Origin of the sequence: Albidovulum salinarum (genome assembly GCF_025673475.1) — a bacterium.
Lineage (GTDB): Bacteria > Pseudomonadota > Alphaproteobacteria > Rhodobacterales > Rhodobacteraceae > Albidovulum > Albidovulum salinarum.
Genome location: NZ_JAOVQO010000012.1, coordinates 112,863 through 158,729, shown reverse-complemented (window position 1 = coordinate 158,729; position 45,867 = coordinate 112,863). Strand labels below are relative to the sequence as shown.

Here is a 45,867-nt window from a genome sequence, read left to right as displayed (position 1 = left end):
GAGCTCGCCCGCGGCGGTCTTGGCTTCCTCGGCCCTGAGGACGGCGCGGCCGTCCGACACCGGCGCGCCGTAGCTGCGCAGAAGGGCCTTGGCCTGGTATTCGTGGATGTTCATCGCTGATCCCCGTTCCATTCGGTCTGGCCCGCTCATCGCATGGGAGAGGCCCGTGACGAAGCGATAAATGCGGGAAAACCCGCCCGGAGGGGATAATTCGACATTTTGTGATCACGGCTCGAAAAAGTGTGATCACAAAGTCGAAAACCCGATTCGCGCGGGCCGAGATCAGTTGAAGTAGAGCGCGAAGCCCCCGGCGTTTCCGGCCGTCAGCCGCTCGAACGCGCGCCAGCTCTGGGCGCTGATGCGCGGGCCCTTCGCGGCATAGGGGTAGGCGCCCTTGCCGTGGATCCATTCGAGGATGTCGATGGGCGCGGGATCCTCGACATAGACGGACAGGTCGATCCCGTAGCCCGGCGGCAGCAGCGGATGCGGCACGAGGAGCCGGCCGTCGAGCACCGCCTCGGCATCGGCGAGAATGGCCTGCCAGGCCTCGGCCACGCCGGGCGGCAGGGTGACCGGAAGCGCGGCGCTCTGAGACGGGTTCGGGATCCATTCGCGGTCGTCGTCGGTCTCGGCGGTGAGCGCGGCCCAGAACCGCCGGTTCTCGGCGATCATCGCGCGCCAGTCGTCGCGGGCGGCGGCGAGCCGCGCGGGGTCGGGTTGCTGGCGGAGCGCGGTGAGGACGACGAGGAGCGTGTCGAACTCGGGCTCCATGCCGGGCTTCGGCAGGGTGTCGCGGCCGGGCAGCCTGGCCTTGGCCGACTGGAGTTCGGCGCGGATCATCTGCTGGTCGCGGAAGAGCGCGTTCCGGGCCTCGTTCAGGGTGCGAAGCTCCTCCAGAAGCGGGTCAAGTTCGGCCTTGAGCGCCTGTTTCGCGGTTTCGTCGGTCGCCGTGTGCATGGCTTCGACGAGTTCCCGCTGGCGCTCGCGCAGGGGCTTGAGCTGGTCCTCCAGCGGTTCCAGCCGCGCGTCCAGATCGCGCCGTTGCGCCTCGAGTGCGGCGATATCGGCCGCCACCTGGTCCATGTCGTAGAAATTCTCGATCTCGGGCGCCTCCGCCAGCGCAGCGCGGGCGCGGGCCATGTCCTCGAGCGCCGCGGTCGGGTCGAAGGCGAGGAAGAGGTTGCCGAAACCGCCGAGCATCCGGGTATAGGCCATGAGCCAGGCGTGATCGGCCTCGTCGAAGCGGATCGTGATCGGGGCGGCGAGCGTGCCGTCCTGTAGCGCGATCCGGCCGGCCCGGCCGAGCACGATCGGGGCGAGAAGCTCCACCGCGCCTTCGCCGTCGGCGCGCTCACCATCCGCGTTGAGATCGAACCAGAGGTCCTGCAGCGTCAGCTCGAAGGGCTGCGCTTCTGCACCGGAGGCGGAGAGGGTGGCGCGCGCCTGATCGAGATCGGCGAGGAAGGTCTCGACGATCCGCGACAATGTGTCGGGCGCAGCCGGCTTGGGGCGGGGGTTGATGTCCACCACGGGCCCGATGCGGAAGACCGGCACCATCCTGAGGTTCTGCCCGACCCCGTATTCATAGCGCGTCTGCAGCGCCTTCTCGACCGCGCGGAGGGTTTGCAGCATGCCGAGCTCGAATCCATGCGTCTCCGCCTCGCCCGCCAGCGCGTCGATCCGCGCCTGCAGACCGGGGGGCGTCTGGCTTTGGGCGGGAGAGAGGCTGGCCATCGCGAGGAGGCCGCCGAGGAGGATCGGGGGGAATAACTTGCGCATATGCTCAACACCTTGGATCAAAAGAAAAGCGCGGGCCGGTGACGGCCCGCGCTTCAGGAGATTCCAGTTTCGGCGCGAGGTCAAGCCAGCGACGGGTCGATCCCCTTGCAGGCGGCGACGAGGCCCTTCACCGCGTCGACCGACTTGTCGAACATCGCCTGCTCGTCGTCGTTGAGCTTGATGTCGACGATGCGCTCGACGCCGCCGGCGCCGAGGATCGTCGGCACTCCGACATAGAGCCCCTTGAGGCCAAAGGCACCGTCGACGTAAGCCGCGCAGGGCAGCAGCCGCTTCTGGTCCTTGAGATAGGCTTCCGCCATCTCGATCGCCGAGGCGGCGGGGGCGTAGAAGGCCGAGCCGGTCTTCAGGAGCCCGACGATCTCTGCGCCGCCGTCACGGGTGCGCTGGACGATGGCGTCCATGTTCTCCTGCGTGGTCCAGCCCATCTTGACCAGATCCGGCAGCGGGATGCCGGCGACGGTCGAGTAGCGCACCAGCGGCACCATCGTGTCGCCGTGGCCGCCGAGCACGAAGGCGGTGACGTCCTTCATCGAGACGTTGAACTCGAGGCTGAGGAAGTGGCGGAAACGCGCCGAATCAAGCACGCCGGCCATGCCGACGACCTTCTCGGCCGGCAGGCCCGAGAACTGCTGCAGCGCCCAGACCATGGCGTCGAGCGGGTTGGTGATGCAGATCACGAAGGCGTTCGGGGCATGGGTCTTGATGCCCTCGCCCACCGACTTCATGACCTTGAGGTTGATGCCCAGAAGATCGTCGCGGCTCATGCCGGGCTTGCGCGGCACGCCGGCGGTGACGATGCAGACGTCGGCGCCGGCGATGTCGCTGTAATCATTGGCGCCCTTGAGCTTCGCGTCGAACCCTTCGACCGGACCGGACTGCGCGATGTCGAGCGCCTTGCCCTGCGGCGTGCCTTCGGCGATGTCGAAGAGGATGACGTCGCCGAGTTCCTTGATCGCGGCGAGATGGGCGAGGGTGCCGCCGATCTGCCCCGCGCCGATGAGGGCGATCTTGGGTCTGGCCATGATTTGTCTCCGGGTCCAGGTGAATGTCGCGGCATTGGGTAGCCCCTCGCGGCCCGTCGCGCAAGTCCGCTGCGCTGCGGCATCACGAGATTGCTTTGCGCCGGGCGACCCATCGGCTATGCCGGGCGACATTGTCGGGCGGGGTTCCGGGTGATGGAAGGCGGCGTCTTCTGGGCGGTTGCGGTGCTGGCGGCGGTGCTCGTCGGTCTGTCGAAGGGCGGGCTGCCGGTGGTCGCGATGCTCGGGGTGCCGGTCCTCGCGCTCGTGGTGCCGCCGGTGACGGCGGCGGGGCTGATCTTGCCGGTGCTGATCGCCTCGGATGTCTTCGGGCTCTGGGCCTACCGCCGCGTCTTCGACCGGCGCGTGCTCGCGATCCTCGCCCCGGCGGCGGTCCTCGGCATCGGCTTCGGCTGGCTGACGGCGGCGCAGGTGTCCGAGCGGCTGGTGACCGGGATCGTCGGCGCGATCGGGCTTGTGTTCGCGCTGAACCTCCTGCTGCGCCCCGCGCCGCCGGCGGCCCCCGGACCGGCGCGGGTCGGGCCGGGGCTCTTCTGGGGGGCGGTCGCGGGCTACACGAGCTTCGTCAGCCATGCCGGGGCGCCGCCGTATCAGGTCTACGTGCTGCCCCTGCGGCTGGAGAAGGCGGCCTTCGCCGGCACGGCGACGGTGTTCTTCGCCTTCGTCAACGCGGTGAAGCTCGTGCCCTACTGGGCGCTCGGCCAGCTCTCGCCGGCCAATCTCGGCGTCGCGGCGGTGCTGATGCTGCCTGCCGTTGCGTCGGTCTTCGCCGGGGTATGGCTGGTCCGGGTGATCCCGACGGAGCTCTTCTTCCGGCTGGTGACCTGGGCGCTCTTGCTGATTTCCCTGAAGCACCTCTTGTCGGTGGTCTGACGGGCGTCAACGGTGATTGCCGGGTGCGGACGGGCCGGTGCGCCGAAGGCGTACTCGGTGGCGAGGATCACCCCAACGAAGCCGAGCGACAGGGCGAAAAGCTGCTGTTTCATGGGCGTCCCTTCCTATGGCCCGCGCTTCCGGCGGGCGGTGACGGGGCGATCCTGCGCCGCGATGCGGTAAATGTGGTTAACCCGGCGCGCGCCCGCGTTCCGGTGCCGGGAATCTGCTAGGATCGGTCCCGTGCAACATCGGAGGGACAGATGGGCAACGACCGGATCGACCTCAGATCGGACACCGTGACCGCGCCCGGCGAAGCGATGCGCGCCGCGATGGCCGCCGCCCCCGTCGGCGACGACCAGTACGGCGAGGATCCGAGCGTCAACCGGCTCCAGCAGGTTGTGGCCGAGCGGCTCGGCAAGGAGGCCGCGCTCTTCGTCGCGAGCGGCACGATGGCCAACCAGATCGCGCTGAAGCTCCTGACCCGGCCCGGCGACGAGGTGATCGTCGGGCAGGAGGTGCATGTCGCCTGGCACGAGACCGGCGCCGCGCCCGCCAATGCCGGGGTGCAGTTCGCGGCGATCGGGAGGGGCGGGCTCTTCACCGCCGCCGATCTCGACGCCGCCTTCAAGCCCGCGGGCCATGTCGTCTACCCGCCGACCACCCTCGTCGTGGTCGAGAACACCCACAACCGCGGCGGCGGCATCGTCTTTCCCCACGCCGAGGCCGAGGCGGTCTGCGCCCGCGCCGCCGCGCTCGGGATGGCGAGCTATCTCGACGGCGCGCGGCTTTTCAACGCGGCCTGCGCGACCGGGCTGGCGCCGGAACGGCTCGCCGCGCCCTTCGACCTCGTGTCGATCGCGCTCTCGAAGGGGCTCGGCTGCCCGATCGGCAGCGTCATCGCCGGGCCGGCCGAGACCATCGCCCGTGCCATCAGGATCCGGCGGATGCTCGGCGGCGCCTGGCGGCAGGCCGGGATCGTCGCCGCCGCCGGGCTCCACGCGCTCGACCACAACATCGACCGGCTCGCCGAGGACCACGCCAATGCGCGGCTGATCGCCGGGGCGCTGGCCGGGGCGAAGGGGGTGGCGCTCGACCTCGCGACGGTGCAGAGCAACATCGTCGTCTTCGACCTCGCGCCCGGCGCGCCCGACGCCGCGACCCTCGTGCGGCGGGCGGCGGAGCGCGGGGTGCTGCTCGTGCCGTTCGGGCCGCGCCGGGTCCGCGCCTGTACCCATCTCGACGTGAGTCGAGAGGCCTGCGCCGCGGCGGCCGGGATCCTGTGCGAGCTTCTCGCCGCCTGACCGGCGGGTTTTCGCGGTCGCGAAGAAATTTCTGCGCTGCGGCATTTATGGGCTTGCGGAATCTGCCGGGAATGTGGTCATTTGCGAAATAATATTGCGAGGAGAGTTCGATGCCCCTTTCCGACGACCGGATGCGCCCCTACCGCTCGGTGCTCTACATCCCCGCCGCCCGCGAGCGTGCGCTGGAAAAGGCGCGCGAACTGCCGGCCGACGCGATCATCTTCGACCTCGAGGACGCGGTGGCGGCCGACGAGAAGGACAATGCCCGCGCGCTCCTCGCCGGTGTGCTCGCCACGGCCGATTACGGCACCCGTGCGAAGATCGTGCGGATCAACGGGCTCGACACGCCCTGGGGGCGCGAGGACGCCGCCGCTTTCCGGGGCGCGAAGGTCGACGCGATCCTCATCCCCAAGGTCGGTTCGCCCGCCGATGTGGATGCGGTGGCCGCCCTCATCCCCGACGTACCGCTCTGGGCGATGATGGAGACGCCCGCCGGCATCCTCAACGCCGCCGCCATCGCCGCCCATCCCCGGCTCGCCGGGATGGTCATGGGGACCAACGACCTCGCCAAGGAACTCGGCACCCGCTTCCGCCCCGACCGCGAGCCGATGGTGGCGAGCCTCGGGCTCTGCCTTCTGGCCGCCCGCGCCTTTGGCCGCATCGTCATCGACGGCGTCTACAACGCCTTCAAGGACGATGACGGATTGCGGGCCGAATGCCGCCAGGGCCGCGACATGGGCTTCGACGGCAAGACCGTGATCCACCCCGCGCAGATCCCGGTCGCCAACGAGGAATTCGCCCCCTCCGAGGCCGAGATCGAGCTCGCCCGCCGCCAGATCGAGGCCTTCGACGCCGCGCAGCGCGCCGGTCAGGGCGTGGCCGTGGTCGACGGCAAGATCGTCGAGAACCTGCATGCCGTGACGGCAAGGCAGATCCTCTCGCGCGCCTCGGCTATTGCGGAACGCGCGATTTAGGGGAAACTGCGGCCCGGTTTCCCCGGCGCGCGAGGTGCGACATGCAAGTGATGATCCTTGGCCTGGTCCTCTGGACCGTGGCGCATCTCTTCAAGCGGGTGGCGCCCGGCCTCCGGGCGCGGCTCGGCGTCCTGCCGGGCAAGATGCTGGTGTCCGTGCTCTCGATCGCCGCGCTTGCGCTGATAGTGATCGGCTACCGCCGCGCCGGGGTCGATCCGGTCTACACCCCCTGGCCCGGCATGGGGCATCTCAACAACCTGCTGATGCTGATCGCGGTCTTCCTGATCGGCGTGCCGCATTCGAAGGGGATCGTGAAGACGAAGCTGCGCCACCCGATGCTGCTCTCGGTGGCGCTCTGGGCGGTGGCGCATCTTCTGGTGAACGGCGACATGGCCTCGGCCGTGCTCTTCGGCTGGCTCGGGCTCTGGGCCCTGGTCTCGATGGCGCTGATCTCGTCGCAGGAGCCCTGGACGCCGCCGGCAACCGGCAAGCTCCGCTCCGACCTGATCGGGGCCGCAATCACGCTCGTCGTCTACGCGCTGATCGCGGGCGCGCATTACTGGCTCGGCTACAGCCCGTTCCTCGGGACCTACGGATGAAACTCTACCGCTTCCTCTCCGACGACGACACCTCGGCCTTCTGCCACAAGGTCACCGCCGCGCTCAATCGCGGCTGGGCGCTTCACGGCGCGCCGACCTACGCCTTCGACGCCGCGAAGGGCGTGATGCGCTGCGGACAGGCGGTGGTGAAGGAGACGGCGGGCACCTACACACCTGACATCAGACTGGGCGAGCAATGAAGACCAATCCGGGCCGTTTCTTCGAAGACTACACCCTCGGCGAGGTGATCGCCCATGCCGTGCCGCGCACCGTCTCGGGCGGCGAGCGGGCGCTCTACCACGCGCTCTACCCGGCGCGGGGCGCGCTCTATTCCTCGGACGAATTCGCGCGGGCCTCGGGCCTCGCCGCCGCGCCGATGGACGACCTCATCGCCTTCCACACCGTCTTCGGCAAGACCGTGCCCGACATCTCGCTCAACGCCATCGCCAATCTCGGCTATGCCGAGGGCCGCTGGCTGAAGCCGGTCTGGCCCGGCGACACGCTCCGGTCGGAATCCGAGGTCATCGGGCTGAAGGAAAACTCGAACGGCAAGTCGGGCGTCGTCTATGTCCGCACCCGCGGCCTGAACCAGGCGGGCGAGGCGGTGATGGAATACGTCCGCTGGGTGATGGTCAGGAAGCGCGACGCGAGCGCGCCCGCGCCCGAGACCGTGATCCCCGCGCTCGCGCCCGCCGTCGCCGCCGCCGACCTGGTGATCCCCGAGGGGCTCGATTTCTCCCATTACGACTTCACGCTCGCCGGTGAGCCGCACTGCTGGGGCGACTACGCGATGGGCGAGCAGATCGACCACGTCGACGGCGTCACCGTCGAGGAGGCCGAGCACATGCTCGCCACAAGGCTCTGGCAGAACACCGCCAAGGTGCATTTCGACGCCACCCAGCGCGAGGACGGCAAGCGGCTGATCTACGGCGGCCATGTTATCTCGCTCGCCCGCGCGCTCTCGTTCAATGGCCTTGCGAATGCTCAGGTGATCGTCGCCCTCAACGCCGGCGCCCATGCCAACCCCTGCTTTTCCGGCGACACCGTGCGCGCCTGGTCGGAGGTGCTCGACAAGGCCGAAACCGCGGCGCCGGGCGTCGGCGCGGTCCGGCTGCGGCTCGTGGCGGTGCGCCACGGCGCCGAGCCCTTCGCGCTGAAGGGTGACGACGGCAAGTACCGGCCCGACGTGCTTCTCGATCTCGACTACTGGGCGCTGATGCCGATGTGATCGGATCGCGATGGACCGGAACGGGCAGGCGCTGCTAAACTTCGGCCATGACACGGTTTCGCGCCGCCCTCGCCGGGGCCCTGAGCCTCGTCGCCCTCACTCCGGCGCAAGCCGGGGCCTGCGAACTCGCGCTTCTTCTTGCGGTCGATGTCTCGGGGTCGGTCGACCGGCGCGAATACGCGGTGCAGATGCGCGGACTGGCCGAGGGGCTGCGCGATCCGGTCGTGACCGAGGCGCTCGTCCGGGGCCAGGCGGTGGTCGCGCTGATGCAATGGACCGGCGCCTCGCGTCAGGACCTCACCATCGGCTGGACCAAGGTCGGCTCCGTTGCCGACCTCAAGGCGCTGGCCCGCCGGGTCGAGACCGCGCCGCGGATCTGGACCGAGTTCTCCACCGCCATCGGCGAGGCCCTGAGCTTCGCCACCGACGTCGTGATCGACGCACCAGCCTGCCGCCGCCGGGTGATCGACATCTCAGGCGACGGGCGTTCGAACGAGGGCGCCGAGCCCGCCGAGATCCGCCCCGACCTCGAGGCGCTGGCGATCACCGTGAACGCGCTGGTGATCCGCGGCGACGACGAGGGCCTGCCGGACTATTTCGCGCAGAACGTGATGACCGGCGGCAATGCCTTCGTGGTCACGGCCGAGGATTACGACGAGTACCCCGAGCGGATGCGCCGCAAGCTCCGCCGCGAGACCGAGCGGCAGATCTCGGCGGACGAGGACGCAACGATCCGCCCGGCCGCGCTGCGCTGAGGGCCGCTCCTCGCCTCAGCATTGGGCCGCAGGAAGCGCCATCTCCGCCATCCGCTCCATCAGCCAGCTGCGGAACGCCCGCGCCGGACGGCGGAGCGTGCCCGGATCGGGATAGATGAGGTGGTAGTATTCCAAGCCCGGCACCGCGACGCCCGGCAGGCAGGGCACCAGCCCCTGCGCCCGCACGATCGGGTCGCTCGCCGGCGCGCGGGCGAGCGCGATCCCGGCGCCGTGGCCGGCCAGCGCCGCCGCCATCACCGTCGAATCCACCATCACCACCCGTGCCCCGGCGCCGAGGAGCCGCAGGCTCTCGAACACATGCGGCCAGCCGGCGCGGTGGGTCGCGACCTCCAGCAAAGGATGCGCCAGAAGGTCGGCCGGGGCCTTGATCCGCGCCGCGATCTCAGGCGTCGCCACCGGGTAGAGCACCTCGCCGATAAGCCGGTCATGGGCGCGGCCGAAGGCCGAGGGCGCGCCGAAGATGATCTTCAGGTCTGAAAAGGCATGGGTGAAGTCCTCGACCGCGTTGCCCGTGGTCAGGGTGAGCGCGATATCGGGATGGCGGGCGGTGAAATCGGTGAAGAGAGGCGCCAGCACGCCTTGCGCGAAGATATGCACCGCCTGGACGTAGAGCCGCTCCTCCCGCGCCCGGCCGAAGAGCCCCGCCGTCGAGGTCTCCAGCGAGACGAGCGACATCTGCACCGAGGGCAGGTAGGCCCGCCCCGCCTCGGTCAGCCGCACCGCATGCGCGTGCCGGGTGAAAAGCGGCATGCCGAGATGGCTCTCCAGCGCCTTGACCTGCTGGCTGACGGCAGGGGGCGACATGTTCAGCTCCGCCGCCGCGCGGGCGAAGCTTTCGGTCCGAGCCGCCGCCTCGAAGACGCGGAGCCAGTTCAACGAGGGGATGCGGGTGCGGTCCATGCGGGGAGGATAAGCTCAGCTTAACCTGACCGGCAAGAGATACCGTTCTGAACTTTGGCGCATCCGCGTTAGCGTTCCCCAACGCGACGGACAGGAGACTGCGATGTGTGTACCCTTGATCGAAGGCCGCCTCACGGAGGCCGAGAAGGCGAGATACTGGGAGGACGGCTATCTCTTCCCGATCCAGGCGATTCCGGCCGAAAAGGCCCGCGCTTGGCGCTCGGAACTGGAGACAATCGAGCATGACTGGCTCGACGCCGGCCTGCCGCTGCCCTTGAACACCTACAAGCGCGTCAACGCCAACTGTGTGCTGCCGTTGGCGCACCGGATCGGCACCGACCCCGCGATCCTCGACATCGTGGAGGGCATCCTCGGCCCCGACCTCCTGATCTACGGGGTGGAGTTCTTCGTCAAGGAGCCGCGCACCAAGCATAAGGTCTCGATGCACCAGGACTTGACCTACTGGGGCCTCGGCGCGATCGACGGCATGGTGACGATGTGGCTGGCACTCTCGCCCGCGACCCGCGCCTCGGGCTGCATGGAGTTCGTGCGCGCGAGCCACCTCAACCCGATCCTGCCGCACGAGGACACCTTCGCCGAGGACAACCTCCTCTCGCGCGGACAGGAGGTCAAGGTCGACGTCGCCCCCGAGGACCGGGTGCCGATCGAGCTCATGCCCGGCCAGATCAGCCTCCACCACGGGCTGACGATCCACGGCTCCGGCCCCAACACCACCGACGACCGCCGCATCGGCGCCGTCGTCCGCTACGTGACCCCGGAAATCGCCCAGCTTGTCGGCGACAAGGACTACGCGATGCTCGCCCGCGGCGCCGACCGGGTCGGCAACTTCATCAACTACGCCGCCCCCACGGCGAACTTCACCCCCGCGAGCCTTGCGCTCTACGAGGAAATCCGCTCCGCTCAGGCCAAGTTCCTGATGCAGGGCACCACCAACGACAAAGGTCTGTACGCAGAGGCACGCTAATGGAAAAAGTCAGCTTTACCCAGATGAAGGACGGCACGAAGGAAGAATACGAATTCCTCACCGCCCACGAGATCGACCACACCAAGCACACCGCCGACCGGCTGCTGACGGCCCTCGTCGACCTCGACAAGAGCCTCTCGGGCTACCAGATCACCCGGCTCGGCCATTCGGTGCAAAGCGCCACCCGCGCCTGGCGCGACGGCGCCGACATCGACTGGGTGGTCTCGGCCCTCCTCCACGACATCGGCGACATCTACGCCCCCTACAATCACGACGAATACGCCGCGACGATCCTGAAGCCCTTCGTCCGCGAGCAATGCTCCTGGTGCGTCCAGACCCACGGCGACTTCCAGATGCTCTACTACGGCCACCATCTCGACGGCTTCGACCAGAACAAGCGCGAACGCCACCGCGGCCACCCCTATTTCGACGACTGCGCCGAGTTCTGCGAACGCTGGGACCAGGCGAGCTTTGACCCCGACTACGACGACCTGCCGCTCGAATTCTTCGCCCCGATGGTCCGCGAGGTCTTCGCCCGCAAGCCCTACGACCCGAAGGTCATCCGCCGGGGCGAACGGGTGCCCTTGACGGATGCGAAGGTCGCCGCCGAACGCTGACGGGGCATATGGGCAAGCCGCGCGATGCGGACGGAACGCCGCCCGGCCCTTGCCAAACCCCGCCAACGCGGCTATAGGGCGCCACTCGAATACCCCGCGAGGCCGGCCAAGTGGCATTGCCGAGTCGCGCGTTCACTCTGACGAGGAGATGGAAATGCCCAAGATGAAGACCAAATCGGCCGCCAAGAAGCGGTTCAAGATGACGGCCTCGGGCCGCGTCAAGGCTGGTGTCGCCGGCAAGCGTCACGGCATGATCAAACGCTCGACGGACTTCATCCGCAAGGCGACCGGCACGATGCTGCTGGCCGACGCGGATGCGAAGATCGTCAAGAAATACATGCCGTACAACCGCTGAGGAGAGTGACCCATGTCCCGCGTTAAATCCGGCGTCGTCACCCACGCCCGCCACCGCAAGGTGATCAAGAAGGCGAAAGGCTACTACTCGGCCCGTTCGCGCAACTTCCGCACCGCCACCCAGGCCGTCGACAAGGCGCAGCAGTACGCGACCCGCGACCGCAAGGCCCGCAAGCGCAATTTCCGCGCGCTGTGGATCCAGCGGATCAACGCCGCGGTCCGGGCGCTCGACGCCGAAATGACCTATTCGCGCTTCGTCAACGCGCTCTCCAAGGCCGGGATCGAGGTTGACCGCAAGGTGCTCGCCGATCTCGCCGTGCATGAGCCGGCGGCGTTCGAGGCCATCGTCGGAAAGGCGAAGGCCGCGCTCGCGTAAACTCTCTCTCCAGAGGGACAGTGTGAACCCCGCGAGTGGCCGGAACGGCCGTCGCGGGGTTTTTCTTTGGCGGCCTTGAATTCGGGGGGCCGTGTGATAGCAGAAGGCCGGTAGCCGCCGGAGGGTCATATGGACGGATTGGACACGCTCAAGGGCAAGTATCTGGAAGGGATTTCCGGGGCGGGGGACGAGACCGCGCTGGAGGAGATCCGTCTTGCCGCGCTTGGCAAGAAGGGCGAGATCTCGCTGAAGATGCGCGAGCTTGGCCAGATGGACCCCGCCGTGCGGCAGGCCGCCGGGGCGGCGCTCAATCGGCTCAAGGACGAGATCGACGCCGCGCTTCGCGCGAAGAAGGCGGCGCTGGCGGATGCAGCACTCGACGAGCGGCTGAAGGCCGAGTGGCTCGACGTGACGCTGCCGGGGCGGCCGCGGCGGATGGGGACGATCCATCCGGTGAGCCAGGTGACCGAGGAAGTGACCGCGATCTTCGCCGACATGGGCTTCGCGGTGGCCGAGGGCCCGCAGATCGAGAGCGACTGGTACAATTTCGACGCCTTGAACATCCCGCCCGAGCATCCCGCGCGGCAGGAGCATGACACGTTCTTCATGGCCCGCGCGGAAGGCGACGACCGGCCGCCGCATGTCTTGCGCACCCATACCTCGCCGGTGCAGATCCGGGCGATGCAGACCCACGGCGCCCCCCTGCGGGTGATCGCGCCGGGCCGGGTCTACCGGATGGACATGGACCAGACCCACACGCCGATGTTCCACCAGGTCGAGGGGCTGGCGATCGACCGCGACCTGTCGATGGCCAACCTGAAATGGGTGCTGGAGGAGTTCTGCCGGGCGTTCTTCGAGGTAGATACGGTGGAACTGCGCTTCCGCGCCTCGCATTTCCCCTTCACCGAGCCCTCGGCCGAGGTCGATATCCGCTGCTCCTGGGAGGGCGGCCAGCTGAAGATCGGCGAGGGCGACGGCTGGATGGAGATCCTCGGCTCCGGCATGGTGCATCCGAAGGTGCTGGCGGCGGGCGGGATCGACCCGAACGAATGGCAGGGCTTTGCCTTCGGGCTCGGCATCGACCGGCTGGCGATGCTGAAATACGGGATCCCGGATCTGCGGGCGTTCTTCGAGAGCGATCTCAGGTGGCTGAGGCATTACGGCTTTGCCGGCCTTGATTTGCCGACGGTGCATGGGGGGTTGAGCAGGTGAGTAATTACGTTCCGTTGCTCGTGACAATTATCGGCGCAATTGTCGCTGGCATAACCTATGTCGTGCAAAAGAAAATAGATCGAGGGGAAACACTACTGCGCGAGAAGAAAGAGGCTTATCGCTCTTATCTTGCTGCGCTTACAGACGTCTCGAGAGATGCGCTATATGCGAGTATCGATGACGCACACATGCGCGTGCTAAATGAAACAAATGCGCGTGCTAGCCACGCCTACGACTCTGTTCAGCTCTATGCTAGCGAGCAGGTGTTACGCACCGCGGCGGCTGTTGAGACAGCGCTTTTGGACTGGCGCCTTTCGCTTTCCGAAGAGCAGAAGCACGGTGATGCTGATGCAAGAAAGAATTTTCTCATCAAGCGCAGTGAGCTGATCAAGGAAATGCGCATCGAGCTTTTTGGCGATGAGAGCGTTGATCTTGCGACTTCAGCTAGTCTCCAAAGAATGCTGTGGAATGGCGCAAAATAGCGCGCCTTGGGGCAGGTTGAACCTCGCCTGACGAATGGAAAAACAAAATGAAATTCACCCTCTCCTGGCTGAAAAAGCATCTCGACACCGCGGCCTCGCTTGCCGAGATCACCGAGGCGCTCACCGATCTCGGGCTCGAGGTCGAGGAGGTCGTGGACCCGGCCGAACGGCTGGGCGCGTTCCGCATCTGCCGCGTGATCGAGGCGGTGCAGCATCCGAATGCCGACAAGCTCCGGCTCTGCCGCGTCGCCACCTACCCGGACGGCCCCGGCGGCCGGATGGAGGAGGTGCAGGTGGTCTGCGGCGCGCCGAACGCGCGGACCGGGCTCTACGGCGTCTTCGCGCCCGTCGGCACCCATGTGCCGGGCACCGGGGTGGACCTCAAGCCGGGCGTGATCCGGGGCGTCGAGAGTAACGGGATGCTCTGTTCGGAGCGCGAGCTGATGCTCTCGGACGACCACGAGGGCATCATCGACCTGCCCGAGGAGGCCGAGCTTGGTGCGCGGTTCATCGACTGGAAGGGTCTCAACGACCCGATGATCTACATCAAGATCACCCCGAACCGGCCCGATGCCCTGGGCGTGCGCGGGATCGCCCGCGACCTCGCGGCGCGGGGGCTGGGCAAGCTCAAGCCGCAGGCGGTAGAGCCGGTCGCGGGCAGCTTCAGGAGCCCGATCGGGGTGACGATCGACGAGAGCCTGAAGGAGAAGGGCTGTCCTCTCTTCACCGGGCGGGTCATCCGGGGCGTGAAGAACGGGCCGAGCCCGGAATGGTTGCAGCGGCTCCTCCTTGAGACCGGGCACCGGCCGATCTCGGCTTTGGTCGATATCACCAACTACTTCACCTTCGACCAGAACCGCCCCCTGCACGTCTTCGACGCCGACAAGGTGAAGGGCGGCCTGCGGATCCATGCCGCGACGGGCGGCGAGGAACTGGAGGCGCTCGACGAGAAGACCTACCGGTTCCAGCCGGGCATGATGGTGATCTCGGACGACGAAGGCCCGGAGAGCATCGCCGGCGTGATGGGCGGGGCGCCGACCGGCGTGACCGAGGAAACCGTCAACGTCTTCCTCGAGAGCGCCTACTGGGACCCGATCACCATCGCGACGACAGGCCGGGCGCTTCGGATCCATTCCGATGCGCGCTACCGGTTCGAGCGCGGGGTGGACCCGGCGTTCACCCTGCCGGGGCTGGAGATGGCGACGCGGATGATCCTCGATCTTTGCGGCGGCGAGGCCTCGGAGGTGGTGATGGACGGCGCGGTGCCGGACACCGCGCGGGCCTACCGCTTCGATCCGAAGCGGGTGGTCAGCCTCGTCGGCATGGACATTCCCGAGGGCGAGCAGCGGGGCACGCTGGAGGCTTTGGGCTTCACGCTGGAAGGCGGGATGGCGAGCCCACCGTCGTGGCGGCCGGACATCCTCGGCGAGGCCGATCTCGTGGAGGAGGTGGCGCGGATCGCGTCCCTGACGAAGCTCGAGGGCAAGCCGATGCGGCGGGCGCGGCCCGGCGTGCCGAAGCCGGTGCTGACGCCGATGCAGATGCGCGAGAAGGCGGCGCGGCGGATGCTCGCCGGGCTCGGCTACAACGAATGCGTGACCTATTCCTTCATCGACGCCGAGGCCGCGACCTTGTTCGGCGGCGGCACCGAGGCGACGCGGGTGGAGAACCCGATCTCCTCGGAGATGACGCATATGCGGCCCGATCTTCTGCCGGGGCTGCTGGCGGCGGCGGCACGCAACCAGGCGCGGGGCTTTGCGGATCTGGCGCTCTTCGAGGTCGGGCCGGCGTTTGCCGGCGGCGAGCCGGGGGAACAGTCGCTTCATGCGACCGGGCTTCTGGTCGGCGCCTCGGCGGCGCGCGATCCCTACGGCTCGCGCCGGGCGGTCGATCTTTACGACGCCAAGGCCGATGCCGAGGCGGTGCTGTCGGTCCTCGGCGCGCCGGCGCGGATGCAGGTCAGCCGCAAGGTGGCGGGCTGGTGGCATCCGGGACGCGCGGGCGTGATGGGGCTCGGTCCGAACGCTCTGTGCGCCTTCGGCGAGGTGCATCCGAAGGTCTTGAAGGCGATGGGCGTGAAGGGCCCGGCGGTGGCCTTCACGGTCTTCGTCGAGAAGGTGCCGTTCCCGAAGGCGAAGTCCGCGACGCGGGCGGCGCTGGGGATCTCCGACCTGCAGGCGGTGGAGCGCGATTTCGCCTTCGTCGTCGACAAGGGAGTCGAGGCGCTGACGCTCGTGAATGCCGCGCAGGGCGCCGACAAGGCGCTGATCGAGGCGGTTTCGGTCTTCGACCAGTTCACCGGCGAGAAGGCCGAGGCGCAGATGGGCGCGGGCAAGAAGTCGCTCGCGATTTCGGTGCGCCTGCAGCCGCGCGACAAGACCCTCACCGACGAGGAGATCGAGGCGGTTTCCGCGAAGATCGTCGAGAAGGTCGCCAAGGCCACGGGCGGGGTGCTGAGGTCGTAACATGCGCTGGCTGGCGCTTCTGCTGGCGCTGGTGGCCGGGCAGGTTCGGGGCGAGGCCTTGTGCGTCGTCCCGCTCGCCGGCGGTGGGCCGATCACGGAACTGGAACGGGAAGATCCCAGGCGCATCGCCTGGGACGCGACCGTGATTCCGGGTTATCCGTGGCTGATCGTCAAGCCGCAGAGCCGCTATCCGCTCTACACGGTGCGGGGACTGCGGTTCGAGGAACTGGGCGCGGATTACCCGGCCACGGATCTATCCCAGTACAAGTTCTTCGCGCAGCGCCGCGACGGGAGCGTGATCGGCTTTGGCGCGAATCCGCGCCAGCTCTGGCTGCTGGAGCCGGGCGCGCGGGAGTTCAGGCCGGTGCCGGGGCTTCGGGACTATATGCTGAGCCGATATGATCCAGAACAGGACCGGATCTACCAGTTGCTTCGCGACGGCAGGCTTTATGAAGTCGCGAACGGACGGCAGCGCCTTTCCGAGCTGAACGGCCTGTCCTACTCAAACCGGGACGGCTTGGACCTCGGCGGAGACACCGCGCTGCCGCGATATGTGCCCGTCCTCGGCGGATATCTTGCCGCGTCCGACGGCCAGATCTGGTTTCACCCCGAGCGCGGCGGGATGTGGGAGCCGCTCGACTTCGGCGAGCCGGTCGCGCTGGGGTGGCGATTGCCGGAAGCTCCGGTTCTCGTCGACAGTGGCGGGCGGGTTATTCTGGACATGCCCATGCAAGTTTTCGTGCTGGATGCGAGCGGCGCGGTTCCGAGGCTTCTTTACAGCGTCGCGACGCGGCGCCGGCCGGTCATGGCCGGTGGGCGTGCCATCGTCTGGCGCGTTAATGGCCGGTCGACATGGTTCGAGCGTGTCATCCTCGGAAACGATTCCGATGAATGGCTGCCGGACCTCGTCCTCTTGGGGCCGAATGGGGTAGAGCCGGTCCCGGGCAGTCCGGTTCGGGCGCGCAATGCCGAGCAGGAGGGCCTTAGGCTGGGGCAGTCTGATGCGCGGAACATGCCCGTGCCCGGGCGGGATCAGGTGATCGTCGAGGACGACGAGCGGAATCGCTACCTGTGGGACGGAACGCGGATGGTTGCGATGCCACAGCTCGCGCCGTCGCGCATTGGCCGTTATGTGCGTTTCGCCCGGCTCGGGGATCTCGACGTCTTCCTCAGCGAGCAGGGGTTCTTCTCGTTCGACGCGGATTTCGCGGTCGAGAAGCTGCCGATGCCGTTCGAGCCCTCCGGCCTTCTGTCCCCCGTGCATTCAGAAAACTTCGGCGGGTCGTTCCTCGTCGCGCCGGATGGCGGGGGGCTCTGGCTCACGCGGGACGGTCGCGACTACGAGCCCGTTGAGAACCGCACCAATGCGAAGATACTGGAAGTCGTCGCCGACATCCCGGAGCGCAGGGCGACACTCGTATCGACTGGGGGCGGAGCGGCGCTGCTTCTCGACTGCGCGCAACGGAGGTAGGATGGAAGCGTCCCGAACGCGGGAGGTAATCGCCGAGGCGGATGTCGTCATGGTGCTGCAGGGGCGCGAGCCCCCACGCGCGCCGAAGGAGATCGAGGCGGTTTCCGCGAACATCGTCGAGAGGGTCGCCAAGGTCACGGGCGGGGTGCTCCGGGGCTGATTCTGGATTGTCCGTCCCGGCCGCCGGTGCGATCCTGCATCGGCGACCGGGAGGGTGACATGCAGGTCAGGGCGCTTCTCTTCGATATCGGCGGCACGGTGTTTGACTGGCACACGCCGATTGTTACCACCTTGCGGCGGCACAGGGAGTTTGCGGGTCTCGATCATGCGGGGTTCGCGCGTGAGTGCCGGGCGGCATTCCTCGAAGAAGCGGGTGTCGCGGCCGAGGGCGTCTCCGGCCGGCGCGGTTCTGACGAGATGCTCGCGGGCGTGATGGACGCCCTTCTGGCGCGATCCGGCCTGCTGCCGGACGCCACGGTGCGGCGCGATCTCCACGATGCGTGGCGGAGGATGCCGGCATGGCGCGGAGCCCGCGACGGCCTTCGCGCGCTGCGCCTGACATACCCGGTCCTGCCGCTGACGATCCTCAGCTGGCCGATGGCCGCCGGCTCGTCGAGGGTGAGTGGCCTCGAATGGGACGGGTTTCTCTGCTGCGAGATGATCGGCAGCTACAAGCCCGATCCGGACTGCTACGCCCGTGCGGCGGAGATCGTTGACTGTCGGCCCGAGGAGATCGCCATGGTGGCCGCGCATCCGAGCGATCTGCGCGCGGCCAGTCTATGCGGATACCGCACCGTCTACGTCTTGCCGCAGATCGAGGATCCGGGCGAGGACTACCACGCGGACGGGCTTGAGGACGAGTTCGATCTGGTCGCCGCGGATTTCGACGATCTCGCCACCAGGCTGTCGCCGGGCGCTTGGCGCGGCTGATACGCGCTGTTCGTGTGATGCGCTGGCGGGCGTGCCTTCAGGTTGCCTGCCCCAGAAAATCCGCGAGAAGGTCGAAGACCAGACGGATGCGCCGGCTGGTGTGGAGTTCGCGGTGGGTGGCGAGCCAGATCGGGAAGACGATCGGCGGCAGTTCCGGCAGGATCCGCTCCATGCCGGGATCGCGGCGGGCAAGCTCGTCCCACATCGGCGCGATGCCGAAACCCTGGCGCGCGAGTTCCCAGGCGACGATGCCGTTCTCCGAGCCGATGCGGAAGTTCGCGGTAGACAGCGGCATGCCGAGCGGGCGGAGGTAGTCGAGCATCCGCTCGTTGTCGCCGAAGCCCACGAAATCGTGCCGGGCAAGGTCGGCGAGGCTTTGAGGTCTCCCGCGGGCGTCGAGATAGGAGCGGGCGGCGTAGAAATGCGCCTCGGCCTCGCGCACGAGGCGGGCGACGAGGTCGGGCTGCTCGGGGCGGACATGGCGGATCGCGATATCGGCCTCGCGCCGCATGAGATCGCGGATGTCGTCGGCGGCGACCACGTCGATCTCGAGCCGCGGCGCGGCCTCCCTCAGGCGCTTCAGCGCGGCCGGGAGGACATAGGCCGACATGCCCTCGCTCGCGGTGATCCGCACCTTGCCCTCGATCGACTGCGACTGGCCCGCGGCGGCGAGCGCGACGCGGTTCGCGGCCTCGCCCATCGCGCGGACATGGGCCAGAAGCTCGCGCCCCGCACCGGTCAGTTGCAGCGAGCGACCGATGCGTTCAAAAAGGAGGAGGCCGAGATCGTCCTCGAGTGCCGCCACCTGGCGGCCGAGCGTCGGCTGGGTGAGGCCGAGAACCCGCGCGGCGGCCGAAAGCGAGCCTTCCTCGGCGGTGGCGAGGAAGGCGCGGACATGGTTCCAGTCGAAGCGGCCGGGACGATCATTCATGCGTATATGTATAAGCCAACTGCGGATTTCGGCAATTCCCCGAGGGGAAACGCATGGATAATCTTTGCGGTAAAGGAGACACGACATGCAGACCGCAGCGAAGTTCTGGGATGGCATCGCCGAGAAATATGCGAAGTCGCCCATCCGGGACATGGAGTCCTACACGTACACGCTGGAGCGGACCCGCTCCTACCTTTCCCCGGACGACCGGGTGCTGGAGCTTGGCTGCGGCACCGGATCGACCGCGCTGCTTCTGGCGCCGCGCGTCGGCGAGATCACGGCGAGCGATGTCTCGCCGGCGATGATCGCGGTCGGGCGGCGGAAGGCCGAGGCGGAGGGGGTTTCGAACATCCGCTTCACCGCCGTCGATGTACTCGACGAGGCGCCGGGCGAGGGGGAATATGACGCGGTTCTCGCCTTCAACCTCCTGCATCTCCTGCCCGATCCGGAGCGGGCCCTGCGTCGGATCGCGGCGCGTCTGAAGCCGGGCGGGCTCTTCATCTCGAAGACGATCTGCCTGCCCGAACCGGGCTCGGGCTGGACGCGAGAACGGCTGGTGCTGACGCTTATGCGGGGGGCGCTGCCGGTCATGCAGCTTTTGGGAAAGGCACCCTTCGTGCGGTTCACGCGCATCGCCGAGCTGGAGGCGATGGTGACGGCGGCCGGGTTCAGGATCATCGAGACCGGTAACTATCCCGTCCAGCCGCCGCGGCGTTACATCGTGGCGCGGAAGGTGGCGGGCTGACCGGGGCGCCGCGCTTGGCCGGGGCGGGCGGGTCTGGCAGACTGGGACGGTTCCGATCGGAAGGAGGGCCGCATGTTCACCGACCGCGTCGAGGCCGGGCGGAAACTGGCCGACGAGATCGAGGCGCTGGCGCCGGAAATGCCGGTCGTGCTGGCGCTGCCGCGCGGCGGCGTGCCGGTGGCGGCGGAGATCGCGGCGCGGCTCGGTGCGCCCCTGGGGCTGATCCTCGTGCGCAAGATCGGCGTGCCGGGGCATGAGGAACTGGCGGCGGGCGCGGTGGCCGAGGGCGGCGCGCCGGTCTTCAATCCCGATGTTCTGGCGTCGATCCGGCGAGGCCCGGAGGATTTCGCCGATGCCGTCGCGGCCAAGCGGCGCGAGATGGCGGAACGGCGGCGGATCTATCTTGGCGACCGGGCCGAGCCTGACCTCGCGGGAGCGACCGCGATCGTCGTCGACGACGGCATCGCCACCGGCGCGACGCTTCGGGCCGCGCTCGGGGCGCTGAGGGCGGCGGGGCCGGCGGCGATCGTGCTCGCCGTGCCGGTGGCGCCGGAGGAGGCGCTGGCGGAGTTCGCGGGTCTTGCCGACCGGGTGATCTGCCTTCAGACGCCGCGCCCCTTCATCGCCGTCGGCGCGCATTACCGCGCCTTCCCGCAGGTGGCGGATGCCGAGGTCGTGGCGCTGCTCGATTCCGCCGACGGGCGCGGCGGCTAGCGCCGGGGGCTTGCCTTGCGGCCCATGCCCCGTGCTAGGCTCGCGCGGCGCAACATTTACCGGCAGGGACAGGATATGCTCAAGGAATTCAGGCAGTTCGTCGCTCGCGGCAATGTCATGGACATGGCCGTCGGGATCATCATCGGCGCGGCGTTCACCGCGATCGTGACCTCGGTCGTCGAGGACCTGATCAACCCGATCATCTCGCTCTTCACCGGCGGGCTCGACTTTTCCGGCCTCGGCGTCCGGCTCGGCGAGGGCGAGGGGGCGGCGGTCTTCGGCTACGGCAACTTCATCATGGCGCTGATCAACTTCCTGATCATCGCCTGGGTCGTGTTCCTGCTCGTCAAGGGCGTCAACCGGGTCAAGGACGCGGTGATGAAGGCCGAGGAGGCGTCGCCGGCGCCGTCCGGGCCGACCGAGATCGAGCTGCTGACCGAGATCCGCGACGCGCTGAAGAAAGGCTGAGGGGGCGGGCGCAAGGCAGGTGGCGCGATCGCGGGCCCGCGTGCTTTGCGGGCACTGCGGTCACCTCTCGGGCGCCGCCTCTCCGAGGCTTTGTTGCGCTCGTCGGTGAGCAGGACTCACTTCTCGAATCCAGAGCGTTAGCGCATGCTAGAACCATCTTGCGCCCGCTCCCGAATAGCCGACCGGTCGGACCTGACGCGTCGCCGTCCCCGCGTCTGGCAATGGCCGCGTAGCGGGCGCGGGTGGCGCAAGCGCCCTTTGCCGTCACCCTCTCGATGGCCCCGACCTCCGACGCATCGGCGTCGATGCCGAAAGGCACCTCCGGCCATGCGCGCCGCCTGGATGGCCCGTGTTTCCCGGCGAGCCACACCTCGTCATTCCCGGCCCTGATACCCCTCACCGGTTCGGCGTGCTGAAAGCCGGTACCGGCAATTCGAGCCCGGCCAGGTCCGGCAGGCTGGCGGCTTCCGTCTGCCCGCACAGCCCGGCGAACCGGCTGGAGTCGCATGGTGAGACCTTCACCCGATTTGCCCCACAAACCCCGGGGCGGAAAACAGCACATACCGGGCAGGCCCGGTGGCGAACCATAGGCCTGAAGGTCGTGGAAAAGCCCCGTCGACACGCCGCAACTTGGCAGCGTGACGCCCGGCCGTGCAAGCACCCTGCAGCGGCAACAGCCCGAAGCAGGCCGGCGGCAAGGGCAGAGCCCCGCCCCTTTCCCTTCCCGCGCCCTTTCGCTAAGGAAAACGCGACAAGGAACGGGACCCGACGATGCCGATGGAAAAGACCTTCAACGCGGCGGAAGCCGAAGAACGCCTCTACGCCGCCTGGGAAAGCGCCGGCGCCTTCAAGGCCGGCGCCAACGCCAAACCGGGCGCCGAGACCTTCTGCATCATGATCCCGCCGCCGAACGTGACGGGCTCGCTCCACATGGGTCACGCGTTCAACAACACGCTCCAGGACATCCTCGTCCGCTGGCACCGGATGCGCGGCTTCGACACGCTCTGGCAGCCGGGGCAGGACCATGCGGGCATCGCCACCCAGATGGTCGTCGAGCGCGAGCTGGCCAAGGACAAGTCCAACGCCACCCGCCGCGAGATGGGCCGCGAGAAGTTCCTCGAAAAGGTCTGGGAGTGGAAGGGCAAGTCCGGCGACACGATCATCACCCAGCTGAAGCGCCTCGGCGCCTCCTGCGACTGGTCCAGGAACGCCTTCACCATGTCCGGCGCCCCCGGTGCGCCGGCCTCGGACGAGGGCAATTTCCACGACGCCGTGATCAAGGTCTTCGTGGACATGTACAACAAGGGCCTGATCTACCGCGGCAAGCGCCTCGTGAACTGGGACCCGCATTTCGAGACCGCGATCTCCGACCTCGAGGTCGAGCAGATCGAGGTGCAGGGCCACATGTGGCACTTCAAGTACCCGCTCGCCGGCGGCGAGACCTATGAATACGTCGAGAAGGACGAAGACGGCAACGTCACGCTCCGCGAGACCCGCGACTACATCTCCATCGCCACCACCCGGCCCGAGACCATGCTCGGCGACGGCGCCGTCGCGGTCCACCCGTCGGACGAGCGCTACGCCCCGATCGTCGGCAAGCTCTGCGAGATCCCGGTCGGCCCGAAGGAGCACCGCCGCCTGATCCCGATCATCACCGACGAATACCCCGACCCGACCTTCGGCTCGGGCGCGGTGAAGATCACCGGCGCGCATGACTTCAACGACTACGGCGTCGCCAAGCGCGGCAACATCCCCTGCTACCGGCTGATGGACACCAAGGCCCACATGCGGGCCGACGGCGCGCCCTACGCCGAGGCCGCCGCCGTGGCCATGTCCGTCGCTCGGGGCGAAACGACGCTGACCGAGGCCGAGACCGACGCGCTCAACCTCGTCCCCGACGACCTCCGCGGCCTCGACCGCTACGAGGCCCGGAGCCGAGTGATCGACCAGATCACCGCCGAGGGGCTCGCGGTCACGGTCCTCACGAAGTCCATCGACAAGGAAACCGGCGCCGAGCACCTCGAACGCCTTCCCTTGGTCGATCAGAACAATATGATGCAGCCGCATGGCGACCGCTCCAAGGTCGTCATCGAGCCGATGCTGACCGACCAGTGGTTCGTCGATACCGCGAAGATCGTCGAACCCGCGCTCGACGCCGTCCGCAAGGGCATGGCCGCGCAAGAGGCCGGAGCCTTCGACCCGAACGCAGGCTATACCCGCATCCTCCCCGAACGCGACGCCAAGACCTATTTCCACTGGCTGGAAAACATCGAACCCTGGTGCATCTCCCGCCAGCTCTGGTGGGGCCACCAGATCCCGGTGTGGTACGGGCCGGAGATCGACTCCAGCGGTGAGCCCACGGGCCGAAACGTGATGGGCTGCGGCTCCGACTTGCCATCGGTCTCTGCCGAGATCATGAAAACTTATCAGCGATCTGAAGACTCCGGCTCGTCCATCCGGGTCGATCTCGTTACTCCGGATGACGAAGAGTATTCGTCAGAAACTTGCGGCGCGGGCAAAGCGACCCTAGTGCGTGAGGAGCACGGATTTGGGCAATCGTATCGCCTGTTTGAGCTTCCCAGCGGCGAGAAATATGCCGTTGTCAGGATCGACCGCGACCCCGACGTCCTCGACACCTGGTTCTCCTCCGGCCTCTGGCCCATCGGTACGCTCGGCTGGCCCGAAGAAACCGACGAACGGAAGAAGTACTTCCCGACCGACGTCCTCGTCACCGGCTTCGACATCATCTTCTTCTGGGTCGCCCGGATGATGATGATGCAGCTGGCCGTCGTCGATCAGGTCCCCTTCCACACCGTCTATGTCCACGCCCTCGTCCGCGACGAGAAGGGCAAGAAGATGTCGAAGTCCCTGGGCAACGTCCTCGACCCCCTCGACCTCATCGCCGAATACGGCGCCGACGCGGTCCGCTTCACGCTGACCGCGATGGCCGCGATGGGCCGCGACCTCAAGCTCTCCAAGGACCGCATCGCCGGCTACCGCAACTTCACCACGAAGCTCTGGAACGCCACCCGCTTCGCCGAGATGAACGGCGCGCTTCGCCGCGACATCGGCCATACGCCTGCCATACATTTTTCCGACACTTCGCATACCGTGAACCGCTGGATCATCGGCGAGACCGCCCGAGCCCGGCTGGCGGTGGACGAGGCGCTCGCGGCCTACCGCTTCAACGACGCCGCCAACACCCTCTACGCCTTCGTCTGGGGCAAGGTCTGCGACTGGTATGTCGAGTTCGCCAAGCCCCTGATGGATGGCGACGACGCCGCCGAGACCCGCGCGACGATGGCCTGGGTGCTCGACCAGTGCTACATCCTCCTGCACCCCTTCATGCCCTTCATCACCGAGGAGCTCTGGGGCCAGACCGGAACCCGCGAGAAGCTCCTCGTCCACGCCGAATGGCCGGAGTATGGCGCTGATTTCATTGACGAAACCGCCGACCGCGAGATGAACTGGGTGATCGCCCTCATCGAGGAAATCCGCTCCGCTCGCGCCCAGATGCACGTGCCGGCGGGCCTCAAACTCCCCCTCGTGATGACCGCGATGGACGAGAAGGGCCGCGCCGCCTTCGCCCGCAACGAGCCGATGATCACCCGCCTCGCGCGGCTCGACGGCATGACCGAGGGCACGGCCCCGAAAGGCGCGATCACGGTTCCGGTCGAGGGCGGCAGCTTCGCCATCCCGCTCGAGGGCGTGATCGACATCGCCGAAGAAAAGGCGCGCCTTTCCAAGACCTTGGAGAAACTGGAGAAGGATCTGAACGGCCTCAGGACCCGCCTCTCCAACCCCAAGTTCGTCGAAAGCGCGCCTGAGGAAATCGTCGAGGAAACCCGCGAGAAACTCGCCTTGGGCGAGGACGAGGCCGCGAAACTGAACGCCGCCCTGAAGCGCCTGTCCGAAATCGGCTAGGCTTCTTCATTGCCCAAATACCCCGGGGGTCCGGGGGCAGCGCCCCCGGCCTCGCCACCAGACGAGAGGCCAGCCATGACCGGACCCCGCTACACGCAACTCGTCGCAAGCCTCCCCGCCACCGTGCCCTTCGTCGGCCCGGAAACCCAGGAACGCACCCGCAACCGCCCCTTCGCCGCCCGGCTCGGCGCCAACGAGAACCTCTTCGGCCCCTCGCCGAAAGCCGTCGAGGCGATGGCGAAAGCTGCCCGCGATATCTGGATGTACGGCGATCCGGAAAACCATGACCTCCGCCACGCGCTCGCCGCGCATCACCGGGTCGAACTGGAAAATATCGTTGTGGGAGAAGGGATTGACGGCCTTCTCGGCTACCTCGTCCGGATGCTCGTCGGCCCCGGCGACGCGGTCGTCACCTCCGAGGGCGCCTATCCGACGTTCAACTTCCACGTGGCGGGCTTCGGCGGCACGCTCCACAAGGTGCCCTACCGGGGCGACCACGAGGACCCCGAGGCGTTGATCGCGAGGGCCAGGGACACCCGGGCGAAGCTCATCTACCTCGCCAACCCCGACAATCCGATGGGCTCGTGGCACAATGCCGAAACCATCTCCCGAATGATCGCGGCGATTCCGGACGGCACGCTTCTCGCCCTCGACGAGGCCTATGTCGAGCTTGCCCCCGAAGGCACCGCCCCCGCCATCGACGCGGACGACCCGAGGGTCATCCGGATGCGCACCTTCTCCAAGGGCTACGGCATGGCCGGCGCGCGGGTGGGCTATGCCATCGGTGAGGCCGGCCTCATCACCGCCTTCAACAAGATCCGCAACCATTTCGGCATGTGCCGCATCAGCCAGGCCGGCGCGCTCGCGGCGCTTCAGGACCAGCCTCACCTCGCCGACATCCGCGCGAAGGTCGCCGCCGCCTGGGACGAGATCGGGCGTATCGCCTCGGCGAACGGCCTCGTGGCGCTGCCCTCGGCCACCAACTTCGTGACGGTCGATTGCGGCCGGGATGGCAGTTTCGCGCGTCTCGTGCTCGCCGAACTCACCGCCCGCGACATCTTCGTCCGCATGCCCTTCGTCGCCCCCCACGACCGCTGCATCCGGGTGAGCTGCGGCCGCCCTGAAGACCTCGCCCGCTTCGCCGAGGCCCTGCCGGAGGCGCTGGCGGCCGCGCGCGGCTAACCAGCCCCGGCCACGACCTCGGCGGCCGCGTCGAGCGCCCCTGGCCCGTGGGGGATGTCGAGCGCGCGCATCCCGGCCTCCATCACCGCGAGCGTTCCGAGCGTCATGTGGGCGTTCACATGGCCCATATGCGCCACGCGCAGGAAATCGTCGCGGGCCGGATCGTCCGGCTCGGCCATGCCGATCCCGACCCCGAGCGTCACCCCTGCCACCGCTTCGCACCAAGCCCGGAGCCGCGCGGCGCCGCCGCCGCCGATCCGCGCTGCCGTCACCGCATGGCTGCGGTCACCCGGGGCGGCGATGTTGAGTGCAATGTCACCGCCCCGACCCCAGGCGTCGAACGCCGCCCAGACCGCGCGGGCGAGCACGGCATGGCGCGCCCAGGCGGCCTCCAGACCCTCCTCGTGCAGCAGCATCGTCAGGGCTTCGCGCAGGCCGTAGAGGTGATGGGTCGGCGGCGTGCCGCCGAATCGGTGCCAGAACTCGGCCGGATCGGCGCGCGACTCGAACTCCCAATAGGGGGTGCGCAGGTCGGCATCGCGCGCCGCGGTCCGCGCCCGGTCCGAGAGCCAGAGGAGGCCGATCCCCGGCGGGCACATCAGCCCCTTCTGGCTCGCCGCGACGAGCACGTCGATCCCCCAGTCGTCCATCCGGAGCGCCTCGCAGCCGAGCGAGGCGACCGCGTCCACCGCGAGAAGCGCGGGGTGGCCGGCCGCGTCGATCGCCGCCCGGACCGCGGCGAGGTCGTTGCGGACCGCGGTCGCGGTATCGACATGGGTCACGAGAACGGCGCGGATCTTTCGATCGGTGTCGGCCCCGAGCGCCGCGGCAATGGCGGCCGGATCGGCCGGTCGGTGCAGGCCGAAATCGATCCTCTCGACCGCGACGCCCATTCCTTCGGCGGCATTGGCCCAGCCCGCTCCGAAGGCACCGGTCACCGCCACCAGCGCCCGGTCGCCGCGCGAGAACATGTTGGCAATCGCCGCCTCCCAGGCGCCGTGGCCATTGCCGACATAGATCGCGACGGCGGCGCGGGTCGCGGCGGCCCGGCGGAGATCAGCGAGAACCCCCTCGGCCATCGCGATCAGCTCGCCGGCATAGATGTCGGGTGAGCCGCGATGCATCGCGGCGAGCACGCGGTCGGGCACGACGGTGGGGCCGGGAATGGCGAGATAGCGGCGACCGTTCGACAGCGTCATCGTCTGGCTCCTCCTGTCAGGAACGACTATGCGCGGGCCCCGTCGCAGGTCAACCGCGTGGAGAGCCCTTTACCTCCCGCGCCCGGAACGGCATCTTGCCGGTCCCGCCCCCGAGGGCGGTCAGGAAGAAGGACGCGAACGATGACGGGCGAAGCCGCACCAGACCGCCGGGTGTTCGAGATTGCCGGGCGGGACGCGAAGCCGTTCCTGCAGGGCCTTGTCACGAACGATCTCGGGCGCCTGTCGGAGGAGCTCGTCTATGCCGCGCTCCTGTCGCCCCAGGGCAAGTACCTTGCCGATTTCTTTCTCGTGCCGGACGGGGACCGGATCCTGCTCGATGCCCACGCGACCCAGGCCGAGGCGCTCGGCCGGCGGCTCGCGATGTATCGGTTGCGGGCGGAGGTGACGATCACCCTGACCGATCTCAAGGTCACGCGCGGGCTCGGCGACGCGCCCGAGGGCGCCTACGCCGATCCGCGCCACCCGGCGCTCGGCTGGAGGCGCTACGGGACCGAGGCGGGCGGCGCGCCGCAGATCGACTGGGACGCGATCCGCGTCGCCCAGTGCATCCCCGAGACCGGGATCGAGCTGATCCCGGAGGAGAGCTACATCCTCGAAGCGGGCTTCGAGCGGCTCAACGGCGTCGACTTCCGCAAGGGCTGCTATGTCGGCCAGGAGGTCACCGCGCGGATGAAGCACAAGACCGAGCTCAGAAAAGGGCTCACCCGCGTGACAGTCGATGGCGAGGCTCCGGCCGGGACCGAGATCACCGCCGAGGGCAAGCCCGTCGGGCGGCTCTTCACCCGGTCCGGAGATCACGCAATCGCTTATCTTCGGCTCGACCGCGCGGGCGGCGAGATGCGGGCCGGTGCCGCGCGGATCGTGCTGGCATGAAAAAGCCGCCCGTCGGGGCGGCTTTCGGGTCAGGCAGTGCGGCGCGGCTCAGGCGCGTTCGCTGTATTCCATGAATTCGGTGTGGACGACGATGTCCTCGTCCTGGCCGATGAACGGCGGCACCATGATCCGGACGCCGTTGTCGAGGATCGCCGGCTTGTAGCTGTTGGCGGCGGTCTGGCCCTTCACCACCGGCTCGGTCTCCACGACCTTGCAGACGACCTTCTGCGGCAGCTGCATCGAGAGCGCCTCGTCGCCGTAATATTCGATCGTCGCGACCATGCCGTCCTGCAGGAACGGGCGGCGGTCACCGAGGAGGTCGGCCGGCAGCTCGATCTGCTCGAAGGTCTCGTTGTCCATGAAGACGAGCATGCCGTCGTTCTCGTAAAGGAACTGCTGGTCCTTCTGCTCGAGCCGCACCTGCTCGACCTTGTCTTCCGACCGGAAGCGCTCGTTGAGCTTGCGGCCGTCACGGAGGTTCTTCAGTTCGACCTGTGCGAAGGCGCCGCCCTTGCCGGGCTTGACGTGGTTGACCTTCACGGCAGCCCACAGGCCGCCGTCGTGCTCCAGGACGTTGCCGGGGCGGATTTCGTTGCCGTTGATCTTGGGCATGTCTCTAAACCTTGACGGAAGGTTGAATGGAACTGGGCGGCACATATATATGCCGGGCTTCGAGGTGACAAGCAGGCTAGATACTGTAGGCCCCGGAACGACCTATGCACAAGATGCATGGCAGTCATTCCAAAAGGGGAATACCGAATCGGGGGCGAAACACCATAGACAGCGGAACGCCGAGAAACACAAGAGCAAGAAGAACGGAAGTCAGGAAATGCGCGATTTCGTGGATGGCACCGCATTCAACTACGAGCAAGGCCAGAGGTCGCGTAAGCTTTTCGCGGCGGTGGTCCTTGCGGCGCTGGATGATGCGATTGCCGACGACAAGAAGTATGGCAACGGGCCGGAGCAGATTGCCCGCTGGGCGCGGTCGCGTGACGGCCGCGAGGTTCTGTCCTGTGCCGGGATCGACCCCAACGAGCGGGTCGTCAAGGGCCTGATGGAATTCGTCGGCAAGGGCATCCGTACCTCCGTCGCGCTGTCGCGCGAGGAAAGCGAACGGCGCCACGCGGCCGAGGAAGCCGAAGCGGCGTAAGCAGGCCGGCGCAAGCAAAACGAAAAACGCGCCCCTCGGGGCGCGTTTTTCGTTTCCGTTTCCAAGACCGGGGCGCGGTTCAGTCGGACTTGCGTGCGTCGAGCGCCCGTTGAATCTCGCGTCGAACCAGCATGCGCATGTTGCGGGTCACGCGCTCGCCGAGAGGTCCTTGCAGCTCCTGCCGGATCAGCTCGGCCACGAGCGCGCGCAGGGCTTCGATCTCGGCGTCCTCGACGTCGCCCTCGACATCATCGGACCAGAATGCGCTTGCTTGTCCGGGGGCAGCCGCGGGCTCAACGGCGGAGTCCGGCTCCGTCATTCCGGTGTCAGCAACCGCGTCGGCGGCCGTCAGATGGAGCCGGCGTGCCGGTCCGGGTTCCGCTGCCTCCTCGACCTCGATATCAGGATCGGGGGCCTCGGCCGTCTCATCGCGATCTGGCGACTCGGGCTGTACGTCCGGAGCGTCGGACATGGGGTTTTCGTCGTCATCGGTAAAGACCGCCCATGGCTCGTCATCGTAGCGATCCTGTGATGCCTCGGTGTGGCGGTCGCCCTCTTCGTCGGCCAAGTCGACATCTGCACTCGCTTCCGCGAAGCCCGGTGCGGAATCCCCGGCCGCCGGCTCGTCCGTCTCTAAGCCGTCTTCGATGAACTCCTCTTGCGCGAGGGCCTCGTCCGGCACCGCGATCTCGCTGCCGTCCGGCTCGAAGTCGTCGCCGATTCTGGCGACCGCGACCTCGAGTTCGGCGATCGTCGCCTCCAGAGACTGCCGACCTGTGTCGGCGTGCAGTGCTTCGACCGCCGTCGGCGACTCGAGGTCGGCGGCCGTATCGAGGGCAGCGTCGGCGCCTTCCTCGGCCTCCGGCAGCAGCTCTTTCTCGTTCCCGGCGACCCTCAGCGCGTCGGTCAGGACCAGCTTGTCATCCGAATCGTCAGGCGCCGGAGTCCGCTCTGGCGCGGGGGCCGGGCGATGGCGCCCATCCTCTGACACTAGGCGGCGAATCGAGGAAAGCACGTCCTCAATTTCCGGATTCGTCCGCAGATCAGACATGGAAACACCTCAACCGTTCGGACTCTCATTGTAGAGCGCCCCGGCCGAGCCGGCAACCGAGGCCGGCGCTCAGTTCCTGCCGATCGCCTTCATGACCCGATCGAGGCTCTCGCCCTGCACCGAGGTCAGCGGCGCGGACTTGACGGCGTTGTAATAGCCTTCCGGATCGTAGATCGGCACGCCAAGGCCCAGTTGCTCGGCCGTCAGCAATCCCATCGACGACAGGAGCGCATAAATCGCGATCTGGTATCTCGCCTCGGCGGAAATCCGGTTGCCGCGCGCGTCCAGAAGCTCCTGCTCGGCGTCGAGCACGTCGAGCGTCGTGCGGGCGCCGAGCTTGGCCTCTTCGCGTACACCGTCATAGGCGATCGTGGCGGCCTCTATCTCGAGCTCGGCGGCGGAGATCTGCGCACGCGCGACCTCGATCTCGGCCCAGGCGGTGCCAAGGTCGCGAACCACGTTCACGCTCGACTGCAGCAGCACCGACCGCGCCGCGTCACGCTGCGCGATCGACTTGCGATGCAGCGACGAGAGTCGGCCGCCCGCATAGAGCGTCTGGTTCAGCTCGACGCCGACGGATGACGAGTCGTTGCCGTCCTCGTCGATGCCGACCGAGGCCCTGCCGATGATCGTGGGCATCCGCTCCGCCGCCGCGAGCGTGACCTGGAGGTCGGCCGCACGCGCCTGGAACTGCGCCTGGCGAATGGACGGATGGCTGCGCTGCGCGATCGCGCGGGCTTCCTCGATCGAACGCGGCAGGGCGGGGCCGCGCGGCGCCGCCGCAAGGCTGCCGGGATACTGGCCGGTGGCCGCCCGATAATCCTCGCGCGCCACGGCAAGCTCGCGCTCGGCTGCGGCAAGACCGGCCCGTGCGGCGGCAAGCCGCGCCTCGGCCTGCGCGACGTCGGTCCGCGTGACCTCGCCGACGTCGAACTGGTCTTGGGCGGCGCGCAGCGTCTCGCTCAAAACACGGACCGAGTTCTCGTTGATCGCGACGTTCTCGACCTGGCCGCGGACGACGAAATAGGCACGGACAGCCTCGAGCAGCACGTCCTGCTCGACACCGATCAGCGACTGGCGGGTCGCCAGAACCGTTTCCTTGGCGATGTCGACCCCGATCCGGTTGCGGCCGAAATCCAGCAGCGTCCACTGCGCATTGAGCCCCAGAAACGACCTCAGCCCTTCGTTCTGCAAGTCGTTGGTATATCCGACGTCCAGCGCCCAGGCGGCAACCGGCCGCAGCGTCGAGACCGCGGTGGCCACGTCCTCGTCGGCGGCGCGCAGCACGGCGCGGTTCTGCTCGATGATATTGGAGGTCCGGTAAGCCGCAACCAACGCGTCGGCGAGAGTCTCGGCCCAGGCCGGAGCCGCCGCGACCAGCGAGAGGGCCGTTAGCCCGGCGGTCAGCGCACGCCTGGAGGGGAGGAATTTCGTCGAAGGTTTCATTCGGTCTCTCTCTCCCGTCGCCGTTGGCCGTCTCCCACTGCGGGAGCCGACCTAGAGTGTGAACGTCCGCTTTTGATCGAACCCCGGCAGCACCGGTGCCGAAGCATTGAAGGCCAGCCGCCAGGTCACCTGGCCGTCGGCCTTGTGGCCGATCCGGCAAAGCCCGAGCGGTCCTTCCATGAACAGGCAGGCGATGCGCCCGCCTTCCTTGAGCTGGGCGAGAACCGCGGCGGGCACGGTCTCGGCCGCACCTTCGACCACGATCGCGTCATAAGGGCCGTGCTTGGCGGCGCCGCCAGCAAGCGGAGCCTCGATCACCGCGGCATTGTCGGCGCCCTCGGCCGAGAGCCGGGACTGCGCCTGAGCGGCAAGCTCGGGATCTTCCTCGACCCCCACGACCGCCTCGGCGATCCGCGCGATCACCGCCGTCGTGTAGCCGAGCCCGCAGCCGATATCGAGCACGAGGTCGCTCGGCTGGATGTCGAGAGCGTCCAGCATCTTGGCGAGGGTCCGCGCCTCGAGCATCTCGCGGCCGGCGCCGATGGCGAGATTGCCGCCGACATAGGCGGCCTCGCGGCGAGAGCCCGGCACGAACGCCTCACGCGGGACCGAGAGCATCGCTTCGATGATCGGAAATTTCGTGACGTCGTTGGGACGGACCTGGGTATCGACCATCATCGTGCGAAGGGCGGCGAAATCGGTCATTGACTGAACTCATGGCATTGGCTTCAGGTTGCCCAACCTCTTGCCACAGAAAGAAAGGAGGGGCAACGGGGCAGGATGTCCTCAACTGGCAACTTCCGGCGCGCTATCGGCTTGCGCGACGATTTGGCATGGTATATCTCGCTTCCACCTCCGGCGGGTTGGCGGAGAGGTTACGCAGCGGATTGCAAATCCGTGAAGACCGGTTCGATTCCGGTACCCGCCTCCACTTACTTCTGAAACATGGGCTTGGCGGCCGGACGGTCGGGTGTGATGACTGGTGGGGCACACGCCCTAGGAAGCCGTTATCCCATCTAAGTTCTTCAAGACACGGGATTTCTCAATTCCGATGGCTACCCCACTGCCCCTGTGGCCAGGGCCCACTGATTTCGCGTCGGTGGCATGGTTCGGGCTCCGCAAGCGGATCTGAACATGACCAACCCATTCTAGCTGACGGATGGAGGAGGATCAGAAATCGGTTCAGCGGACCGTTTTCCCGACGACCCAGATGGTGCGTCTTCAACCGATCGCCGCTCGGTCGATCCACTGGATCGCTTGCTGACGCGCCTCGAGTCCCACGAGCCATGGCAAGCCGCGATTAGATGACCGGCGCGCGGCGAGTGGCATTGTCTTTATTAATCGCCATGGGTCGCGGTGGTGCGATGCACCTTGCGGGTGCGGACCGCCAAAGACCCTCTACAACCGCTGGAAGCGACGCGGCGACAGGGGGGGCTTCGCCCCGGATCGTGGAAGGTCTCGCCTCCGAAGGTCGGCGCTCCTGCACCACCCCGTGGGGCACCATCCAGGCTGGTTCCGGGAAGCACTGAAAGACAAGGGGATACGCCTCTGTATCCCCGGCCGTGAGTCCAACGCAAAAGCCGTCCGCTCCGACAAGCGCCGCGACATGCGGCGCAACCGGATCGAGATCATGTTCGGACGTCCGAAGGGCTGGCGCCGCGTCGCAACCTGATACGGCGGATGCCTTTTGAAGATCCATGTGTCTGGAACCCGGTCCGCGAAACCTGCCGCCGCCGCCGGGCGCAGATCACTTCATTGTCAGGGCGCCAAACTTGTGCGGCTCCGTGCTGCCACTTACCCTTCGGGCACCACTTTTCCCAAGCGGATGTCATCTGGATGTCCTGTCGTCAGGTATTTCACCGAAGGACTTCGACATGAGCGACAGAAAGCAGTGGCTTACCCTCGCCTTCCTCGCGGCTCTGGCCGCCGGGCCCGTCTTCGCCGATACCGAAATCACCAAAGACGTCGTGATGAGCCACCTTCAGGGTGTGGGTCAGTTCGATGTGGGCGCGGCGGTCGCGCCGTATGCTGACGACGCCACGCTCATCTTGGCCGACAAGGTCTACCACGGGTCCGACGAAATCCGTGGCTTCTTCAAGACCTTCTTTGCCGAGTTCTCGCAGGCCGACGTCTCCATGGAAACCGAAGCGCTCGTATTCGAGGGAAACACCGCTCTCACGACGTGGAATGCCGAGTCGCCGAACAATGTCTATGAATTCGGTGCGGATACTTTCGTTGTGCAGGATGGAAAGATCGTGACCCACACGATGGCCGCGCGCATTACCCCGAAATAGCGGCTCGCGATTTGGGCCGCGGCGGCGGTTCCTTCCCCGCCGACTTCAAGCAGGAGCAGTCGCCGTCCGACCCGGAAACGAAAAGGCCCGCCGGGGGGCGGGCCTTTGGCGTCGCGTGAGGGGCGATGTCAGATCTTCAGCGCGGCTTCGGCGGTGATCGTCTCGAGCCCGAGTGCCTCGCCCACGGCGGCATAGGTGAGCTTGCCGGCATGGACGTTGAGGCCGTTCAGGAGATGCACGTCGTCGGCGCAGGCCTGGCGCCAGCCCTTGTTGGCGAGGGCGAGCATGAACGGCATCGTCGCGTTGCCGAGCGCGATCGTCGAGGTGCGGGCGACGGCGCCCGGCATGTTGGCCACGCAGTAGTGCATGATGCCGTCGACCTCGTAGACCGGGTCCTGGTGCGTCGTGGCGCGCGAGGTCTCGAAGCAGCCGCCCTGGTCGATGGCGACGTCGACGAGCGCGGCGCCGGGCTTCAGCTCTTTCAGCTGCGCCCTGGTGATCAGCTTCGGCGCGGCGGCGCCGGGGATCAGCACGGCGCCGATGATCATGTCGGCCTGGCGTGCCAGCTCGATGATGTTGCCGGCCGAGGCATAGGAGGTCTTGAAGGTGCCGCCGAAGACGTCGTCGAGATAGCGCAGGCGCGGGATCGAGCGGTCGAGCACGGTGACATCCGCGCCCATGCCGGCCGCGATCTTCGCCGCATGGGTGCCGACGACGCCGCCGCCGATGACGATGACCTTGGCCGGGCCGACGCCGGGCACGCCGCCCATCAGCACGCCGCGGCCGCCGTTGGCCTTCTGCAGCGTCCAGGCGCCGACCTGCGGCGCGAGACGGCCCGCGACCTCGGACATCGGCGCGAGGAGCGGCAGGCCGCCGTTGCGGTCAGTCACGGTTTCGTAGGCGATGCAGGTCGCGCCGGAGGCGAGGAGGTCCTTGGTCTGCTCCGGATCGGGCGCGAGGTGGAGGTAGGTGAAGAGGATCTGGCCCTCACGCAGCATCTTGCGCTCACCCGCCTGCGGCTCCTTCACCTTCACGATCATGTCGGCTTCGGCGAAGACATCGGCAGCCGTCGGCAGGATCGTCGCGCCGACCGCGGTGTAGTCCGCGTCAGCGAAGCCCGCGCCGAGGCCGGCGCCGGTCTCGATCACCACCTGGTGGCCATTCGCGATGGCCTCGCCCGCGGCGTTCGGCGTCATGCCGACGCGAAATTCCTGCGGCTTGATTTCCTTGGGGCATCCGATCTTCATGGGGTCCTCCCGAAATATTCATGCAGGGCAGGATGGCGCAGGCGGCATGAAATTGCTTTGAGATTTTTCTGGTCATTTGGGGTAGCTTTCGTGATAACTTCGAAGAACATGGGATTTGTTCGAAGGATCTTGCGTGATTATGCAACTCGACGCGACGGACAGGCGAATCCTGACGGTTCTGCAGAAGCAGGGGCGGATCACCAATGCCGAGCTTTCAGAGCAGGTGAACCTCTCGCCCTCGGCCTGCCACCGGAGGGTGCAGCGGCTCGAGGAGGAGGGCTATATCGATGGCTTCGTGGCGCTCCTGAACGCGCGCAAGCTCAGGCGGCCGACCACGGTCTTCGTCGAGATCACGCTCTCGGGCCAGGCCGACGAGGTCCTGGAGGAGTTCGAGCGGGCGGTGAAGCTGGTGCCGGACATCCTCGAATGCCACCTGATGGCGGGGTCGGCGGATTATCTCCTCAAGGTCGTGGCCGAGGATACCGAGGATTTCGCCCGCATCCACCGCCAGTTTCTCGCCCGGCTGCCGGGGGTGGCGCAGATGCATTCGTCCTTCGCGCTCAGGACGGTGCGGCAGACGACGGCGATCCCGGTCTGAGGTCGTCGTTCAGTCGCTCCCCGGCCCGAAACGCCGTGGCATGACCCGGCCACTTTCATGGGCCTGACCGTCTCGGATCAGCAGGCTTGAGAAAGTTTCGCTGGCGGTAATTCGGATCAGAAGGTTTGAGAGCGTTTCGCTGGTGGCGATTCGGGCGGGCGGGAAGAAAAGCACTGTGCCGACGAGAATCTGAAGCACGACGACGATGTTGAGCCAGGTGCGGAACGGTTCTTTTTTAGTCTTATGCCGCAATCGGTGTTGCGCGAGTTTCGCGCCGCCGCCACCGAAAAACGCGGCGAGCAACAGAGTTTGCTCGGAGATACGCCAGTCGCCGGTTCGCGCCCTTTTCTTGTCGATGGCGAACAAGAGGTAGGAAAATGCGTTCGTGACCCCGAGAACGCCGACGATCCAGGGCACTAATTCCACGAATGCACCCATCAACCGCGCAGGCCGGTTTCTTCGAGGAGGCCCATGCGCTTGGCCTCGTAGTAATAGCCCTTGGAGTACCACATCACCGCCCGGTCGCGGTTGCCGCGCGCGACAAGCCAGGCGCCGCGCAGGTACTTGCCGGCGTAGCGCAGGTTGGTTTCGGCATCGAGGAGCCCCGCGGGGCGGCCGCGATAGCCCATCGTGCGGGCGGTCTGGGGATGGATCTGCATCAGCCCGTAGTAGGGGCCGTTGCGGGCTTCGGGGTTGTAGCCGCTCTCGCGCCGCACGACGCGGTGGATCAGATCCTCGGGCATGTCGTAGATGCGGGCGTATTTCGAGATCAGGCGGTTGACCTCGGCGGAGCCCTGCGGGCCGTCGCCACGGTGGCGGTGGCGCCGGGAGCCGCAGCCGGCGAGGCCGGCGAGGAGGAGCGCCAGGGCGGCGCGGCGGGGCAGGTCTGTCATCGGGGTCTCCTTCCGTCGCGATTTGGTAGCCGAGTGGCGCGGCGGGGAAAAGGGGGCGGGGCCCCGGATGGGCGCGGCGGGCGATTTGGTGTATGTTTCTCGCGCGGCGCCGGCGCGGACGCGCCGCGGTGCCGCCTGCAAATGGGGGGGCAAGACATGGCTTATGTGGACTGGGAGATCCGGGGGCCGAAGATCGCCGGGTGCAGCTGCGACTACGGCTGCCCGTGCGAGTTCAACGGGAGGCCGAGCCGGGGCTATTGCCGGGGGGTCGAGGCGCATCTGATCGAGAAGGGGCATTTCGGCGAGGTGCCGCTTGACGGTCTGGTGGTAGCGGCCTGGTATCGCTGGCCCGGCGCGGTGCACGAGGGCGGCGGCGAGGTGCAGGGCATCATCGACAAGCGCGCGAGCCCGGAACAGGTCGAGGCGCTGTTCAAGATCCTCGGCGGCGAGGAGCAGGAACCGACCACGATGTTCAACATCTACGGTTCGACGATGGAGAAGGAGTTCGATCCAGTCTTCGAGGAGATCCAGTTCGCCTGCGACATGGCGGCGCGGACGGGCTCGTTCCGGGTGGGCGACATGCTGCGGCTCGACATCGAGCCGATCCGCAACCCGGTGACGGGCAAGCCGCACCGAGCGCGGATCGTGCTGCCGGAGGGGTTCGAGTTTTCGGAGGCCGAGATGGGCAGCGCGGACCTCAAGGTGAATGTCGAGGGGCTGGCCGATTTCGGTCACGACAAGTGCTATGGCGCCTTGTTCCATGCGGCTTACGGGCCGCAGGGGATCATCCGCGGCGCGGCCTGACACGGCGTGCTCGCCGCCTTCGAGAGGCTGGCGCGGGACGGGCGGCCGGTTCTGGTGACCGCGCTCGGGCTCATCTTCGCGGCCGCGGCGCTCTGGATGCTCTGGGGCGCGGGGATGGGCATGACCGCCTGGGCCATGACCCGGGCGGCGCTCTTTCCGCATCTTCTCGGGTTCGAGGCCGAGACCGGGATGAAGATGGGCCGCAATCTCGCCGGGCCGGCGGGGTGGAGTCTGCGCTACGTCGCGCTGATGGCGCTGATGTGGTGGGCGATGATGATCGCGATGATGCTGCCTTCCGCGCTGCCGATGATCCTGATCCATGCCCGCGTGGTCGCACGCGGCCGGGCGCGCGGGCACGCGATGCGCGCGTCACCGGGCTGGTTCGCGGCGGGCTACCTCGCGGTCTGGCTCGGCTTTTCGGTCGTCGCGGCGGTCATGCAGCTTGCGCTGGTCGAGACGGGGCTGATCTCGGGGATGATGCTCTGGTCGGAGAGCCGCTGGCTCTCGGCCGGGCTGCTGGTGCTGGCCGCCGCCTATCAGGTCTCGGGGCTGAAATACCGCTGCCTCGTCGAGTGCCGCTCGCCGATGGAGTTCCTCGCGCGGCACTGGCGGGACGGCGCCTGGGGCGCCTTCGGCATGGGGCACCGCCACGGCGCCTTCTGCCTCGGCTGCTGCTGGCCGCTGATGCTTCTCTTGTTCGTCGGCGGGGTGATGAACCTGCTCTGGATCGCGGCGCTGGCGCTTCTGGTGCTCGTCGAAAAGCTCGCGGGGCCGGGCGTGGCTGTGGCGCGCGCGGGCGGTGCGTTGCTTCTGGTCTGGGCCGCGGCCACGCTCGCGGTCTGAGGCGGGCAACGAAAAACCCCCGGGCGCTGCCTCGGGGGTCCTCGTCTTTGCGGGGTTGCCCCCGCCAGCAATTCCAGTCGCCTCAGAGAGCGCCTTCGCGCTGGGCCTTCTTGCGCGCCAGTTTACGGGCACGGCGAACGGCCTCAGCCTTCTCGCGCGCTTTCTTGACGGAGGGTTTCTCGAAATGCTGCTTGAGCTTCATCTCGCGGAACACCCCCTCGCGCTGAAGTTTCTTCTTCAGAGCACGAAGCGCCTGTTCGACGTTGTTGTCGCGAACGCTGACCTGCATGTGGTTGTCACCACCTTCCTAAGTTAGAGTTGCAATCGGTTGCAGGAAGCGCCCCTATAGCAAAGCCCTCCGGTTTTGTCTATGGGAAGGCGATCGGGGGCGGAGCGCATGGAAAACAACGGCTTGGATATTGGATCGGCGCCAGACCGGCTTCTGGACGCGGCACTTTGCCATGTCGCCTTCGACGGCTGGTCGGAGATGACCTTCCGTGCCGCAGCGGAGGATTCGGGGATCGGCGTGGACCTGGCGCGGGTGGTCTGCCCGCGCGGGGCGCTGGACCTCGCCGCCGCCTATCACCGGCGCGGCGACCGGCTCATGGCGGCGGCTTACATGGCGACCGATCTGACCGGGCTCAAGATCCGCGAGCGGGTGGCGCTGGCGGTGCGGCTGAGGCTCGAGGCCGCCGACCGCGAGGCGGTGCGGCGTGGGGCCGCGCTCTTCGCGCTGCCGCAGCACGCGGCGGAGGGGGCGGCGCTCATCTGGGGCACGGCGGACGCAATCTGGCATGCGCTCGGCGACACGTCGGACGACATCAACTGGTATTCGAAGCGCGCGACGCTTGGCGCGGTCTATTCGGCGGTGGTGCTCTACTGGCTCGGCGACGAGAGCGAGGGCCACGGGGCGAGCTGGGAGTTCCTCGACCGCCGGGTCGAGGACGTGATGCGGTTCGAGAAGTTCAAGGCGCGGGTACGCGAGATGCCGGTGCTCGGCGCCGCACTCGCGGGGCCGCTGAAGGCGCTGGGGCGGATCAAGCGGCCGGACGGCGCACCGCGCGACCTGCCGGGACGGGTCGGGGAAGGGGAGAGGACATGACGCTGCCGAAGACGATGCGGGCGGTCGAGATTTCGAAGCCGGGCGGGCCGGAGGTGCTGCAGCTGATCGAGGCGCCGGTGCCGGTGCCGGGGCCGGGGCAGATCCTGATCGAGGTCGCCTGGGCCGGCGTGAACCGGCCCGACGCCCTGCAGCGCGCGGGCGCCTATGCGCCGCCACCCTCGGCCTCGCCGCTGCCGGGGCTGGAGGCTTCGGGACGCGTGGCGGCCCTCGGGCCGGACGTCGCGGGCTGGAAGGTCGGCGACGCGGTCTGCGCGCTCCTGCCGGGCGGCGGCTATGCCGAGTACGTCGTGACGCCTGCCGCCCACGCGCTGCCGGTGCCGGCCGGCATGGAACTGCGCGAGGCGGCCTGCCTGCCCGAGACCTGCTACACGGTCTGGTCGAACGTCTTCCAGCGTGGCGGGCTGAAGGCGGGCGAGGTGTTCCTCGTCCACGGCGGCTCCTCCGGCATCGGCACGACGGCGATCCAGATCGCCTCCGCGCTCGGCGCGCGGGTCTTCACCACGGCCGGATCGGCGGAGAAGTGCACGGTCTGCGAGGAATTGGGCGCCGAGCGCGCGGTCAACTACCGCGAGGCGGATTTCGTCGAAGCGGTGCGCGCGGCGGGCGGGGCCGACCTGATCCTCGATATGGTCGGCGGCGACTACATCCCGCGCAATGTCAAGGCCCTGGCCGATGACGGGCGGCTGGTGCAGATCGCCTTCCTCTCCGGGCCGAAGGTGGAACTGAACTTCGCCCAGTTGATGACCCGGCGGCTGACGATCACCGGCTCGACCCTGCGCCCGCAGAGCGACCTCGCGAAGGCGCGGATCGCTGAGGACCTGCGCGCTCATGTCTGGCCGCTGATCGAGGCCGGGCGGGTGCGCGTGGTGATGGATTCGGAATACCCGCTCGCCGAGGCTGCCGAGGCGCACCGGCGGATCGAAAGCTCCGGCCATATCGGCAAGATCGTGTTGAAGGTGAAGTGAACGCCGCCTGACCGCGACGATTCCGCACGTGCAATCCCCCGAGAAGGGCGTTACGCTGCGGCGCAGCAAGAACGACACGTTCGGGGGACGGAATGACAGGCAAGGTCATCGCGGTCGTGCAGCAGAAGGGCGGGTCGGGCAAGACCACGCTCGCGGTCAACCTCGCCACCGCCGCGATCCGGCGGGGGATGACGGTGGCGCTTCTCGACACCGATCCGCAGGGCTCGCTCGGGCGCTGGTTCATGACCCGGCGCGAAAGGCTCGGCGAGGCAGGGCTGGAGTTCTCCACCTCCTCGGCCTGGGGCGTGTCCTACGAATGCGAGAAGCTGAAGCGTGACGTCGATCTCGTCATCGTCGACACGCCGCCGAAGGTCGATGCCGACCTCAGGCCCGCCTTGCGCGAGGCCGATCTGGTGCTGGTGCCGGTCGCCTCCTCGCATGTCGATCTCTGGGCCACGGACGGTGTCCTCGACCTCGCCGCGCGCGAGCACAAGCGCGCCTGGCTGGTGCTCAACCGCACCCGCGCCGGCACCCGGCTCTGCGAGGACGTGGCGCGGGCGGCCGAGGAGCTGACCGCGGGCGTCGCGGCGTCTCGGATCGCCAACCGGGTCGTCTATGCCGAGACGCTGGGCCTCGGCCTCGGCGCGGTCGAGTCCGGGCAGAAGGCGGCGCGGGAAGAGGTCGAGGCTTTCGCCGACGAGGTGATGGGGCTTCTGGAGGCCTGACTTGCATCGGCGGCGCGCGGCCCCATATCGGTCGGGATCCAACACGCGAGGAAAGGCACCGCCCGATGAAATGTCCCGCCTGCACCACGACCCTGACCATGACCGAGCGCTCAGGGGTCGAGATTGACTATTGCCCGAACTGCCGGGGAGTCTGGCTGGACCGGGGCGAGCTCGACAAGATCATCGACCGTACCGTCGTCGCCGCCGCGCCCGCGGTGGCGCTTAGCGAACCCCAACGCCAGGTTGCGCGCGACGAGGACCGGCGCTACCGCGACGACGATGACGACCGGCGCTACCACAAGAAGAAGCGCGAGAGCTTCCTGTCGGAGCTTTTCGATTTCTGATCGCGGTTTACAGCCGCCCGGCCGGGCGCGATAGTTGATCCGAACGCGCCCGTAACGGAGTGAGGCAATGCCGACGATTGACAAGGAATTCACGGGGCAGACCGTGATCACGACATTCGAGATGACGCCCGGGACGGCGCAGGATCTGATGGACGAGCTCACCAACGCCTATCAGGAGTTCATACGTCACCAGCCCGGCTTCATCGGCGCCGGGCTGCACATGAACGACGCCCAGACCCGGATCGCCAACTACTCGCAATGGCGCGACCGCAAGGACTTCCAGGCGATGCTGCGCAGCCCCGAGATGCGCGAGCGCAACCGCCGGATCTCGGCGCTTTGCTCGCGGTTCGAGCCGGTGATGTACGAGGTCGTCGAGGCACTCGGCTGAGGCCCGCCGTCAGTAGTGGATCCTCAGGCCGAGCCGGAACGTGTCCGCATCGGCCGAGGCCTTGTTCAGCCCGGCATTCGACATGTGGAAATAGCCGAGCGAGACGGCGAGCCGCTCGTTCAACGGCAGGCTGATGTCGAGCCCGGTGCGGAACTGGATGGTCTCGTCATCGATGAAGGTGCCGCTCTGGCCGCTCTCGAACAGGGCGGTGCCGGTGTGCGGGGTCAGCGTGATTCTTCCCCAATGGAAGTCCTTGCGCAGACCGGCGGTGAGATAGGCGCCGCCGTCGCCGAAGGCGCCGAGGCCGTAGAGCGGCTGCAGCCCCCAAAACAGCTCTCCGTCAGGCAGGTAGTCTACCGACCAATGGTTGCGGGAGCCGACGAGAGCGGTCGTGTCGTTGAGCATGCCGCCGGAGATCAGCCAGCTTCCCCGGCTTTCGGCCGAAGCGGTGCCGGCTGCGGCGACGAGTGTCGCGATGAGAAGCGATGTCGTGAAACGGGCCATAACGGTGTTTTTGCCGGAAAAGTTATCCATGATGGGAACCCTGCCACCGCAATCCGCTCCCGCAAACCGCGGAGTTGTGGAAAATCCTCCTCTGTGGCGCGCGCGCCTCGCGTCCGGGCGGCGAATGCGCACGCGCCCGGCGGTCAGGCGAACCAGGTGCCGCCGTGGTGATCGCGCAGCGACCAGGCCGCGAGAAGCAGCGTCGCGAGGCCGGTTGCGACGAAGTTGCCCGTCACCAGGCCGTCTGCGGCCGTCATCGCGGCGAAGCCGAGCACCCAGGGCGAGACGATGAGCCAGAGCCCGATCGCCATGTCCACCCAGTCCTCCCAATCGTGGAACTCGACGATTGCGGCGATGGCGATGCCGACGATGATCGCGCCGAACAGGAGCGCGTTCCAGAATGCCGGTGCCAACGCGGTGAATCCGAGGATCCACGGCGACAGAAGCAGCCAGGCGCCGAGCAGGAGGCAGATCCAGTCCTGCCAGGTGCCAGTGGATTTCTTCATGAAGTTTGTCATTGCTTACCCCTCCTCTGAGCGGTCAGCCGCGACGGTGTCCCGCCGCGGCAGGACCGTAAGGCCGGCGCATCGTTGACGTGCCGGCACGTTGCTGAATCTGGTAAGGGTTCCCCGGATTTCAAGAGGTTGCGGCAACCGGGCGCACAAGTTCCGATTGTCCCGCGGGATCCGGGTCGGCCGGCTATCCGTCCGCGCGCAGGATCGAGGCGATCGGACCGATGCCGCTGTCGGCCGCGCCGGTATAGATGATCCTGACCGTGTCGCCGGCAACGAGGTCGGGCGCGAGTTCGGTCTTCTCGTCGAACTGCCACACCGTCTTGTCTTCGAGCACGATGACCCGGTCGACGCGGTCGAAGGCGAGGATCGTGCCGGTGGTCTCGTCGGCGGTCGCGGCGGTGGCGAGGAGCAGGGGGAGGGTATAGAGAAGCGCACGCATGGCCATCACTCCGAGGGACTGCCGGGCGATGGTAGCATCGGCCGGGCGAGTCGGGCAGGGAAACACCGGGCCTCGCGAAACTCCGCCGGGGATGGCTCCGGCGCTTGCATGGCGGGCCTTCGCGAGACATAAGGCGCGCGGCCCGTCCCTCCCGTGGCGGGCGGGAAAACGGACCATTCGGGGGGCGGTGAGGCGGATGAAGACGTTTGCGGTTCTGATGTCGCTGGTGGCGCTCCTTTTCGTTGCGGGCTGCGCCGCGGCGCCGGGTGCGGGCGGCGGCGCGGAGGTCGCGAAGCTGGCCGCGGGGATCCGGGCGCTCGGGCCCGAGGTCGATCCCGAGGAGGCGGCGCGGGCCGCCGAGATCGCCTATTCCTGGTCGCAGCACCTCGCGGTCGAATACGAGATCACCGACCCGCCGCTCGTCCACAACACCAAGGTCAACATGGGGCTGCGGCCGCGCGGGCTCTGCTGGCACTGGGCCGAGGACATGGAAAAGCGGCTGAAGCAGGAGAATTTCCGCACGCTGGAGGTCCAGCGCGCCATCGCGACGCCGGACTTCCTCGGCATCGACCATTCGACGGCGCTGGTGAGCCTGCCGGGCGGGACGATCTACGACGGCATGGTTCTCGACCCCTGGCGGAACGGCGGCAAGCTCTTCTGGTCGCCGACGCTGGCGGACCCGCGCTACAAGTGGCGCCCGCAGGGCGAGGTCCATGCCGAGAAGCGCCGGCTGGAGGTCGCGCGGGGCAAGATCGCGGTCGGAGGGTAAGGCCGGGCAGCGGCGCCGCGGCATGCGTTCGCCCGTTGCGCGGCGACCACCACGTCGTGTAGCCTCGATACGATCCGGATCAGGTTTCGTGCCGCCATGCGCCCGCGCATCAAGATCGCCGAGGACAACTACTTCTCGACCTTTTCCGGGATGACGGAGACTCTGCCGACCGGGGTGGGCCTCGATCTGGAGGGGGCGCTGCACATCCACTGCGGCGCAGACATCGCGACCTTCAACCCCTCGATCCTGCGTGAACCCTCCGTGCCCGTCGAGCGCTTCCTGCGGCAGGCGTCGGCGTTTCACGGCCAGCACGGCTCTCCTGCCTGGACGATCGCGACCCGCGTGCCGGATGCGCCGATCGCGGAGCCGGCGCTCAAGGGGCAGGGGTTTCGCTATGGCTTCGATGTGCCGTTCATGGTGCTCGACGAGATTCCCGGCCCCGAGAGGCTCGACGGGCTGGTGGTCGAACGGGTCACCGGGATCGATGGCCTCAGATGCCATTTCGAGATCGTCGCGCAAGCCTTCGAGACGCCGTTCGGCTGTTTCGAACCGGTCTGCCACCCGGCGATCCTCGACGCGCGGTTCGGCTTCTTCGTCGGCCGGTGCGACGGCGTCCCGGTCGCGACCGCGCTCTACGCGGTTTCGACCGGCGCGGGCGTGGCCTGTGCGGGCATCTACAACGTCTGCACCCTCGCGTCGCACCGGGGACGGGGGCTCGGCCGCGCGATGACCGCCCATGCGATGGACGCGGGCCGGCGCGAGCACGGATGCGTGGTCGCGGTCTTGCAGGCGTCGTCGATGGGACGGCCGGTCTACGAGCGCATGGGGTTCCGCGAAGTCACGCGGTGGACCATGTGGCTCCCGCCGCGGTGAGCCGCGGGGGAAGGCCGTCGTGTCCGGCAGTTCCGGCCCGATCCTTGCGGATCGGGCGTTCGACGCTGACGACCTTCCACCGGAAGGTCGTCCAGGCGCGTCTCACCCCTGCAGCGTCCGGACCCCGATCCCTTCGCCGCGGGCCTTGATCGCCTGCACGGCCGAGATCGAGCCGGCGGCGGTCGTGTAATAGGGGATCTTGTCGTAGAGCGCGACCGCGCGGATCGAGCGGCTGTCCTCGATGGCCTGCTGCCCTTCGGTCGTGTTGAAGAGAAGCGCCACCTCGCCGTTCTTCAACCGGTCGACGATGTGGAGCTTGCCCTCCTGCCGCCCCTCGTAGACCTTGTTCACGGTCTCTGAGGCGATCCCGTTCTCGGCCAGGAAGGCGGCGGTGCCGCGGGTGGCGATGATCTCGAAGCCGAGCCCCGCGAGGTCACGGGCGGCGGCGGCCAT

The 45,867-nt window shown here is 67.7% G+C and carries 52 protein-coding genes, 1 tRNA gene and 1 pseudogene (1 of these 54 cut by a window edge); 37 read left to right on the top strand and 17 right to left on the bottom strand.

The features are described from left to right. Positions 1 to 282: 282 nt before the first annotated feature. Positions 283 to 1,779, bottom strand: a complete 1,497-nt coding sequence (locus OEZ60_RS14010) for a hypothetical protein (RefSeq protein ID WP_263337370.1) — start codon at positions 1,777 to 1,779, stop codon at positions 283 to 285. An 80-nt stretch (positions 1,780 to 1,859) separates the two neighbouring features. After that, the gene (gene mdh, locus OEZ60_RS14005; RefSeq protein WP_263337368.1) at positions 1,860 to 2,822 is read right to left on the bottom strand and encodes a malate dehydrogenase; all 963 of its coding nucleotides are present in this window, start codon (positions 2,820 to 2,822) and stop codon (positions 1,860 to 1,862) included. Between the two features lie 153 nt (positions 2,823 to 2,975). On the opposite strand from mdh, the gene OEZ60_RS14000 reads away from it, so the two are divergent. The 7 genes from OEZ60_RS14000 (at position 2,976) to OEZ60_RS13970 (ending at position 8,573) form a co-directional block, all read left to right on the top strand. Then, positions 2,976 to 3,713, top strand: coding sequence for a sulfite exporter TauE/SafE family protein (locus tag OEZ60_RS14000; protein WP_263337366.1), 738 nt, complete (start codon positions 2,976 to 2,978; stop codon positions 3,711 to 3,713). Between the two features lie 263 nt (positions 3,714 to 3,976). Beyond that, the gene (locus tag OEZ60_RS13995) at positions 3,977 to 5,017 is read left to right on the top strand and encodes a threonine aldolase family protein (RefSeq protein WP_263337363.1); all 1,041 of its coding nucleotides are present in this window, start codon (positions 3,977 to 3,979) and stop codon (positions 5,015 to 5,017) included. A gap of 131 nt (positions 5,018 to 5,148) precedes the next feature. Next, complete coding sequence (locus tag OEZ60_RS13990; RefSeq protein WP_263337390.1) at positions 5,149 to 5,991, top strand: HpcH/HpaI aldolase/citrate lyase family protein; 843 nt, start codon at positions 5,149 to 5,151, stop codon at positions 5,989 to 5,991. Between the two features lie 41 nt (positions 5,992 to 6,032). Next, entirely contained in the window at positions 6,033 to 6,590 is a 558-nt protein-coding gene (locus OEZ60_RS13985; protein WP_263337360.1) for an NnrU family protein, read from the top strand. Then, the gene (locus OEZ60_RS13980) at positions 6,587 to 6,790 is read left to right on the top strand and encodes a DUF1737 domain-containing protein (protein WP_263337358.1); all 204 of its coding nucleotides are present in this window, start codon (positions 6,587 to 6,589) and stop codon (positions 6,788 to 6,790) included. Before OEZ60_RS13985 ends, OEZ60_RS13980 begins: the two co-directional genes overlap by 4 nt. Next, positions 6,787 to 7,818 (top strand): MaoC family dehydratase, encoded by a 1,032-nt coding sequence (locus OEZ60_RS13975; protein WP_263337356.1) that lies wholly within the window; start codon positions 6,787 to 6,789, stop codon positions 7,816 to 7,818. Before OEZ60_RS13980 ends, OEZ60_RS13975 begins: the two co-directional genes overlap by 4 nt. A gap of 47 nt (positions 7,819 to 7,865) precedes the next feature. Next, on the top strand, positions 7,866 to 8,573 hold the full coding sequence (locus OEZ60_RS13970) for a DUF1194 domain-containing protein (RefSeq protein ID WP_263337354.1): 708 nt from the start codon (positions 7,866 to 7,868) through the stop codon (positions 8,571 to 8,573). A 15-nt stretch (positions 8,574 to 8,588) separates the two neighbouring features. Here OEZ60_RS13970 and OEZ60_RS13965 read toward each other — a convergent pair whose 3' ends face one another. Next, the gene (locus OEZ60_RS13965; protein ID WP_263337353.1) at positions 8,589 to 9,494 is read right to left on the bottom strand and encodes a LysR family transcriptional regulator; all 906 of its coding nucleotides are present in this window, start codon (positions 9,492 to 9,494) and stop codon (positions 8,589 to 8,591) included. A gap of 103 nt (positions 9,495 to 9,597) precedes the next feature. Here OEZ60_RS13965 and OEZ60_RS13960 point away from each other — a divergent pair, with 103 nt between their 5' ends. The 10 genes from OEZ60_RS13960 (at position 9,598) to OEZ60_RS13915 (ending at position 18,386) form a co-directional block, all read left to right on the top strand. Beyond that, complete coding sequence (locus OEZ60_RS13960) at positions 9,598 to 10,479, top strand: phytanoyl-CoA dioxygenase family protein (RefSeq protein WP_263337350.1); 882 nt, start codon at positions 9,598 to 9,600, stop codon at positions 10,477 to 10,479. Continuing rightward, positions 10,479 to 11,096, top strand: a complete 618-nt coding sequence (locus tag OEZ60_RS13955) for an HD domain-containing protein (protein WP_263337348.1) — start codon at positions 10,479 to 10,481, stop codon at positions 11,094 to 11,096. Before OEZ60_RS13960 ends, OEZ60_RS13955 begins: the two co-directional genes overlap by 1 nt. 154 nt (positions 11,097 to 11,250) lie before the next feature. Beyond that, positions 11,251 to 11,451: a 50S ribosomal protein L35 gene (gene rpmI, locus OEZ60_RS13950; RefSeq protein WP_263337345.1), complete on the top strand. Its 201-nt coding sequence runs from the start codon at positions 11,251 to 11,253 to the stop codon at positions 11,449 to 11,451. Between the two features lie 12 nt (positions 11,452 to 11,463). Further along, positions 11,464 to 11,826 carry a 50S ribosomal protein L20 gene (rplT, locus tag OEZ60_RS13945; protein ID WP_263337343.1) on the top strand — a complete coding sequence of 121 codons (363 nt, stop codon included), beginning with the start codon at positions 11,464 to 11,466 and terminating at the stop codon, positions 11,824 to 11,826. A gap of 129 nt (positions 11,827 to 11,955) precedes the next feature. Further along, positions 11,956 to 13,038, top strand: a complete 1,083-nt coding sequence (gene pheS, locus OEZ60_RS13940; RefSeq protein ID WP_263337341.1) for a phenylalanine--tRNA ligase subunit alpha — start codon at positions 11,956 to 11,958, stop codon at positions 13,036 to 13,038. Continuing rightward, positions 13,035 to 13,520 (top strand): hypothetical protein, encoded by a 486-nt coding sequence (locus tag OEZ60_RS13935; RefSeq protein WP_263337338.1) that lies wholly within the window; start codon positions 13,035 to 13,037, stop codon positions 13,518 to 13,520. The genes pheS and OEZ60_RS13935 overlap by 4 nt, the downstream gene beginning before the upstream one ends. Before the next feature lie 47 nt (positions 13,521 to 13,567). Continuing rightward, positions 13,568 to 15,985 (top strand): phenylalanine--tRNA ligase subunit beta, encoded by a 2,418-nt coding sequence (gene pheT / locus OEZ60_RS13930; RefSeq protein ID WP_263337335.1) that lies wholly within the window; start codon positions 13,568 to 13,570, stop codon positions 15,983 to 15,985. A gap of 1 nt (position 15,986) precedes the next feature. Then, positions 15,987 to 17,456 carry a hypothetical protein gene (locus OEZ60_RS13925; RefSeq protein WP_263337333.1) on the top strand — a complete coding sequence of 490 codons (1,470 nt, stop codon included), beginning with the start codon at positions 15,987 to 15,989 and terminating at the stop codon, positions 17,454 to 17,456. Between the two features lies 1 nt (position 17,457). Then, complete coding sequence (locus tag OEZ60_RS13920) at positions 17,458 to 17,616, top strand: hypothetical protein (protein ID WP_263337330.1); 159 nt, start codon at positions 17,458 to 17,460, stop codon at positions 17,614 to 17,616. A 59-nt stretch (positions 17,617 to 17,675) separates the two neighbouring features. After that, entirely contained in the window at positions 17,676 to 18,386 is a 711-nt protein-coding gene (locus OEZ60_RS13915) for an HAD-IA family hydrolase (protein WP_263337327.1), read from the top strand. Between the two features lie 37 nt (positions 18,387 to 18,423). Here OEZ60_RS13915 and OEZ60_RS13910 read toward each other — a convergent pair whose 3' ends face one another. Further along, a complete protein-coding gene (locus OEZ60_RS13910) occupies positions 18,424 to 19,317 on the bottom strand; it encodes a LysR family transcriptional regulator (RefSeq protein WP_263337325.1) in 894 nt (297 codons plus the stop codon). An 85-nt stretch (positions 19,318 to 19,402) separates the two neighbouring features. Here OEZ60_RS13910 and OEZ60_RS13905 point away from each other — a divergent pair, with 85 nt between their 5' ends. From OEZ60_RS13905 to OEZ60_RS13885, 5 genes are all read left to right on the top strand, one after another. After that, positions 19,403 to 20,062 (top strand): class I SAM-dependent methyltransferase, encoded by a 660-nt coding sequence (locus OEZ60_RS13905; protein ID WP_263337324.1) that lies wholly within the window; start codon positions 19,403 to 19,405, stop codon positions 20,060 to 20,062. 72 nt (positions 20,063 to 20,134) lie between these two features. Continuing rightward, a complete protein-coding gene (locus tag OEZ60_RS13900) occupies positions 20,135 to 20,776 on the top strand; it encodes a phosphoribosyltransferase (protein ID WP_263337322.1) in 642 nt (213 codons plus the stop codon). Positions 20,777 to 20,851: 75 nt separating this feature from the next. Then, on the top strand, positions 20,852 to 21,244 hold the full coding sequence (gene mscL / locus OEZ60_RS13895; protein WP_263337319.1) for a large conductance mechanosensitive channel protein MscL: 393 nt from the start codon (positions 20,852 to 20,854) through the stop codon (positions 21,242 to 21,244). Positions 21,245 to 22,015: 771 nt separating this feature from the next. Then, positions 22,016 to 25,168, top strand: coding sequence for a valine--tRNA ligase (locus tag OEZ60_RS13890; RefSeq protein ID WP_263337318.1), 3,153 nt, complete (start codon positions 22,016 to 22,018; stop codon positions 25,166 to 25,168). 75 nt (positions 25,169 to 25,243) lie between these two features. Then, on the top strand, positions 25,244 to 26,350 hold the full coding sequence (locus tag OEZ60_RS13885) for a pyridoxal phosphate-dependent aminotransferase (protein WP_263337316.1): 1,107 nt from the start codon (positions 25,244 to 25,246) through the stop codon (positions 26,348 to 26,350). On the opposite strand, the gene OEZ60_RS13880 is transcribed toward OEZ60_RS13885, so the two are convergent. After that, positions 26,347 to 27,549 carry a pyridoxal-phosphate-dependent aminotransferase family protein gene (locus OEZ60_RS13880; RefSeq protein WP_263337313.1) on the bottom strand — a complete coding sequence of 401 codons (1,203 nt, stop codon included), beginning with the start codon at positions 27,547 to 27,549 and terminating at the stop codon, positions 26,347 to 26,349. The genes OEZ60_RS13885 and OEZ60_RS13880 overlap by 4 nt on opposite strands. A gap of 141 nt (positions 27,550 to 27,690) precedes the next feature. On the opposite strand from OEZ60_RS13880, the gene ygfZ reads away from it, so the two are divergent. Next, entirely contained in the window at positions 27,691 to 28,443 is a 753-nt protein-coding gene (gene ygfZ / locus OEZ60_RS13875; RefSeq protein WP_263337311.1) for a CAF17-like 4Fe-4S cluster assembly/insertion protein YgfZ, read from the top strand. Between the two features lie 48 nt (positions 28,444 to 28,491). Here the strand turns inward: ygfZ and efp are convergent, their stop codons facing one another. Beyond that, positions 28,492 to 29,055 (bottom strand): elongation factor P, encoded by a 564-nt coding sequence (gene efp / locus OEZ60_RS13870; protein ID WP_263337308.1) that lies wholly within the window; start codon positions 29,053 to 29,055, stop codon positions 28,492 to 28,494. A 217-nt stretch (positions 29,056 to 29,272) separates the two neighbouring features. On the opposite strand from efp, the gene OEZ60_RS13865 reads away from it, so the two are divergent. Continuing rightward, the gene (locus OEZ60_RS13865; RefSeq protein WP_263337305.1) at positions 29,273 to 29,593 is read left to right on the top strand and encodes a DUF6280 family protein; all 321 of its coding nucleotides are present in this window, start codon (positions 29,273 to 29,275) and stop codon (positions 29,591 to 29,593) included. Positions 29,594 to 29,672: 79 nt separating this feature from the next. Here the strand turns inward: OEZ60_RS13865 and OEZ60_RS13860 are convergent, their stop codons facing one another. The 3 genes from OEZ60_RS13860 to OEZ60_RS13850 form a co-directional block, all read right to left on the bottom strand. Continuing rightward, entirely contained in the window at positions 29,673 to 30,644 is a 972-nt protein-coding gene (locus tag OEZ60_RS13860) for a hypothetical protein (protein ID WP_263337302.1), read from the bottom strand. A 69-nt stretch (positions 30,645 to 30,713) separates the two neighbouring features. Next, positions 30,714 to 32,090, bottom strand: coding sequence for a TolC family outer membrane protein (locus OEZ60_RS13855; RefSeq protein ID WP_263337300.1), 1,377 nt, complete (start codon positions 32,088 to 32,090; stop codon positions 30,714 to 30,716). A 51-nt stretch (positions 32,091 to 32,141) separates the two neighbouring features. Continuing rightward, positions 32,142 to 32,795: a protein-L-isoaspartate O-methyltransferase family protein gene (locus OEZ60_RS13850; protein ID WP_263337297.1), complete on the bottom strand. Its 654-nt coding sequence runs from the start codon at positions 32,793 to 32,795 to the stop codon at positions 32,142 to 32,144. A 152-nt stretch (positions 32,796 to 32,947) separates the two neighbouring features. On the opposite strand from OEZ60_RS13850, the gene OEZ60_RS13845 reads away from it, so the two are divergent. The 3 genes and pseudogenes from OEZ60_RS13845 to OEZ60_RS13835 all read left to right on the top strand — a co-directional run bounded on the left by OEZ60_RS13845 (position 32,948) and on the right by OEZ60_RS13835 (position 34,384). Further along, positions 32,948 to 33,021: transfer RNA gene (locus tag OEZ60_RS13845), tRNA-Cys, on the top strand. Positions 33,022 to 33,366: 345 nt separating this feature from the next. Next, a pseudogene (locus tag OEZ60_RS13840) lies at positions 33,367 to 33,759 on the top strand (transposase); the annotation flags it as partial. Between the two features lie 205 nt (positions 33,760 to 33,964). Further along, positions 33,965 to 34,384: a nuclear transport factor 2 family protein gene (locus OEZ60_RS13835; RefSeq protein ID WP_263337294.1), complete on the top strand. Its 420-nt coding sequence runs from the start codon at positions 33,965 to 33,967 to the stop codon at positions 34,382 to 34,384. A gap of 128 nt (positions 34,385 to 34,512) precedes the next feature. Here the strand turns inward: OEZ60_RS13835 and ald are convergent, their stop codons facing one another. Further along, positions 34,513 to 35,631: an alanine dehydrogenase gene (gene ald, locus OEZ60_RS13830; protein ID WP_263337291.1), complete on the bottom strand. Its 1,119-nt coding sequence runs from the start codon at positions 35,629 to 35,631 to the stop codon at positions 34,513 to 34,515. Between the two features lie 139 nt (positions 35,632 to 35,770). Between ald and OEZ60_RS13825 the strand changes: the two genes are divergently transcribed. Further along, positions 35,771 to 36,229 carry an Lrp/AsnC family transcriptional regulator gene (locus OEZ60_RS13825; protein WP_263337387.1) on the top strand — a complete coding sequence of 153 codons (459 nt, stop codon included), beginning with the start codon at positions 35,771 to 35,773 and terminating at the stop codon, positions 36,227 to 36,229. 9 nt (positions 36,230 to 36,238) lie between these two features. On the opposite strand, the gene OEZ60_RS13820 is transcribed toward OEZ60_RS13825, so the two are convergent. Then, the gene (locus tag OEZ60_RS13820) at positions 36,239 to 36,667 is read right to left on the bottom strand and encodes a DUF1294 domain-containing protein (RefSeq protein ID WP_263337287.1); all 429 of its coding nucleotides are present in this window, start codon (positions 36,665 to 36,667) and stop codon (positions 36,239 to 36,241) included. After that, positions 36,667 to 37,122: a lytic transglycosylase domain-containing protein gene (locus OEZ60_RS13815; protein WP_263337283.1), complete on the bottom strand. Its 456-nt coding sequence runs from the start codon at positions 37,120 to 37,122 to the stop codon at positions 36,667 to 36,669. Before OEZ60_RS13815 ends, OEZ60_RS13820 begins: the two co-directional genes overlap by 1 nt. Positions 37,123 to 37,278: 156 nt before the next feature. On the opposite strand from OEZ60_RS13815, the gene OEZ60_RS13810 reads away from it, so the two are divergent. Both OEZ60_RS13810 and OEZ60_RS13805 read left to right on the top strand, forming a co-directional pair. Then, on the top strand, positions 37,279 to 37,926 hold the full coding sequence (locus OEZ60_RS13810; protein ID WP_263337280.1) for a DUF1326 domain-containing protein: 648 nt from the start codon (positions 37,279 to 37,281) through the stop codon (positions 37,924 to 37,926). A gap of 6 nt (positions 37,927 to 37,932) precedes the next feature. Continuing rightward, on the top strand, positions 37,933 to 38,769 hold the full coding sequence (locus tag OEZ60_RS13805; RefSeq protein WP_263337276.1) for a DUF2182 domain-containing protein: 837 nt from the start codon (positions 37,933 to 37,935) through the stop codon (positions 38,767 to 38,769). 82 nt (positions 38,770 to 38,851) lie between these two features. Here OEZ60_RS13805 and rpsU read toward each other — a convergent pair whose 3' ends face one another. Beyond that, positions 38,852 to 39,058 carry a 30S ribosomal protein S21 gene (gene rpsU / locus OEZ60_RS13800; RefSeq protein WP_011748553.1) on the bottom strand — a complete coding sequence of 69 codons (207 nt, stop codon included), beginning with the start codon at positions 39,056 to 39,058 and terminating at the stop codon, positions 38,852 to 38,854. A gap of 108 nt (positions 39,059 to 39,166) precedes the next feature. Here rpsU and OEZ60_RS13795 point away from each other — a divergent pair, with 108 nt between their 5' ends. The 5 genes from OEZ60_RS13795 (at position 39,167) to OEZ60_RS13775 (ending at position 42,314) form a co-directional block, all read left to right on the top strand. Next, positions 39,167 to 39,871 carry a COQ9 family protein gene (locus OEZ60_RS13795; protein ID WP_263337235.1) on the top strand — a complete coding sequence of 235 codons (705 nt, stop codon included), beginning with the start codon at positions 39,167 to 39,169 and terminating at the stop codon, positions 39,869 to 39,871. Continuing rightward, the gene (locus tag OEZ60_RS13790) at positions 39,868 to 40,857 is read left to right on the top strand and encodes an NAD(P)H-quinone oxidoreductase (protein WP_263337232.1); all 990 of its coding nucleotides are present in this window, start codon (positions 39,868 to 39,870) and stop codon (positions 40,855 to 40,857) included. The genes OEZ60_RS13795 and OEZ60_RS13790 overlap by 4 nt, the downstream gene beginning before the upstream one ends. 92 nt (positions 40,858 to 40,949) lie before the next feature. Continuing rightward, a complete protein-coding gene (gene parA, locus OEZ60_RS13785; RefSeq protein ID WP_263337230.1) occupies positions 40,950 to 41,582 on the top strand; it encodes a ParA family partition ATPase in 633 nt (210 codons plus the stop codon). A 65-nt stretch (positions 41,583 to 41,647) separates the two neighbouring features. Next, positions 41,648 to 41,926 (top strand): TFIIB-type zinc ribbon-containing protein, encoded by a 279-nt coding sequence (locus tag OEZ60_RS13780; RefSeq protein WP_263337228.1) that lies wholly within the window; start codon positions 41,648 to 41,650, stop codon positions 41,924 to 41,926. Between the two features lie 67 nt (positions 41,927 to 41,993). Beyond that, positions 41,994 to 42,314, top strand: a complete 321-nt coding sequence (locus tag OEZ60_RS13775; RefSeq protein ID WP_263337225.1) for an antibiotic biosynthesis monooxygenase family protein — start codon at positions 41,994 to 41,996, stop codon at positions 42,312 to 42,314. A gap of 9 nt (positions 42,315 to 42,323) precedes the next feature. Here the strand turns inward: OEZ60_RS13775 and OEZ60_RS13770 are convergent, their stop codons facing one another. The 3 genes from OEZ60_RS13770 to OEZ60_RS13760 all read right to left on the bottom strand — a co-directional run bounded on the left by OEZ60_RS13770 (position 42,324) and on the right by OEZ60_RS13760 (position 43,772). After that, entirely contained in the window at positions 42,324 to 42,818 is a 495-nt protein-coding gene (locus tag OEZ60_RS13770) for an acyloxyacyl hydrolase (protein ID WP_263337222.1), read from the bottom strand. A 143-nt stretch (positions 42,819 to 42,961) separates the two neighbouring features. Further along, positions 42,962 to 43,336 (bottom strand): SPW repeat protein, encoded by a 375-nt coding sequence (locus OEZ60_RS13765; RefSeq protein ID WP_263337220.1) that lies wholly within the window; start codon positions 43,334 to 43,336, stop codon positions 42,962 to 42,964. A gap of 181 nt (positions 43,337 to 43,517) precedes the next feature. After that, positions 43,518 to 43,772 (bottom strand): hypothetical protein, encoded by a 255-nt coding sequence (locus tag OEZ60_RS13760; protein ID WP_263337218.1) that lies wholly within the window; start codon positions 43,770 to 43,772, stop codon positions 43,518 to 43,520. 196 nt (positions 43,773 to 43,968) lie between these two features. Here OEZ60_RS13760 and OEZ60_RS13755 point away from each other — a divergent pair, with 196 nt between their 5' ends. After that, positions 43,969 to 44,541, top strand: coding sequence for a hypothetical protein (locus tag OEZ60_RS13755; protein WP_263337215.1), 573 nt, complete (start codon positions 43,969 to 43,971; stop codon positions 44,539 to 44,541). Positions 44,542 to 44,637: 96 nt separating this feature from the next. Continuing rightward, positions 44,638 to 45,414, top strand: a complete 777-nt coding sequence (locus OEZ60_RS13750) for a GNAT family N-acetyltransferase (RefSeq protein ID WP_263337212.1) — start codon at positions 44,638 to 44,640, stop codon at positions 45,412 to 45,414. A 102-nt stretch (positions 45,415 to 45,516) separates the two neighbouring features. Here the strand turns inward: OEZ60_RS13750 and carB are convergent, their stop codons facing one another. Next, positions 45,517 to 45,867, bottom strand: the 3' end of a protein-coding gene (gene carB, locus OEZ60_RS13745) for a carbamoyl-phosphate synthase large subunit (RefSeq protein ID WP_263337209.1). It continues 3,075 nt past the right edge of the window; 351 of the gene's 3,426 nt are visible here — the last part of the coding sequence; the start codon falls outside the window, past its right edge; it ends in the stop codon at positions 45,517 to 45,519.

What these genes read in the sequence shown, in the direction of transcription:
- OEZ60_RS14010 (WP_263337370.1), bottom strand. Translation starts at nt 1,779, where the DNA reads ATGCGCAAGTTATTCCCCCCGATCCTCCTCGGCGGCCTCCTCGCGATG.
- mdh (WP_263337368.1), bottom strand. Translation starts at nt 2,822, where the DNA reads ATGGCCAGACCCAAGATCGCCCTCATCGGCGCGGGGCAGATCGGCGGC.
- OEZ60_RS14000 (WP_263337366.1), top strand. Translation starts at nt 2,976, where the DNA reads ATGGAAGGCGGCGTCTTCTGGGCGGTTGCGGTGCTGGCGGCGGTGCTC.
- OEZ60_RS13995 (WP_263337363.1), top strand. Translation starts at nt 3,977, where the DNA reads ATGGGCAACGACCGGATCGACCTCAGATCGGACACCGTGACCGCGCCC.
- OEZ60_RS13990 (WP_263337390.1), top strand. Translation starts at nt 5,149, where the DNA reads ATGCGCCCCTACCGCTCGGTGCTCTACATCCCCGCCGCCCGCGAGCGT.
- OEZ60_RS13985 (WP_263337360.1), top strand. Translation starts at nt 6,033, where the DNA reads ATGCAAGTGATGATCCTTGGCCTGGTCCTCTGGACCGTGGCGCATCTC.
- OEZ60_RS13980 (WP_263337358.1), top strand. Translation starts at nt 6,587, where the DNA reads ATGAAACTCTACCGCTTCCTCTCCGACGACGACACCTCGGCCTTCTGC.
- OEZ60_RS13975 (WP_263337356.1), top strand. Translation starts at nt 6,787, where the DNA reads ATGAAGACCAATCCGGGCCGTTTCTTCGAAGACTACACCCTCGGCGAG.
- OEZ60_RS13970 (WP_263337354.1), top strand. Translation starts at nt 7,866, where the DNA reads ATGACACGGTTTCGCGCCGCCCTCGCCGGGGCCCTGAGCCTCGTCGCC.
- OEZ60_RS13965 (WP_263337353.1), bottom strand. Translation starts at nt 9,494, where the DNA reads ATGGACCGCACCCGCATCCCCTCGTTGAACTGGCTCCGCGTCTTCGAG.
- OEZ60_RS13960 (WP_263337350.1), top strand. Translation starts at nt 9,598, where the DNA reads ATGTGTGTACCCTTGATCGAAGGCCGCCTCACGGAGGCCGAGAAGGCG.
- OEZ60_RS13955 (WP_263337348.1), top strand. Translation starts at nt 10,479, where the DNA reads ATGGAAAAAGTCAGCTTTACCCAGATGAAGGACGGCACGAAGGAAGAA.
- rpmI (WP_263337345.1), top strand. Translation starts at nt 11,251, where the DNA reads ATGCCCAAGATGAAGACCAAATCGGCCGCCAAGAAGCGGTTCAAGATG.
- rplT (WP_263337343.1), top strand. Translation starts at nt 11,464, where the DNA reads ATGTCCCGCGTTAAATCCGGCGTCGTCACCCACGCCCGCCACCGCAAG.
- pheS (WP_263337341.1), top strand. Translation starts at nt 11,956, where the DNA reads ATGGACGGATTGGACACGCTCAAGGGCAAGTATCTGGAAGGGATTTCC.
- pheT (WP_263337335.1), top strand. Translation starts at nt 13,568, where the DNA reads ATGAAATTCACCCTCTCCTGGCTGAAAAAGCATCTCGACACCGCGGCC.
- OEZ60_RS13925 (WP_263337333.1), top strand. Translation starts at nt 15,987, where the DNA reads ATGCGCTGGCTGGCGCTTCTGCTGGCGCTGGTGGCCGGGCAGGTTCGG.
- OEZ60_RS13920 (WP_263337330.1), top strand. Translation starts at nt 17,458, where the DNA reads ATGGAAGCGTCCCGAACGCGGGAGGTAATCGCCGAGGCGGATGTCGTC.
- OEZ60_RS13915 (WP_263337327.1), top strand. Translation starts at nt 17,676, where the DNA reads ATGCAGGTCAGGGCGCTTCTCTTCGATATCGGCGGCACGGTGTTTGAC.
- OEZ60_RS13910 (WP_263337325.1), bottom strand. Translation starts at nt 19,317, where the DNA reads ATGAATGATCGTCCCGGCCGCTTCGACTGGAACCATGTCCGCGCCTTC.
- OEZ60_RS13905 (WP_263337324.1), top strand. Translation starts at nt 19,403, where the DNA reads ATGCAGACCGCAGCGAAGTTCTGGGATGGCATCGCCGAGAAATATGCG.
- OEZ60_RS13900 (WP_263337322.1), top strand. Translation starts at nt 20,135, where the DNA reads ATGTTCACCGACCGCGTCGAGGCCGGGCGGAAACTGGCCGACGAGATC.
- mscL (WP_263337319.1), top strand. Translation starts at nt 20,852, where the DNA reads ATGCTCAAGGAATTCAGGCAGTTCGTCGCTCGCGGCAATGTCATGGAC.
- OEZ60_RS13890 (WP_263337318.1), top strand. Translation starts at nt 22,016, where the DNA reads ATGCCGATGGAAAAGACCTTCAACGCGGCGGAAGCCGAAGAACGCCTC.
- OEZ60_RS13885 (WP_263337316.1), top strand. Translation starts at nt 25,244, where the DNA reads ATGACCGGACCCCGCTACACGCAACTCGTCGCAAGCCTCCCCGCCACC.
- OEZ60_RS13880 (WP_263337313.1), bottom strand. Translation starts at nt 27,549, where the DNA reads ATGACGCTGTCGAACGGTCGCCGCTATCTCGCCATTCCCGGCCCCACC.
- ygfZ (WP_263337311.1), top strand. Translation starts at nt 27,691, where the DNA reads ATGACGGGCGAAGCCGCACCAGACCGCCGGGTGTTCGAGATTGCCGGG.
- efp (WP_263337308.1), bottom strand. Translation starts at nt 29,055, where the DNA reads ATGCCCAAGATCAACGGCAACGAAATCCGCCCCGGCAACGTCCTGGAG.
- OEZ60_RS13865 (WP_263337305.1), top strand. Translation starts at nt 29,273, where the DNA reads ATGCGCGATTTCGTGGATGGCACCGCATTCAACTACGAGCAAGGCCAG.
- OEZ60_RS13860 (WP_263337302.1), bottom strand. Translation starts at nt 30,644, where the DNA reads ATGTCTGATCTGCGGACGAATCCGGAAATTGAGGACGTGCTTTCCTCG.
- OEZ60_RS13855 (WP_263337300.1), bottom strand. Translation starts at nt 32,090, where the DNA reads ATGAAACCTTCGACGAAATTCCTCCCCTCCAGGCGTGCGCTGACCGCC.
- OEZ60_RS13850 (WP_263337297.1), bottom strand. Translation starts at nt 32,795, where the DNA reads ATGACCGATTTCGCCGCCCTTCGCACGATGATGGTCGATACCCAGGTC.
- OEZ60_RS13835 (WP_263337294.1), top strand. Translation starts at nt 33,965, where the DNA reads ATGAGCGACAGAAAGCAGTGGCTTACCCTCGCCTTCCTCGCGGCTCTG.
- ald (WP_263337291.1), bottom strand. Translation starts at nt 35,631, where the DNA reads ATGAAGATCGGATGCCCCAAGGAAATCAAGCCGCAGGAATTTCGCGTC.
- OEZ60_RS13825 (WP_263337387.1), top strand. Translation starts at nt 35,771, where the DNA reads ATGCAACTCGACGCGACGGACAGGCGAATCCTGACGGTTCTGCAGAAG.
- OEZ60_RS13820 (WP_263337287.1), bottom strand. Translation starts at nt 36,667, where the DNA reads ATGGGTGCATTCGTGGAATTAGTGCCCTGGATCGTCGGCGTTCTCGGG.
- OEZ60_RS13815 (WP_263337283.1), bottom strand. Translation starts at nt 37,122, where the DNA reads ATGACAGACCTGCCCCGCCGCGCCGCCCTGGCGCTCCTCCTCGCCGGC.
- OEZ60_RS13810 (WP_263337280.1), top strand. Translation starts at nt 37,279, where the DNA reads ATGGCTTATGTGGACTGGGAGATCCGGGGGCCGAAGATCGCCGGGTGC.
- rpsU (WP_011748553.1), bottom strand. Translation starts at nt 39,058, where the DNA reads ATGCAGGTCAGCGTTCGCGACAACAACGTCGAACAGGCGCTTCGTGCT.
- OEZ60_RS13795 (WP_263337235.1), top strand. Translation starts at nt 39,167, where the DNA reads ATGGAAAACAACGGCTTGGATATTGGATCGGCGCCAGACCGGCTTCTG.
- OEZ60_RS13790 (WP_263337232.1), top strand. Translation starts at nt 39,868, where the DNA reads ATGACGCTGCCGAAGACGATGCGGGCGGTCGAGATTTCGAAGCCGGGC.
- parA (WP_263337230.1), top strand. Translation starts at nt 40,950, where the DNA reads ATGACAGGCAAGGTCATCGCGGTCGTGCAGCAGAAGGGCGGGTCGGGC.
- OEZ60_RS13780 (WP_263337228.1), top strand. Translation starts at nt 41,648, where the DNA reads ATGAAATGTCCCGCCTGCACCACGACCCTGACCATGACCGAGCGCTCA.
- OEZ60_RS13775 (WP_263337225.1), top strand. Translation starts at nt 41,994, where the DNA reads ATGCCGACGATTGACAAGGAATTCACGGGGCAGACCGTGATCACGACA.
- OEZ60_RS13770 (WP_263337222.1), bottom strand. Translation starts at nt 42,818, where the DNA reads ATGGCCCGTTTCACGACATCGCTTCTCATCGCGACACTCGTCGCCGCA.
- OEZ60_RS13765 (WP_263337220.1), bottom strand. Translation starts at nt 43,336, where the DNA reads ATGACAAACTTCATGAAGAAATCCACTGGCACCTGGCAGGACTGGATC.
- OEZ60_RS13760 (WP_263337218.1), bottom strand. Translation starts at nt 43,772, where the DNA reads ATGCGTGCGCTTCTCTATACCCTCCCCCTGCTCCTCGCCACCGCCGCG.
- OEZ60_RS13755 (WP_263337215.1), top strand. Translation starts at nt 43,969, where the DNA reads ATGAAGACGTTTGCGGTTCTGATGTCGCTGGTGGCGCTCCTTTTCGTT.
- OEZ60_RS13750 (WP_263337212.1), top strand. Translation starts at nt 44,638, where the DNA reads ATGCGCCCGCGCATCAAGATCGCCGAGGACAACTACTTCTCGACCTTT.